The organism is Micromonospora sp. NPDC005553, assembly GCF_042871765.1.
Taxonomy (GTDB): domain Bacteria; phylum Actinomycetota; class Actinomycetes; order Mycobacteriales; family Micromonosporaceae; genus Micromonospora.
Window position 1 is genome coordinate 100843 of sequence record NZ_JBIAJD010000001.1, and the last position, 55692, is coordinate 156534.

58 protein-coding genes (1 of these 58 only partly in view) are annotated in these 55692 nt (G+C 70.9%); 25 read left to right on the forward strand and 33 right to left on the reverse strand.

What is annotated here, in order from left to right:
* Window positions 1–148: 148 nt before the first annotated feature.
* A complete protein-coding gene (locus ACFYPG_RS00570) occupies window positions 149–1417 on the reverse strand; it encodes a DNA sulfur modification protein DndB (RefSeq protein ID WP_387349276.1) in 1269 nt (422 codons plus the stop codon).
* 159 nt (window positions 1418–1576) lie between these two features.
* On the opposite strand from ACFYPG_RS00570, the gene ACFYPG_RS00575 reads away from it, so the two are divergent.
* From ACFYPG_RS00575 to ACFYPG_RS00610, 8 genes are all read left to right on the forward strand, one after another.
* Entirely contained in the window at window positions 1577–2029 is a 453-nt protein-coding gene (locus ACFYPG_RS00575; RefSeq protein WP_387349277.1) for a hypothetical protein, read from the forward strand.
* A gap of 273 nt (window positions 2030–2302) precedes the next feature.
* On the forward strand, window positions 2303–2482 hold the full coding sequence (locus tag ACFYPG_RS00580) for a hypothetical protein (protein WP_387349278.1): 180 nt from the start codon (window positions 2303–2305) through the stop codon (window positions 2480–2482).
* A 79-nt stretch (window positions 2483–2561) separates the two neighbouring features.
* Window positions 2562–3197, forward strand: coding sequence for a hypothetical protein (locus ACFYPG_RS00585; RefSeq protein ID WP_387349279.1), 636 nt, complete (start codon window positions 2562–2564; stop codon window positions 3195–3197).
* Window positions 3198–3475: 278 nt separating this feature from the next.
* A complete protein-coding gene (locus ACFYPG_RS00590) occupies window positions 3476–3796 on the forward strand; it encodes a hypothetical protein (RefSeq protein WP_387349281.1) in 321 nt (106 codons plus the stop codon).
* A 20-nt stretch (window positions 3797–3816) separates the two neighbouring features.
* Window positions 3817–4065 carry a hypothetical protein gene (locus tag ACFYPG_RS00595; RefSeq protein WP_387349282.1) on the forward strand — a complete coding sequence of 83 codons (249 nt, stop codon included), beginning with the start codon at window positions 3817–3819 and terminating at the stop codon, window positions 4063–4065.
* Between the two features lie 171 nt (window positions 4066–4236).
* Complete coding sequence (locus tag ACFYPG_RS00600; protein WP_387349283.1) at window positions 4237–4770, forward strand: hypothetical protein; 534 nt, start codon at window positions 4237–4239, stop codon at window positions 4768–4770.
* Window positions 4771–5093: 323 nt separating this feature from the next.
* Window positions 5094–5864 (forward strand): phosphotransferase, encoded by a 771-nt coding sequence (locus ACFYPG_RS00605; protein WP_387349284.1) that lies wholly within the window; start codon window positions 5094–5096, stop codon window positions 5862–5864.
* A 123-nt stretch (window positions 5865–5987) separates the two neighbouring features.
* The gene (locus ACFYPG_RS00610; protein ID WP_387350849.1) at window positions 5988–6701 is read left to right on the forward strand and encodes a VOC family protein; all 714 of its coding nucleotides are present in this window, start codon (window positions 5988–5990) and stop codon (window positions 6699–6701) included.
* Window positions 6702–6785: 84 nt separating this feature from the next.
* Here ACFYPG_RS00610 and ACFYPG_RS00615 read toward each other — a convergent pair whose 3' ends face one another.
* The gene (locus ACFYPG_RS00615; RefSeq protein WP_387349285.1) at window positions 6786–8687 is read right to left on the reverse strand and encodes a S9 family peptidase; all 1902 of its coding nucleotides are present in this window, start codon (window positions 8685–8687) and stop codon (window positions 6786–6788) included.
* A gap of 168 nt (window positions 8688–8855) precedes the next feature.
* Between ACFYPG_RS00615 and ACFYPG_RS00620 the strand changes: the two genes are divergently transcribed.
* Complete coding sequence (locus ACFYPG_RS00620; RefSeq protein ID WP_387349286.1) at window positions 8856–9653, forward strand: hypothetical protein; 798 nt, start codon at window positions 8856–8858, stop codon at window positions 9651–9653.
* Between the two features lie 12 nt (window positions 9654–9665).
* Here ACFYPG_RS00620 and ACFYPG_RS00625 read toward each other — a convergent pair whose 3' ends face one another.
* Entirely contained in the window at window positions 9666–10127 is a 462-nt protein-coding gene (locus tag ACFYPG_RS00625) for a winged helix-turn-helix transcriptional regulator (protein WP_387349287.1), read from the reverse strand.
* Between the two features lie 129 nt (window positions 10128–10256).
* Between ACFYPG_RS00625 and ACFYPG_RS00630 the strand changes: the two genes are divergently transcribed.
* Complete coding sequence (locus ACFYPG_RS00630; protein WP_387349288.1) at window positions 10257–10925, forward strand: DUF899 domain-containing protein; 669 nt, start codon at window positions 10257–10259, stop codon at window positions 10923–10925.
* 135 nt (window positions 10926–11060) lie between these two features.
* On the opposite strand, the gene ACFYPG_RS00635 is transcribed toward ACFYPG_RS00630, so the two are convergent.
* Both ACFYPG_RS00635 and ACFYPG_RS00640 read right to left on the reverse strand, forming a co-directional pair.
* A complete protein-coding gene (locus ACFYPG_RS00635) occupies window positions 11061–12443 on the reverse strand; it encodes an FAD-dependent monooxygenase (protein ID WP_387350851.1) in 1383 nt (460 codons plus the stop codon).
* 275 nt (window positions 12444–12718) lie between these two features.
* On the reverse strand, window positions 12719–13432 hold the full coding sequence (locus tag ACFYPG_RS00640) for a TetR/AcrR family transcriptional regulator (RefSeq protein ID WP_387349289.1): 714 nt from the start codon (window positions 13430–13432) through the stop codon (window positions 12719–12721).
* 86 nt (window positions 13433–13518) lie between these two features.
* Between ACFYPG_RS00640 and ACFYPG_RS00645 the strand changes: the two genes are divergently transcribed.
* Window positions 13519–14382 carry an NAD(P)H-binding protein gene (locus tag ACFYPG_RS00645; protein ID WP_387349291.1) on the forward strand — a complete coding sequence of 288 codons (864 nt, stop codon included), beginning with the start codon at window positions 13519–13521 and terminating at the stop codon, window positions 14380–14382.
* A 16-nt stretch (window positions 14383–14398) separates the two neighbouring features.
* On the opposite strand, the gene ACFYPG_RS00650 is transcribed toward ACFYPG_RS00645, so the two are convergent.
* From ACFYPG_RS00650 to ACFYPG_RS00660, 3 genes are read right to left on the reverse strand one after another with little or no spacing between them, the layout of a single operon-like run.
* On the reverse strand, window positions 14399–15181 hold the full coding sequence (locus ACFYPG_RS00650; RefSeq protein WP_387349293.1) for an ABC transporter permease: 783 nt from the start codon (window positions 15179–15181) through the stop codon (window positions 14399–14401).
* Window positions 15182–15212: 31 nt separating this feature from the next.
* Window positions 15213–15971 carry an ABC transporter permease gene (locus tag ACFYPG_RS00655; RefSeq protein ID WP_355007478.1) on the reverse strand — a complete coding sequence of 253 codons (759 nt, stop codon included), beginning with the start codon at window positions 15969–15971 and terminating at the stop codon, window positions 15213–15215.
* A 15-nt stretch (window positions 15972–15986) separates the two neighbouring features.
* On the reverse strand, window positions 15987–16961 hold the full coding sequence (locus ACFYPG_RS00660; RefSeq protein WP_387349295.1) for an ABC transporter ATP-binding protein: 975 nt from the start codon (window positions 16959–16961) through the stop codon (window positions 15987–15989).
* A gap of 115 nt (window positions 16962–17076) precedes the next feature.
* On the opposite strand from ACFYPG_RS00660, the gene ACFYPG_RS00665 reads away from it, so the two are divergent.
* Window positions 17077–17553 (forward strand): hypothetical protein, encoded by a 477-nt coding sequence (locus ACFYPG_RS00665; protein WP_355007477.1) that lies wholly within the window; start codon window positions 17077–17079, stop codon window positions 17551–17553.
* Window positions 17554–17565: 12 nt separating this feature from the next.
* Here ACFYPG_RS00665 and ACFYPG_RS00670 read toward each other — a convergent pair whose 3' ends face one another.
* Complete coding sequence (locus ACFYPG_RS00670; protein WP_387349297.1) at window positions 17566–18549, reverse strand: helix-turn-helix domain-containing protein; 984 nt, start codon at window positions 18547–18549, stop codon at window positions 17566–17568.
* A 112-nt stretch (window positions 18550–18661) separates the two neighbouring features.
* Here ACFYPG_RS00670 and ACFYPG_RS00675 point away from each other — a divergent pair, with 112 nt between their 5' ends.
* Window positions 18662–19228, forward strand: a complete 567-nt coding sequence (locus tag ACFYPG_RS00675; RefSeq protein WP_387350852.1) for a maleylpyruvate isomerase N-terminal domain-containing protein — start codon at window positions 18662–18664, stop codon at window positions 19226–19228.
* Between the two features lie 152 nt (window positions 19229–19380).
* On the opposite strand, the gene ACFYPG_RS00680 is transcribed toward ACFYPG_RS00675, so the two are convergent.
* The 3 genes from ACFYPG_RS00680 to ACFYPG_RS00690 all read right to left on the reverse strand — a co-directional run bounded on the left by ACFYPG_RS00680 (window position 19381) and on the right by ACFYPG_RS00690 (window position 21886).
* The gene (locus tag ACFYPG_RS00680) at window positions 19381–20670 is read right to left on the reverse strand and encodes an MFS transporter (protein ID WP_387349299.1); all 1290 of its coding nucleotides are present in this window, start codon (window positions 20668–20670) and stop codon (window positions 19381–19383) included.
* Window positions 20671–20822: 152 nt separating this feature from the next.
* The gene (locus ACFYPG_RS00685; protein WP_355007474.1) at window positions 20823–21365 is read right to left on the reverse strand and encodes a GNAT family N-acetyltransferase; all 543 of its coding nucleotides are present in this window, start codon (window positions 21363–21365) and stop codon (window positions 20823–20825) included.
* Window positions 21366–21397: 32 nt separating this feature from the next.
* Window positions 21398–21886: a DUF1992 domain-containing protein gene (locus tag ACFYPG_RS00690; protein WP_355007473.1), complete on the reverse strand. Its 489-nt coding sequence runs from the start codon at window positions 21884–21886 to the stop codon at window positions 21398–21400.
* Between the two features lie 229 nt (window positions 21887–22115).
* Here ACFYPG_RS00690 and ACFYPG_RS00695 point away from each other — a divergent pair, with 229 nt between their 5' ends.
* Window positions 22116–22766, forward strand: coding sequence for a LysE family translocator (locus ACFYPG_RS00695; RefSeq protein ID WP_387349302.1), 651 nt, complete (start codon window positions 22116–22118; stop codon window positions 22764–22766).
* A 9-nt stretch (window positions 22767–22775) separates the two neighbouring features.
* Here the strand turns inward: ACFYPG_RS00695 and ACFYPG_RS00700 are convergent, their stop codons facing one another.
* Genes ACFYPG_RS00700 through ACFYPG_RS00710 form a run of 3 tightly spaced genes read right to left on the reverse strand, consistent with a single transcriptional unit; the run spans window position 22776 to window position 25629 of the window.
* Window positions 22776–23597 (reverse strand): SDR family NAD(P)-dependent oxidoreductase, encoded by an 822-nt coding sequence (locus ACFYPG_RS00700; protein WP_387349304.1) that lies wholly within the window; start codon window positions 23595–23597, stop codon window positions 22776–22778.
* Entirely contained in the window at window positions 23594–24925 is a 1332-nt protein-coding gene (locus ACFYPG_RS00705; RefSeq protein WP_387349306.1) for a flavin-containing monooxygenase, read from the reverse strand. Before ACFYPG_RS00705 ends, ACFYPG_RS00700 begins: the two co-directional genes overlap by 4 nt.
* Before the next feature lie 56 nt (window positions 24926–24981).
* Window positions 24982–25629, reverse strand: coding sequence for a TetR/AcrR family transcriptional regulator (locus ACFYPG_RS00710; RefSeq protein WP_387349308.1), 648 nt, complete (start codon window positions 25627–25629; stop codon window positions 24982–24984).
* Window positions 25630–25685: 56 nt separating this feature from the next.
* Here ACFYPG_RS00710 and ACFYPG_RS00715 point away from each other — a divergent pair, with 56 nt between their 5' ends.
* From ACFYPG_RS00715 to ACFYPG_RS00725, 3 genes are all read left to right on the forward strand, one after another.
* Window positions 25686–27035, forward strand: coding sequence for an MFS transporter (locus ACFYPG_RS00715; protein ID WP_387349310.1), 1350 nt, complete (start codon window positions 25686–25688; stop codon window positions 27033–27035).
* Window positions 27036–27061: 26 nt separating this feature from the next.
* Window positions 27062–28216 carry a hypothetical protein gene (locus ACFYPG_RS00720; RefSeq protein ID WP_387349311.1) on the forward strand — a complete coding sequence of 385 codons (1155 nt, stop codon included), beginning with the start codon at window positions 27062–27064 and terminating at the stop codon, window positions 28214–28216.
* A gap of 231 nt (window positions 28217–28447) precedes the next feature.
* On the forward strand, window positions 28448–28789 hold the full coding sequence (locus ACFYPG_RS00725; RefSeq protein WP_030489777.1) for an RNA polymerase-binding protein RbpA: 342 nt from the start codon (window positions 28448–28450) through the stop codon (window positions 28787–28789).
* A 76-nt stretch (window positions 28790–28865) separates the two neighbouring features.
* On the opposite strand, the gene ACFYPG_RS00730 is transcribed toward ACFYPG_RS00725, so the two are convergent.
* The 9 genes from ACFYPG_RS00730 to ACFYPG_RS00770 all read right to left on the reverse strand — a co-directional run bounded on the left by ACFYPG_RS00730 (window position 28866) and on the right by ACFYPG_RS00770 (window position 39253).
* Window positions 28866–29384, reverse strand: coding sequence for an FxsA family protein (locus tag ACFYPG_RS00730; RefSeq protein WP_355007467.1), 519 nt, complete (start codon window positions 29382–29384; stop codon window positions 28866–28868).
* Between the two features lie 92 nt (window positions 29385–29476).
* Window positions 29477–30286 (reverse strand): polyprenol monophosphomannose synthase, encoded by an 810-nt coding sequence (locus ACFYPG_RS00735; protein ID WP_357234695.1) that lies wholly within the window; start codon window positions 30284–30286, stop codon window positions 29477–29479.
* Between the two features lie 34 nt (window positions 30287–30320).
* Window positions 30321–32018: an apolipoprotein N-acyltransferase gene (gene lnt, locus ACFYPG_RS00740; protein ID WP_387350854.1), complete on the reverse strand. Its 1698-nt coding sequence runs from the start codon at window positions 32016–32018 to the stop codon at window positions 30321–30323.
* Between the two features lie 572 nt (window positions 32019–32590).
* The gene (locus ACFYPG_RS00745; protein ID WP_355007466.1) at window positions 32591–33928 is read right to left on the reverse strand and encodes a glutamate mutase L; all 1338 of its coding nucleotides are present in this window, start codon (window positions 33926–33928) and stop codon (window positions 32591–32593) included.
* Window positions 33925–34317 carry a hotdog domain-containing protein gene (locus ACFYPG_RS00750; protein WP_357223158.1) on the reverse strand — a complete coding sequence of 131 codons (393 nt, stop codon included), beginning with the start codon at window positions 34315–34317 and terminating at the stop codon, window positions 33925–33927. Before ACFYPG_RS00750 ends, ACFYPG_RS00745 begins: the two co-directional genes overlap by 4 nt.
* A complete protein-coding gene (locus tag ACFYPG_RS00755; RefSeq protein WP_355007464.1) occupies window positions 34314–35078 on the reverse strand; it encodes an OAM dimerization domain-containing protein in 765 nt (254 codons plus the stop codon). The genes ACFYPG_RS00750 and ACFYPG_RS00755 overlap by 4 nt, the downstream gene beginning before the upstream one ends.
* Window positions 35075–36637, reverse strand: a complete 1563-nt coding sequence (locus tag ACFYPG_RS00760) for a lysine 5,6-aminomutase subunit alpha (protein WP_355007463.1) — start codon at window positions 36635–36637, stop codon at window positions 35075–35077. Before ACFYPG_RS00760 ends, ACFYPG_RS00755 begins: the two co-directional genes overlap by 4 nt.
* On the reverse strand, window positions 36634–38199 hold the full coding sequence (locus ACFYPG_RS00765; RefSeq protein ID WP_355007462.1) for an amidohydrolase: 1566 nt from the start codon (window positions 38197–38199) through the stop codon (window positions 36634–36636). Before ACFYPG_RS00765 ends, ACFYPG_RS00760 begins: the two co-directional genes overlap by 4 nt.
* A gap of 4 nt (window positions 38200–38203) precedes the next feature.
* Window positions 38204–39253 (reverse strand): zinc-binding alcohol dehydrogenase, encoded by a 1050-nt coding sequence (locus ACFYPG_RS00770; protein WP_355007580.1) that lies wholly within the window; start codon window positions 39251–39253, stop codon window positions 38204–38206.
* 153 nt (window positions 39254–39406) lie between these two features.
* Between ACFYPG_RS00770 and ACFYPG_RS00775 the strand changes: the two genes are divergently transcribed.
* On the forward strand, window positions 39407–40813 hold the full coding sequence (locus ACFYPG_RS00775; protein WP_387349314.1) for a KamA family radical SAM protein: 1407 nt from the start codon (window positions 39407–39409) through the stop codon (window positions 40811–40813).
* A 57-nt stretch (window positions 40814–40870) separates the two neighbouring features.
* Here ACFYPG_RS00775 and ACFYPG_RS00780 read toward each other — a convergent pair whose 3' ends face one another.
* Both ACFYPG_RS00780 and ACFYPG_RS00785 read right to left on the reverse strand, forming a co-directional pair.
* Window positions 40871–41932 (reverse strand): hypothetical protein, encoded by a 1062-nt coding sequence (locus ACFYPG_RS00780; RefSeq protein WP_387349316.1) that lies wholly within the window; start codon window positions 41930–41932, stop codon window positions 40871–40873.
* Entirely contained in the window at window positions 41929–42498 is a 570-nt protein-coding gene (locus ACFYPG_RS00785) for an RNA polymerase sigma factor (protein WP_387349317.1), read from the reverse strand. Before ACFYPG_RS00785 ends, ACFYPG_RS00780 begins: the two co-directional genes overlap by 4 nt.
* Window positions 42499–42667: 169 nt before the next feature.
* On the opposite strand from ACFYPG_RS00785, the gene ACFYPG_RS00790 reads away from it, so the two are divergent.
* The gene (locus ACFYPG_RS00790; protein WP_387349319.1) at window positions 42668–43843 is read left to right on the forward strand and encodes a low temperature requirement protein A; all 1176 of its coding nucleotides are present in this window, start codon (window positions 42668–42670) and stop codon (window positions 43841–43843) included.
* A gap of 104 nt (window positions 43844–43947) precedes the next feature.
* Here ACFYPG_RS00790 and ACFYPG_RS00795 read toward each other — a convergent pair whose 3' ends face one another.
* On the reverse strand, window positions 43948–44496 hold the full coding sequence (locus tag ACFYPG_RS00795; RefSeq protein WP_387349322.1) for a TetR/AcrR family transcriptional regulator: 549 nt from the start codon (window positions 44494–44496) through the stop codon (window positions 43948–43950).
* A 112-nt stretch (window positions 44497–44608) separates the two neighbouring features.
* On the opposite strand from ACFYPG_RS00795, the gene ACFYPG_RS00800 reads away from it, so the two are divergent.
* Window positions 44609–45553 (forward strand): NADP-dependent oxidoreductase, encoded by a 945-nt coding sequence (locus ACFYPG_RS00800; RefSeq protein WP_387349324.1) that lies wholly within the window; start codon window positions 44609–44611, stop codon window positions 45551–45553.
* Window positions 45554–45556: 3 nt separating this feature from the next.
* On the opposite strand, the gene ACFYPG_RS00805 is transcribed toward ACFYPG_RS00800, so the two are convergent.
* A complete protein-coding gene (locus ACFYPG_RS00805; protein WP_387349325.1) occupies window positions 45557–46447 on the reverse strand; it encodes a polysaccharide deacetylase family protein in 891 nt (296 codons plus the stop codon).
* Window positions 46448–46766: 319 nt separating this feature from the next.
* Window positions 46767–46961: a CsbD family protein gene (locus tag ACFYPG_RS00810; RefSeq protein ID WP_387349327.1), complete on the reverse strand. Its 195-nt coding sequence runs from the start codon at window positions 46959–46961 to the stop codon at window positions 46767–46769.
* Between the two features lie 156 nt (window positions 46962–47117).
* Between ACFYPG_RS00810 and ACFYPG_RS00815 the strand changes: the two genes are divergently transcribed.
* The gene (locus ACFYPG_RS00815) at window positions 47118–47729 is read left to right on the forward strand and encodes a histidine phosphatase family protein (RefSeq protein WP_355007454.1); all 612 of its coding nucleotides are present in this window, start codon (window positions 47118–47120) and stop codon (window positions 47727–47729) included.
* On the opposite strand, the gene ACFYPG_RS00820 is transcribed toward ACFYPG_RS00815, so the two are convergent.
* The 3 genes from ACFYPG_RS00820 to ACFYPG_RS00830 form a co-directional block, all read right to left on the reverse strand.
* Window positions 47659–48165 carry an Lrp/AsnC family transcriptional regulator gene (locus tag ACFYPG_RS00820; RefSeq protein WP_112732312.1) on the reverse strand — a complete coding sequence of 169 codons (507 nt, stop codon included), beginning with the start codon at window positions 48163–48165 and terminating at the stop codon, window positions 47659–47661. The two genes, ACFYPG_RS00815 and ACFYPG_RS00820, sit on opposite strands and share 71 nt — an antisense overlap.
* 107 nt (window positions 48166–48272) lie before the next feature.
* Window positions 48273–49415, reverse strand: coding sequence for an acyl-CoA dehydrogenase family protein (locus ACFYPG_RS00825; protein ID WP_387349329.1), 1143 nt, complete (start codon window positions 49413–49415; stop codon window positions 48273–48275).
* The gene (locus ACFYPG_RS00830) at window positions 49412–50521 is read right to left on the reverse strand and encodes a M24 family metallopeptidase (protein WP_387349331.1); all 1110 of its coding nucleotides are present in this window, start codon (window positions 50519–50521) and stop codon (window positions 49412–49414) included. The genes ACFYPG_RS00825 and ACFYPG_RS00830 overlap by 4 nt, the downstream gene beginning before the upstream one ends.
* 202 nt (window positions 50522–50723) lie before the next feature.
* Here ACFYPG_RS00830 and ACFYPG_RS00835 point away from each other — a divergent pair, with 202 nt between their 5' ends.
* Window positions 50724–52091 (forward strand): glycosyl hydrolase family 18 protein, encoded by a 1368-nt coding sequence (locus ACFYPG_RS00835; RefSeq protein ID WP_355007451.1) that lies wholly within the window; start codon window positions 50724–50726, stop codon window positions 52089–52091.
* 63 nt (window positions 52092–52154) lie between these two features.
* Here the strand turns inward: ACFYPG_RS00835 and ACFYPG_RS00840 are convergent, their stop codons facing one another.
* Window positions 52155–53042 carry a winged helix-turn-helix transcriptional regulator gene (locus tag ACFYPG_RS00840; RefSeq protein ID WP_387349334.1) on the reverse strand — a complete coding sequence of 296 codons (888 nt, stop codon included), beginning with the start codon at window positions 53040–53042 and terminating at the stop codon, window positions 52155–52157.
* A 305-nt stretch (window positions 53043–53347) separates the two neighbouring features.
* On the opposite strand from ACFYPG_RS00840, the gene ACFYPG_RS00845 reads away from it, so the two are divergent.
* The 3 genes from ACFYPG_RS00845 to ACFYPG_RS00855 all read left to right on the forward strand — a co-directional run.
* Complete coding sequence (locus tag ACFYPG_RS00845) at window positions 53348–53575, forward strand: hypothetical protein (RefSeq protein ID WP_355007449.1); 228 nt, start codon at window positions 53348–53350, stop codon at window positions 53573–53575.
* 61 nt (window positions 53576–53636) lie between these two features.
* Entirely contained in the window at window positions 53637–54593 is a 957-nt protein-coding gene (locus tag ACFYPG_RS00850) for a 5'-3' exonuclease (RefSeq protein WP_355007448.1), read from the forward strand.
* Window positions 54594–54771: 178 nt separating this feature from the next.
* Window positions 54772–55692 carry the 5' portion of a low temperature requirement protein A gene (locus ACFYPG_RS00855; protein WP_355007447.1) on the forward strand. It continues 237 nt past the right edge of the window, so 921 of the gene's 1158 nt are visible here — the first part of the coding sequence; its start codon is at window positions 54772–54774; the stop codon falls past the right edge of the window.

Below are 55692 nucleotides of genomic sequence, written 5' to 3' on the forward strand. Positions count from 1 at the left end.
GGGGTGGCGCCCCCGGGGGGTGGGCTCCGGGGGGGGGCCGGCCCGGGGCCCGGTTGTGGGGCCCCGCTCAAACCGGGTGCCGCCCCCCCCCCCCGGGGGGGGGGGGCCCCCCCCGGGGGGGCCCCCCCCCCGCCCCGTTTTGTCGGGCTTACAGGAAGGCTGGGCGCTTCTTGTACCAACCGGTGATCACGTTGACGAGGTGGACGATGTTCTGCTGGCGCATGATCGGGGCCATCGCCTTCAGCTCGAAGTCCTCCTTAGTCTCCGGGTTGGTGTACCAGAAGCTGTTTTCGGTGATCGGAGCGGCCATGTACGGGTCGAGCTGCTTGAAGAACGCGACGATGTCGCCGGGCTCGGCCGGGTTGTCGCCCTCGCGTAGGTTGTGGAAGACGCCGCCCAGGATCCGCAGCATCCCGGAGGAACCCAGCAGCGAGGACGCCCGCAGCTTCTGGGACTCGGTCAGTTCGCCGGCCCGCAGCTCGATGTCGGGGTCTTCCTCCGTCACGGTGGCCAGGCCCGTGAATGCAGTGGAGATGACGTCGAGGAACTCCTTGACCTCTTCGATGACCTCGCCGTCGGAGATGGTCTTCTCAGCCTTGGCGCTGATCCTGCCGCCGGGCCCGGCGATGACCGCGCGAGTGAGGTCCGCGACATGCTTGGCACCCATGAGCTTAGGGTTCTTCACGGTCATCCGGTCCTGCTCAGCGTCAATGCGACCCTTGAGCATGGGGTGCTCGGCGATGTCGCCCAGCGTGCGGTTGGCGACCCGGTAGTTGTCGAAGCGAGCGCGGACCGCGCTGCTGATCCCCTTGGCGTTGTCGGCGACGTCCACGAACATCTGCTGCGCCTTGATCGGATCCGGCTCCAGGTAGACGTCCAGGCCGACGTACTCGTCGGCGAGGCGCTGCATCTGGGCGACCAGCTTCTCCCGCTCCGCCTGAAGCTTCGCACCACGCTCGGGGCTCACCTTGCGCGCCATCGTGCGGTCGAGGTCGGCGATCGCCTCGGAGATGCGCTGCTTCTCGATGTGGACGCCGAGGACGCGGTGCTGACCGTCGATGGTGCGCATCGCCGAGATGCCGCCGATGGCCCAGGGGATGGTGAGGTAGCCGACCTGACCGGCGTCGTCGACCGGCTCGAAGCGGCAGCCGCCGCTGTCGCGGGCGAGCAGGGCGGGGGCGACCCAGTCCTGCTTCTCGTGCAGGTAGACCCCGAAGCGCTTGGCGTGGAGCGGGTCAACCTTGCGGTTGTCCTTGTCGACGTTCTCGGGATCTGGCAGCGGCAGGACCGTGGGCAGGTCCAGCAGCGGCACCCGGGTCGTGTAGACGGTGCGGCCGCCCTGGTTGGTCTTGATGGCCAGGTAGGTGCTCGAGTTGGTCGGCTTCGACAGGCGGAGGGGGTCGATCGAGATCGTCACGGGGGTTAGCTCGCTATCTGCGTTGCGCTGAATCTTGTTCTCAGCGGTAGGAAGCTAAAGCTACCGGCAAGATTCAGGCAGTGCAATATAAGAATTTAACTTTCCTGACAGGATCTAGAGATCAGTGTCTGTGAGGCCGCTGCGACCGTCCACCGCCCGGTGGGGCTCGTGGTCGCCGTCGACGCGATCCTCGATCGGTTCCGCGACGATTCCGGCACTCGCGCCACCTACACCGAGACCCTGCGCCAATTGCGCGACACCGCTGGCGACCAGCTGCCGGTCGCCGCGCTCACCCCGGAGATCTACAAGCCGACGATGACCCGCCGGGACGAGCGAGCCGCGAACACCTGGGACAAGCACCTGTCCGCGCTGGCCTCATTTACCGCCTACTGCCACCGCCAGGACTGGCTGACCACCGACCCCGGTCGGCGTCTGGGACGGCGCAAGGTCACCCGAATCCGGGACAAGGCCATCCCCTGCGCCCGGCCCTGGAGCGGCCGTCCACTGACGACCGCAACCCGCTGCGCGAGCGGGTGCTGTGGCGGATGTTCTACGAGACCTGCGCCCGCGCCGAGGAGGTCCTCGGACTCGACGTGCCCGACCTCGACATGAGTTCCGCCGCGCCCTGGTCACCGAGAAGGGCGGCGACCGCGCCTATGTGTACTGGGAGACCCCAACCGCACGCCTGCTGCCCCGACTGCTAGCCGGGCGCACCGTCGGGCCGTTGTTCCTCGCCGACCGGCGCGCACCCGCCGCCGGACGCCGCGCCCCGGCTCTCGGCGACATCTGTCCCGCCGCGGGCCGTCCTACCCACGTGCCGAGTACCTGTTCAAGCAGGTCTCCCAGCTCCACGACCCGCACGGCGCCGGGTACACCCTCCACCAGTTGCGCCACTTCGGGCTGACCCACATCGCGGCCATCGGCCGCAGCTCTGCCGAGCTCCAGGCCAAGTCCCGCCACCGGCAGCTGGCCACCCTCGGCATCTACGCCAGGCTCAGCGAGGAGACCTCCGCCCGCCTCACCGCCGAGAACGACAACGAGTACCGCCGCCGGCCCCCGCGCTGACCTCAAGCAGGGCAAGCGCCCACACCTGCTCTGGCAGGGGCCAATCGGCTGACTTGCGTGCGCGCGGAACACTCTGCGCATGGATGTTGCGCTTCCGCTCCTCGGGGTCACCAATGCCTGGATCACTCCGCCGGTGGTCATCTCCGTGGCCGCACTGATCTTCACGCTTGCATCGTTCTGGTGGATTCAGGTCCGTCGTGGTCGCCTGAGCGTGGAGACGGGGCCGGTGTTCAGCGGTGCCATCACCAGCAACAAGATCGTTCTCAACGTTCCCTTGGTCTTCCACAACCCGGCTCCCGCCTCGCTGGTGGTCACCGATATCAAGCTGCACCTGAGTGGTGGGGCCGGCGACGCGAACTCCCCGGACCGCAAGGCGCTGCCCAAGCGCATGTTCTGGATTGCCTTTCACGCGTCCGTCTATCCCGAATCGGACAAGCATCGTCAGTTCGCTATGCCGTTTGCTGTCGAGGGCCGCAAGTCTGTCGAGCGGGTAATTGAGTTCCAGTGGGACAACCCGGAGACGCAATTGGAGGATGGGCCCTACACCGCCACCGTCGAGGTGCTCGTTCTGCCGCAGCGCCGGAGGCGACGCCGGTGGCGCGCTATGTGCACTTACCAGCTGCGAACTGATCTGTGGTCCGGGCGCAGGGCCGCGCTGATACCTCGAACTAATGACCCTGAGTTCTACGACGCCATCAAGGAGATCGGCGGCTAGGTCTAGGCACACCGGCTGAGGCGCTGAACGCTGTCCAAGCCCATTGATGAGACTCCGCGGAAGTCCCCGTGACCTCGTCCGCGTTAGCGGCCGCCCCCACCACAGCGTGGTCACTGCAGGCTCACGGTGACGGTCCGTGAGCCGGGGGCAAGTCCACAGATGGTTGCCGCAGTCACTTCGTGAGTGTCGGCAACAGATACTCACGTCGGCGCGATACGGTGCGGACCGCTCAGCCACCTGCATCGCCTGTCCTTGGCTGCTGCCTGAGAGGTTCCGTCATGCCTATCGCCATCCTCTACTTTCTTGCCGCCGGTGCAGTCGGGGGCACCAGCCTCGGTGGGCTCGCGGCCGCGAGGTTCCTCTATCGGCGTGGTCAGCAGAAGGCGGCCGTCCACATTCAGGCCCGGGATACCGCTGCGATTGCCCAGCTACTGCAAGAGGAGACCGGCTTGGCCAAAGTGCGCGAGCAGGCGCTGGCTGCCGGAGTCGATGTGGACCAGGTCGAGCGGGGCTATCGCAACCTGCAAGAAGAATTCGTCACCCTTGAGCAGGTCAAGGATTACCTGCGCGCACTCAACCGCGAGCCGGACCACCACTAAGAGTAATCACTTCCAGGCAATTGTACCTGAATACGGGACGGGGGGACTTAGCCCCTCAGAACAGCTTCCCAAGCGCGGAGCCTGCACCAGCTGCGCCACTCCCCGGCCTGACGCACCTGGCCGCCGGCGGCCGCAGCGCCGCGGAGCTGCGGGCCCAGTCGCGCCGGCGGCACCTGGCCGCCCTCGGCATCTACATCCGGCTCGGCGAGGAGACCTCGGCCCGCATCACCGCCGAGAACGACGAGCACCACCAGCGGCACTTCCGCTGACTTCGCATCCCACCTGCCGGGATCACGGAAACGGCGAAATGGCGAAACGGCAACCCGGCTGTCCTGAGGCAGTCACCCAGGTAGGGGCCTAGATTAACTGCTAAGCGTTGTTCTTGGTCTGGAAACTACGGACGGGACTCATAGGAAACGGCAAAACAACATCACGTGCGGGTGGAGGCGGCGACCCCGTCAACCAACCGCCGAGACATCAAGCAGCTCCACGCGATCCTCACCCTGACCATCGGCCAGAGCATCAGCGCCGACGACCTCGCCGAAGCCCTCGGCTGGCCACTGCCACACGTTCACGACACCATCAACGCACTCACCACGGTGCTGCACCGCAGAGGCACCCCGCTACGCCTCACTCACAGCCCAACCCACGTCAGGCTGCACCTGGCACCAGGCGCACTGAACAGCACCATTGAACACCGCCTCGCCCAACTTCATCACATCCGTCAGCTCCACCCCATGGTCTTCCACTTGATCTACCGCGTCCTTCACGGTGACCACCTGCGCGCGGACGCCCTCACCCACTTAGCCCCGGGGGCCCTCAGAGAGGCTCTCCACGCGGGAACCCTCACGAGCCGTCGGCCTCCGCCGCCTACGACCAACCGCACAGACGACCATCAAGGACAGGCCTACCCATTCGCTCTCGCGCCGGACGTCGCCTTCAGCCTTGGATTGATCGATGACCTCCGCGACTGACAGTTCATGCCAGATGCCCGCTGACAACCCATGTCACTTCCGGGACGCCAGCTGTCAAGAGCGGTGACATCGCGGGGTCACTCAACACGGAGCACGTGAGCAGGCCGCCAGAGTCGCACGGAATGGTCACTACAACATCCTGACTCTTTACGCACAAGAACTGTCATTATGGTGCATGCACGTTTCGTACCTTTTGTCCCAGACAATTACCGGATTCTTATTGACGACAATCCAATAATCTCCCAATTGGACTGTGGACCCTCGCTTCGGTCCAGCTCGGGAACGCGGTGGCGTTGCGGCCCTCACGCGCTGAGGATGTCGGCATGGATAACCACAGCCCGAACGCGGCCGACGAGCAGGAGGAAGCGCTGCCCGGCGGCAACATGGGGGGTGCGACACGGGTCGGTGCCACCGTCCGGCGCGGTCATGGGGCATGGAGCCCGACAATTCAGCGCCTACTACGACACCTACGGAAGCGCGGGGTCACCTGGGTTCCGCAACCGCTCGGGACCGATGAGCACGGACGCGACAGCGTCTCCTACCTGCCGGGCATCGTGCCGCAGTACCCGTTGCCGCACTGGATCTGGAGCGACGGCATCCTCGCCGATGCAGGTCTGCACCTCGCACAACTTCACGAGGCCAGTGCCAGCTTCGACACCGTCGGCGGAGTGTGGCAGCTTCCGGTGCGACAGCCAGCTGAGGTCATCTGTCACAACGACTTCGCGCCCTACAACATGGTCTTCACCGACCGGCGGCTCACCGGAATCATCGACTGGGACACGGCCTCGCCCGGTCCCCGGTCGTGGGATCTGGCCTACCTCGCCTATCGGCTGGTGCCGCTGGCCCACCCCGACAACGGCGACGCGATCGACAGCGACCTGGCCGAGCGGGCACGTCGGCTGCGGATGCTCTGCGACGCCTACGGCTCGGGGCAAGACCCCGCCCACATCCTCCAGGCCGCGGTCCACCGACTACACGACCTCGCCGCCTTCACCGAGGCGCGGGCTGATCAGGGCCAGGAGAACATTCGCGGTCACGTCGGGCTCTACCAACGCGACGCGATGTGGATCACCGCGCACATCCTTCGGAGGTGAGTGCGGACAGAGGGCGCTGGCGGACCAGCCCAGCTTGCGCTGTATCGGCCGTTCAGTCGTTCGCGGCCGATGATCGGCTATTTCCATGTGCGTGTGCCTCCTCCCGACGGCTACGAAGTACGGGTGACCAACGAGGTAACCGTCCCCCTGCTGCCCTGCGCGTCCATCGACGACATCGTCGCCTTCTACGAGGTGCTTGGTTTCCACACCACCTATCAGCAGCGCAAACCCAACCCGTGCGTGGGGTTGCAACGCGAAGATCTACAGTTGCAGTTCTTCGAGATCGCGGGGTTCGATCCGGCGCAGTCCTACGGTTCGTGTCTCGTGCTGACCTCGGACACGGGGCAGCTGTACCGGGCTTTCGCGGCGGGAATGCGCGCCGCGTACGGCAAGGTGTTGGTCTCCGGGACGCCCCGGATGACCCGGCCCCGCGCGCGGAAGAACGCCGACGGGCTGAGCGGCTTCAGCGTCATCGATCCAGGCGGCAACTGGATCCGCGTCTTCCAGAACGCCCCGGTCTCCCCCGCGTCGACGCCGACTGGGCGGCTGGGCAAAGCGTTGGCGAACGCCGTCGTACAGGCCGACTCCCGAGGGGACGCCCGGCAGGCGGCTCGGATTCTTGACAGTGCGCTCGGCCATCCCGATACAGATGACGACCCGGTCGCGTTGGTGGAGGTGCTCGTGTACCGCGCCGAGGTCGCGATGGTCCTGAACGATCCGGCCACGGCGATCGAGATGCTCACCCGTGTTGACAGTGTCGCGTTGAGCGCGGACCAGGCCACACGGGCTGCGGCTGCGTATGAGGCCGCTACCGATCTTGCGGCAGCGCTGTCCTAGGTGTCGCATCCAACCGACACGCGCCGCGTCGGTGATTGCCCCCAGGCCGGTCAGAAGAACAGGATCTCGTCCACGTGCCTTCGATCAGGGTCGGAGCCAGCGATCGAACCAGGAGCGGGTCCGGCGCAGAACGTCGAGTTGGTGGTGGCGTTCCCGGATCGAGTGGCCCTCTCTCGGGTAGATCACGAACTCGTGCTCGACGTCGAAGTGGCGTAGCGCCCGGTGCAGGTACACGGCCTGTCCGAGGGGGACGTTGGTGTCCTCGGCACCGTGCAGGATGAGCACCGGCGTGCGGATGTTGCTGGCGAAGGAGATCGGGCTGACCGCGTCGTGTGGGTGGGGGCCGATGCCGGACCAGCCGGTGCTGCCGCCGAGCGCGGCTTCGAACTGGCCGTTCTCCCCGGTCGCGGCGAGCATGCCCCAGTCGATGATGCCGGTGCCGACCAGCGCGGCGCGGAAGCGGTCGGTCTGGCCGACGGCCCAGGCGGACATGAAGCCGCCGTGGCTCCAGCCGGCGATGCCCAGCCGGGCAGGGTCAGCGATGCCCTCGGCGATGAGCAGGTCGATACCGGTCAGGATGTCTGTCCACTCCTGCTGGCCGACCCGGCCGGCGACGCTGGCGGCGAACTGATGACCATGGCCCTGGCCGCCGCGCGGGTTGGGCAGCAACACCGCGTAGCCGGCGGCGGCCAGCCATTGCGCGCTGGGGAACCAGAACAACTGGCAACGATCGGCGTAGCGGTCGTACGGGCCTCCGTGCACGATCGTGACCAGCGGGAACGGACCTTCCGACACGGTTTTACCGACCGGCAGTACGAGCAGGCCGTCCAGGTCGAGGCCGTCGGCGGCGCGGTAGGCCAGCGGTCGTTGCGTGCCGAGTGCGACGGCATCCAGTTCCGGTCGGGTGTTGGTGATTCTGCGCAGCGGCCCGGTGGGCGCTCCGATGTGAACATTCGCGGGCTGATAGCGGGTGCCGGTGAGCACAGCGATCTCGTCGCCGGCAGGGGTGGCGGTGAGATTGTCGAGACGTCCGGGGTGATGCGACAGGGTCGTGAGGTCGGTGAGGTCGAGCCTGGCCAGTGTCGTGTTCAGGCCGTCGGCGAACACCACCAGCGGGGCGGCGTCGGTCTGGCACAGTTCGGTGGGGCACATCGTGAGGCCAGCGGTGCGGTTGCGCAGGACACGGGTCTCCATGGCCAGGTCGAACACGGCGGTGCCGGCCTGCAGAAGCGGTGGGGTGAGCGCGAGGTAACCGAGGTGCCAACTGTCCTGGCCCGGCCACCAGGCCAGAGACCGTGCGTCGACCTCGACCGGTCCGAGGTTCTCCGCGGTCCCGGTCGTGGGGTCGAACAGGTGCAGTTGGCCTGTTCGCGGGCCGTGGTCGCTGTCGGCGCTGGCCCACGTCAACACCGCAATTGGGCCGCCGTCGGGACGTTGGCGCAGTTCCACGACGTGTCGGTCACCGAACACCTTCGGCGTGGTGACCTGGCCGGTGCGCAGGTCGAGCAGGCGCAACCGGGCGCGTGGTTCGCGCTCGCCGACGACGATGGCGTCGTCGCGGTCGCGGGTACGGCGAGTGTCCTGCTCGGTGGGTTCGTCCTCGGTGAGCAGAGCGACCAGGTTGGGGTCGGCGAGCGGCAGGTGGTCGATGACGCCGCCGCGCCAGCTGGTCAACGTGGTCACCATGCCGTCGGCGAGGGTGAGCCTGTGTAGTTGCGACATGCCGCGTTCGGCGCGGTCGGAGAGGAAGAACAGCGTCTCTGAGTCGGCCGACCAGCGCGGCTGGGACTCGGTTGCCGTGTCGTCGGTCGCCCGGCGCGGCGCGACACCGGAATCGGTGTGTACGAGCCAGAGTTCGGTGTCGAGGTGGTCACCGGTGCGACTGCTGGGAGCGAGGACGTAGCAGAGCAGGCGCCCGTTCGGGGCGAGTGCCGGGGTCTGCGGGGCACGACCATCGACCACGAGTTCGGCGGTGAGACCCGTCATGCGACGAGTCTGCCAGCATCCACGAAACACCATGCGACCGATCCGGTGCTGGATCGACGCACTGGCGAGGCATGATGTCGCCATGGACGCTCGCGGCTTGCTAGCCATGGCGCGAGCGGGAAAGGCTCGCCGCCGTCCTGGCCCGGCGTCCGCCGCCGGGGCGAGTAGGTGTCGGAGCAGCGTGACCTGATGTTCTCAGTAGAGGAACGCGACCGGATCCAGCGGCGGCTGCTGCATCTTGCGGAACAAGACCCCGGTGTGGTCGCCGCCGCGATCACCGGCTCCCACGCCACGAACGATGAGGATCGCTGGTCGGACATCGATCTGGCCTTCGGGGTCAGTGACCCGCTCGACGCCGTCATGCGTCGATGGACGCGACAGATGTATCAGGACTTCGCGGCGGTCCACCACTGGGACCTGGCGGCCGGGTCCGCGATCTACCGGGTGTTCCTGCTGCCTCACTGCCTGGAAGTCGACCTCTCCTTCACCCTCGAAGGCGAGTTCGGGCCGCGAGGCCCGAGTTGGCGACTCATGTTCGGGCGTTGCACACCATCCCGGGCCCCCGCGTCGAGCGGCCACGACGGCACGGCCGGCCTGGCATGGCACCACGCGCTGCACGCACGGATCAGCATCGAACGAGGCAGATTCTGGCAGGCGGAGCACTGGGTCAGCGCCATGCGGACCCAGACAATCGCACTCGCCTGCCAGCGTCTGGGCCACCCCACCAGCTACGCCAAAGGCGCTCACCTACTGCCCTCCGACATCACCGGCCTGCTCGAAACGACATTGGTCCGTTCCACTGACGAGGCCGAGTTACGCCGTGCGCTCTCGGCGGCCGTGACGGCCCTGACCGCGGAACTCACCCGTGCGGACCCGACGCTGGCCGATCGGTTACGCCCGGTTCTCACCGAACTCGCCGCGATCGATCGCCCGCCGTCGACGGGACCGGATGACTGCGGGTGTTGACCGAGCCGATGGTCACGATGGTGGGTGTGCCCCAGGCCCGGGCAGCAGATCGATGTCCGTAGCCCGCATGGGCTGTTCGCACTCCGAGCACCGTAGTTCGACGTGACTGATCTCGCCGCAGGCGTGGTGACGGTAGAGCACCGGCGGGCCGGCGTCGCCCGCCGTCCACCGGTCACCCCAGCGCACCATGACGAGCAGCAGATCGCACAGCTCCCGGCCCTTGTCGGTGAGCAGGTATTCGTGTCGGACCGGCCGGGTCGAGTATTCACGCTGGGTCAGGACGCCCTGTCCGACCAACCAGTTCAGCCGCTCGGCGAGCACCTTGCGGGAGATGCCGAGCCTCCGCTGGAGTTGCTCGAAGCGGTGTGTGCCGGCGTAGACGTCCCGCAGGATCAGCGGAGACCACGGCTCACCGATGACGTCGAGGGTGCGGGCGATCGAGCACGCCATGGCGCCGAACTGCGTTCGCTGCATGACGCCACGATACGCAAGGTGGTTCCTTCAGGGAACTGACTCTGTTAGCGTCACATCAGTCCATCTCTTTAAGGAACGGACTGGTCTGTGCCCCCTCCACACGTGCATGGAAGCCGAAAAGAGGCCCGCATGAACCATCCGCCGGTCGTGCCGACCAGGGACTGGCAAGACGCAGTGAACGCCTTGCGCGTCCGCGAAAAGGCACTCACCCGTCAGCTCGACGCAGTGGCCGCGGCGCGCCGCCGGCTGCCGATGACGCCGGTCGAGCAGGACTACGTGTTCGAGGGCCCGTCCGGGCCTGCCAGTTTGACCGATTTGTTCGAAGGCCGCCGTCAGCTCATCGTCTACACCTTCATGTGGCACGGCGTCGACGCTGTCTGCTCCGGCTGCTCGCTGTTCACCGACAACATCGGACACCCGGCCCACCTCAACGCCCGCGACGTCACCCTGGCGTTGACGTCCCATGGCCCGCTGGACGACCTGCTGGCGTTGCGGCGGCGGATGGGTTGGGCCCTGCCCTGGTACTCGTCGCTGAACAACAGCTTCAACGCCGACATGGGAACCGGTGACGGGTTCGCGCTGAACGTCTTCCTCCGCGCCGACGACCGGATCTTCCGCACCTACACCACCACCTCCCGCGGCGTGGAACGGCTCGGGAGTAACTGGTCCTTTCTCGACCTGACACCGTACGGCCGACAGGAGACCTGGGAGGACTCGCCAGAAGGCTGGCCGCAGACCCAGCCGTACCAGTGGTGGCGGCTGCACGACGAGTACGACACGACAGAGAATCCGTCATGACAGTCGACACTCGTTGGCGGTTCAACCGCACCTGAGTGACCGGGCGCGGGGCGATCCAGCAGAAAGTCGCCCCGCGCCCGGTCGCCGCTGGTTGGTCCGGCCCGCAGCCTCGACGACGAGGCCGCCGGCCTGAGATCAGCGGGCGGGCTCGCCGAACCAGCGGGAGAGGTGCTCGTCCAGATCCTGCTGGTCGTCACCGACCCAGGCGACGTGCCCGTCGGGGCGAAGCAGGACACCGGGGACGTCCAGTGCCGCGGTCGGATCGGCCAGGTGATCGACCCGGTCTGACCAGCTGCCGACGGTCAGGCGTTCGGTCCGGTCCAGCAGCAGGCCCCGGCCGTGGTGCAGCAGACCGTAGAGGTTGCCCCGCTTCACGGCGATGTCGGGCAGGCGGCGACCGAGCAGGTCGGGGCCCGCGCCGAAGTCGTAACGGATGCCGATGGCGGTGATCTTCCCCAGCAGATGGAGGTTCACCTCGTCGAAGTCCATCAACTCGATGAGCAGCCTCCGCACCGCCTGTGCGCCCGGTTCGGTGGACAGCAACTCCGTCTGGGCTCGGGTGTTGTCCAACACCGCTTCGGCGACGGAGCGACGTTCGGCCTGGTAGGTGTCCAGCAGTGCCTCCGGCGCCCAGCCGCGGATCCGCGCGGCCAGTTTCCAGCCGAGGTTGACTGCGTCCTGAACGCCCAGGTTGAGGCCCTGTCCGCCGATGGGCGGATGGATGTGCGCCGCGTCGCCGGCCAGCAGCACCCGTCCGACCCGATACCTGTCGGCCAGCCGGGTGGCGTCGCCGAAGCGGGACAACCAGCGCGGGGAGTGCACGCCGAAGTCCGATCCGGCGACGGCGCGCAACTGGCGCTTGAAGTCGTCGAGGGTGGGCGGTTCGCCGCGGTCGCTGACCCCGGCGGCGGGCACCAGGACGCTGTAGACCCCGACGCCGGCCGGCCGGAGCCAGAATCGCTGATGGGTCTCGCGGACCTTGGCCACCGTGACGGCGAGCTCCTCCTGCGGGACGCCCACTTCCATCTCGCCCATCAGGCTCTCGGTCCGGGCGGGCTCGCCGGGAAAGCCGACGCCGAGCAGTTTGCGCACCGTGCTGCGCCCGCCGTCACAACCGACGAGATAGCGAGACCGCAGCTGTTTCCCGTCGGCCAGTTCGACGGTCACACCCTCGTCGTCCTGCGTGAGGCCGGCGACCGCGCAACCGCGTCGGACCTGCGCGCCCAGTGCGATGGCGTGTTCTTCGAGCAGACGTTCGATGACCGGCTGCGGGATACCCAGGAGGTAGGCGTACCGGGGATCCAGGCCCTCGGGTGCGGGCTTGGGGATGGCGGCGAAGAAGGCGCTGGCCGGCCGCCGCCGCCCGTGCGGGAGGATGCGGTCCAGCAGCCCGCGCATCGCCATCAGCTCCAGACTGCGGATGTGCAGGCTGACGATCCGGACGGCCGACGTCGGCTCGGTCTCCTTCTCCAGAACGAGGACCCGCACGTCGTGCAGTCGTAGTTCGGCGGCGAGCATGGCACCGGTCGGCCCGCAGCCGGCGATGATCACGTCGTACGTGCGATCGGTCGTCGGTGACGTGGTGGAGAGTTGCACAGGTATTGCCTTTCGGGAGTGCCGTGTTGGCAAGGCGCTCCCGGCGAAACCTACGTCAATCGCCCGACCGTGACGGCAAGGGGGAGCACCCACATCGCTGCAACGTTCATGGGTCTCACCTCCTCAGGCGGTGTCGCGGTCACCTGCAAGCTATCTCCCCCAGCGCGATCCCGTCGAGCTCTTTCCCCGCCACGTGATCACGGGGTCGGGTGGGTCAGCGATCGGTGGAGCCACTCGGCCATCAGCGCGCGTTCGGCGTCGGTGAGCCCCGGGAGGTCGGGCAGCACCGTCGCGAAGGTCACCGCGACGGCCTTCGCGGTGGTGTCGGATGTCGCTGGAGTTGTCGCCAGGATGCCGGAGAGCACGGTCTCGAGCATGGCCTCCCCCAGACCGAGGTCTCGCTGGTCCGGGGGCATTCCCAGCAGCGTGAGGATGGTTCCGTTGCCCGCAGAGTGGATCATCAGCAGTGCGCGTTCCTCGTCGACCCGGAGCAGGCCGGCTGCGGCGAGTCGCCGGACGCGGCGACGTAGCACGTCGAGGCCGGCGACTGTTGCCGGCGAGGGTGCGCCGCTCCCCCGGGTGGCGATCAGCGCGTACAGCTCGGGGTTTGTCAGGCCGAACTCCACGTGCAGGCGCCATCCGGCGCGTAGATCTGTTGCGGGGTCGCCCGTCGCGGCGTCGGCGGCGACCGATTTGCCGCTGACGTAGGCCGCCATGACGTGCTCGGCGACGGCGTCGATGAGGCCGTCCTTGTCGCCGAACAGGCGATAGATGGTCGGCGCCTGGACGCCAGCGGCCTGGGCGACGGCGCGCGTCGTCACCGCGTTCGCGCCCTTCTCCCGCAGCAGTTGGGTCGCTGCCGCGACGATGCCCGCACGGACGTCGTCGCGGGTGTCCTGCGTCGTCACCATGAACCGATGCTAACAGCGTCTTGTTATCCGCGAATTATCGGTGCTAACGTCAGCACCGTAACGCCGATAACAAGGGAGTGCTCATCATGATCGTCGTCACCGGTGCCACTGGAAACCTCGGGTCCCAGATCGTCGACCGGCTGCTCGACCGGCTGCCGGCCGACGCCGTGGGTGTGAGCGTGCGCGACGTCGACAGGGCCGCCGGCCTCGCCGAGCGGGGCGTACGGGTGCGCGCCGCGGATTTCACCGACCCGGCCACGCTGAAGCACGCCTTCGAGGGTGCCGACAAGGTCCTCATCGTGTCCGCCGCGATCCGCGGCGCCGACGCGTTCGTCGCGAACCGCGCCGCCATCGACGCCGCCCGCGCCGCGGGAGCCAACCGGATCCTCTACACCAGCCACCAGGCCGCCTCCCGGGACTCGCTCTTCGCCGCCCAGCCGATCCACGCCGCCGCCGAGGAGCACCTGGCCGAACTGGGGGTTGCCTTCACCGCCCTGCGCAACGGGTTCTACGCGAGCACGCTCAGCCTCTCCATCGGCGCCGCGCTTGAGACCGGGCAACTCGTGGCGCCGGCGGACGGCCCGGTGTCCTGGACCGCGCACGCCGACCTGGCCGAGGCCGCCGCCGTCGCTCTCACCGAGGACGGCGTACTCGACGGGGTCACGGCACCGTTGACCGCCGCGGAGATGCTCGACCTCGAAGCGGTGGCCGCCATCCTCAGCGACATCACGGGCCGCACCGTCGAACGTGTCGTCGCCGATGACGACGAGTGGCGGGAGGCCGCCATCGCGCGAGGCATGCCCGCGGCTGCGGCCGACTTCACCCTCGGCATGTACCGCGCGGCGCGAGCGAAGGAGTTCGCCGTGACCGATCCGACGCTGGAGACGGTCATCGGCCACCGCCCGACACCCGTCCGCTCGGTGCTCGATGCCATCGTCGCCCGGCGATGACGATCCCTCGAGCCGGTCAGCGCAGCATCGCCCGGGTCATGCGACGGGTGGCGACGTACATCGCGATCGAGCCGAACCCGACGAGGTACGCCACCGGGATCAGCAGCTCCCAGCCGACGTGACCCAACGCGGGTTCTCGGACCAGCTCGATGCTGTGGTAGAGCGGTAGCGCCTGGATCACCGGCCGCACCGCCTCCGGGTAGACCGACAGGGGATAGAACGTCGTGGCGAACAGGTACATCGGCAGCATGAACAGCTGGATGTACTGGAAGTCGGGGAAATCGCGCAGGTACGTGGTGACGGCCAGTCCGCCGGCCGCGAACGCGTACGAGATCAGCAGCGACGCCGGCAGGGCCAGCAGCACCCAGGTCGACGTGACCAGCCCACCGACGGCCATGAGGGCGAGGAATCCGATCGACGTCAGCAGCCCGTTGATCATCGCGCTGGTCACCTCGCCGACGGCGATGTCGGTGACGGATAGCGGTGTCGGCAGGATCGCCTCGTAGGTCTTCTCCACCCTCATCCGGATGAACACACCGAAGCTCGTCTGGTTGAACGCCGTGTTCATCGCCGTGGTCGCCAGGATCGCCGGGGCCACGTAGGCGGCGTACGGGACATCGACGCCGGGGACCGTGCCGACGAGCACCCCGACGCCGACGCCGATCGACAGCAAATACAGGATCGGTTCGACGAGGGCGTTGAGCAGCGGCGTGACCGACCGGCGGTAGATCATGAAGTTGCGTTCGATGAGCGCCAGGGCCCGGCGTCTCGTCCAGGTGGGTACGGCGACGGTGGTCATGGTGCCTCCAGGAGGCTTCGGGCGTGGGCCGTCACGGATGCAACCGCCGGCGGTAGGTGACCCGGGCGACCAGGTAGCCGCCGATGGCGAGTGCCAGTAGGTAGCCGATGTGCACGGAGCTGCCGGCGACCGTCGCCGTACCGAGGCTGAGGGTGCGGCACAGCTCCACCCCGTGCCACAGCGGCAGCAGATAGGACACCGGTCGGATCCACTCGGGTAGCTGCGAGACCGCGAAGAACGTGCCGGAGAACATGTAGAGCGGCATGATGACGAAGCGGAACACCGTGTCGATGTGGCGCAGCTTGCGTACGCCGACCGCCCACGCGGCGGCTGGTGCCGCGAACGCGACCCCGGTCAGCGTCGCGCCGAGCAGGGCGCCGAGGGCCCACCATCCTCCGATCAACCCGAACGCGGCCATCACCACGATGAAGGCGCCGCTGGCGATGAGCACCCGGAAGGTGATGAAGAGCAGGTGCCCGGCGGCGAGTTGCTCGGGCCTCAGCGGCGTCGGTGTGGCGCTGCGGTAGGCCCCGAAGCCGGCAGCCCGGGCGACACCCGGGGCCCCTTCCAGGAACGCGTTCTGCATCGCGGCGGCGGCCAGCATGCCCGGGGCGAAGAACGCCGCGTACGAGACGCCGGCGATCTGGGCGGGCGCGTTGTCATCGACCAGGGCGCCCAGCCCGGCGCCGATGCCGATGAGGAACAGCAAAGGGTTCAACACGTTGATCACGATCGAGCCCCGCCAGGTACGCCGGTAGCGGGTCAACCAGTACCCGAACACACGAAACACCAGTGGTTTCTCCTGCTACTCGATGAGCGATCGGCCGGTGAGCTTGAGGAACACGTCCTCCAACGTCGCGCGGCGGACCAGTGCGGTGAGCGGCGTGAGCGACATGGCGTGCACCGTGGCGAGGGCCGCCTCGCCGTCGGCGGTGTAGACGAGCACCCGGTCGGGGAGCAGTTCGACGCGGCCGTCGGTCTCGTTGCCGCCGGTGGCCAGCGCCGACATCCGCAGTTTCTCCGCCGCGGTGTCGCGTTCGTCGAGGCGGAAGCGGAGTTCGAGAACCTCGCGGGTGGCGTACCTGGTGATCAGTTCCCGGGGTGAGCCCTGCGCGACGAACCGGCCGTGGTCGACCACGATGATCCGGTCGCAGAGCTGCTCGGCCTCGTCCATGTAGTGCGTCGTGAGGATGAGCGTGACGCCCTGCTGTTTGAGCTGGAAAAGCCGGTCCCACAGAACGTGTCGGGCCTGCGGGTCGAGGCCGGTGGTCGGCTCGTCGAGCAGCAGGATGTCCGGTTCGTTGATCAGGGAGCGGGCGATGGTGAGCCGCCGCCGCATGCCGCCGGAGAGCGTCTCGACCTGGTCGCCGGCTTTCTCCTGCAGCTGGGCGAAGTCGAGCAGTCGGGTCGCGCGGTCGCGGATGACGGCCCGCGACAGGCCGAAGTATCGCCCGTAGATGTGCAGGTTCTCCCGCACGGTGAGTTCGTTGTCCAGGTAGTCGTCCTGCGTGACGACACCCAGCCTGGCCCGGATCTCCGGTCCCTGTCTCATCGGGTCCATGCCCAGCACGCGCAGGCTGCCCCCGCTGATCGGCGACGTGGCGGCGATCATCCGCATGGTGGTGGACTTGCCGGCGCCGTTGGGGCCGAGCAGCCCGAACGACTCACCCCGTTCAAGCGCGAAGTCGATGCCGTCGACAGCGCGGAACTCCGCAGTGGACCCGCGTGCTGGATAGACCTTCGTCAGATCTCTCGCTTCGACCAGCGCATGTTCGCTCACCCCGGCAGCCTAGGGAGAGTCGACAGTAGAGTGCAAGATCTGAGCAGTTCTTTGTAATTTCTAGACGTGGTCTGGATTTGACCCTCGACCGGGTCGAGGCTCGACCATCGGCGACATGACCGACCAGACGACCGCCGACCCGACCATGACCCGCATCGTCGAGGCCGTGCAGCTCGGCCAGAGCGGCGCACCTGCCCGAGCACGTGAGCTGCTCACCGCGCTGTGGGACGAGCTCGGCCCCACCGGTGACGCCCTGCACCGCTGCACCCTGGCGCACTACCTCGCCGATCTGCAGGACACCACCGAGGCGGAGCTTGCCTGGGACGAACGCGCCCTGGCCGCCGTTTCCGACCTGACCGACGAACGCGCCCAGCGGTATCTGTCCTCGCTCCAGGTCCAGGCGTTCCTGCCGTCGCTGTACCTCAACCTGGCCGACTGCCACCGACGCCTGGGCAACGTCGGCCCGGCCCGGGAGCACCTCGCCCGAGCCCGCGAACACCTGGTGCGGCTGCCGGACGACCCGTACGGCGAGAGCATCCGCGCCGCGGTCCGGGACTTCGTCGCTGACGATCCGACCGACCGCCGCCGGTAACGGTCGGTCGGGTCACCGGTCCTGGCGAGCGACGCCGGTGCGGTATTCCTGCGGCGAACGGCCGTAGTGGGCACGGAAGAGGCGGCTGAAGTGAGCCTTGTCCGGGAAACCCCAACGGGCGGCGATGGCCTGAATCGACTGCCGCAGCAGCGGGTTGCCGAGATCACGCCGGCACTGCTCCAGGCGCTTGGCGCGGATGAGTTCGGCAACGGTTGTCGTCTCCGTCTCGAACAGCCGGTGCAGCGACCGCACCGAGATGTGGTGGGCGGCGGCGACGCTGTGGGGGCTGAGCTCGTCACTGTCGAGGTGGCGGTCGATGAAGTCGACGACCCGGGCTCGTAGTGCGGTCTGCCGCGCTTCCGGCGACAGGGTGTCCTCGATGTCGAGGTACTGGGCGAGCGCGGCGGTGAGCAGGTCCACCGCCACCCCGCCCAGGATCTCGGCCTCGGTCGGCTCGAACTGCTCCGGGTGTGCCGCGATGTTGCGCAGGTGGTGGGACAACAGCCCGCCGACGCCGAGGTGCGACGGCATCGGCGTGGCCAGCAGACGGCGGAGCCGGTCCGGTGCCAGGGGCAGCGCCGCGTACGGTATCTGCACGGTGATCGTGGTGGCGGGACCGGAGCCCTCGACGCGGTGTCGGGCGACGTGCGGTCGTCCGGTGTCCAGGAGCGTGAAATGGTTCCTGGCTTCCAGCGTGGACTCGGTGCGGTCCTGAATCAACGTGCTGTGACCCGTCAGTGGTATCGCGAGTTGATAGAAATCCCCCTCGATTCTGCGGACCAGTTTCGTGGGCCGGATCGCGTCCAGCGACGGGTAGCGCAAAGAGGTCATCCGAATGCGGCCGAGATCGATGGCCTGGGCGTAGGCCACGAAGTTGTCCAGGTGACCGCTGCTGATGTGCACCGGTGCCGTCTCCTGAGCCACCAGGGCATACCAGAACGCGAACCGGTCCGCCGGAGGCAACACCGTCGTGTCCAAAACCAGGTTGGGCAGCACTCCGTTCGCCTCCCCGCATATGCGAAGATGGATTCTTGCATGCCTCGACTCCCCTTACCCACGACGGGTTTTCCACGCCCGGTGCCGCTCGGCGGGTTGGCGGGTGTCGACGGTGACCGGCGCCGACATTCGGGAGGCAGCCGACGAGATGACCGGGGTGCTGCTGCCCCACCGGGACCGCGACTGGTCGGTGCCGGCCGGCTCGCTGAGCTGGAGCTGCTGGACGACAGCGGCGCACGTTGCGCACGATCTCCTCGCGTACGCGGGCCAGGTCACCGGCCGCCCGGATGACGGCTATCTGCCGTACGACCTGCGGGTCTCCCCCGACGCGAGCCCGACGCAGGTGCTCACAGTGGTGCGGGCCTGCGCCGGTCTGCTCGCCGCCGCCGTCGACGCCGCCTCGCCGGACGTGCGGGCCTGGCACTGGGGTCCGTGCGATCCGGCCGGTTTCGCCGCCATGGGCGTGGCCGAGACTCTGCTGCACACCTACGACATCACCCTCGGTCTCGGTGTGCCGTGGCAGCCGTCGCAGCGGCTGAGCGCGCTGGTGCTGCGCCGACTCTTCCCGGACGCCCCGCCCGGGGCGGCGCCCGAGGTGCTGCTCTGGATGACCGGCCGCGGCGAGCTGCCCGGCCGGGCCCGGCGCACCTCCTGGAGCTGGCGGGCCGCTGTCGACTGACTCGCACCGACGTTGCGGGGTGGGTGGTCGCCCGGAAGGCGACCACCCGGTTGAAGCGTCAGGGTCAGGTCCAGCTGATGCCACGGTTACGAACGCTGCGCATGCCCTTCTCCTCTCCCCTCGGTGACGGCCCCCGTGCCCGCCAGGTGACCTCAGGGTCGGCCACTGCCTGCTTCGGCGGTAGGGATGTCGGCGTTCGGAGTCGTTCGGGCTTGTTCGACCGGGCACTCGGACGTCACAGCTCTGGAGTCGCGTCGCCGTGACCACAGCGGCACGACAGCGAGAACCACCACCAGACCCGACAATCCGCTGAACCCGATCACCGTGGTGGCCGGCCACCGGTCGGCGCCCAGACCCGCGAGGACCATCGCCGTCCCCTGCAACCCACTGAGGCCGGTGATGGCCACCCCGAACGCGCGTCCCCGGTACTGCGTCGGCACCGCCCGGCCGAACAACGCGTTCAAGGGGATGGCGAAGGCGCTCGCGGCTCCGGCCAACACCAACAGCAGGAGCATCAACCACAGCGGAGGGACCAACCAGGCCACCGTCAGCACGCCGGCCGACATCGCGGCCAGCGGCAGGATGAGCCGTGGCCGGGCCGCCGGTGGACAGAACCGGGTGAGCGCGACCCCACCGAGGGACATCCCCAACGGCGCCGCCGCCAGCAACAGCCCGACGGTGCCGGCGCCGCCGCCGTACTGTCGGGCCAGCGGCGCCATCAACCCCTCGGCAGCGTAGGTGAAGGCGCTGGCCGTCCACAGGACCAGAACGTAGGACCGCAGCCGCGAATCCGCGAAGATCACCCGCAGACCGACCGCCCGGCCCTGCCCGGGTGGGCCCGACCGCGTTCGAGGTGCCGGGCGGGAACGCACGCCGATCCCGATCAGCAGAGCCGAAACCAGGAACGTGCCGGCGTCGACCAGCAGGGCACCGCGCAGCGACAGCAACGCCACCAGACTCCCGCCGACGGCGAAACCGACCACCTGCACCACCTGGGCGCAGATGTTGTCCACGCCGTTGGCCACCGCGTAGCGGTCGTCGTCGAGCACTTCCGGCATCAATGCCGCCCGCGCCGCCACGAACGGTGGCCGCATCAGGTTGACCACGAACAGGAGCACCACCAGGGCCGGCGCGGGGAGGGCCGGCAGCGCCGCCAGCGGGATGAGCGCCGCGCGGGCGAGGTCGCAGGCGATCATCACGCTTCGCCGGGGGAACCGGTCGGCGAGACCGGACAGCAGCGGTCCGCCGGTGAGCCAGGCCAGGTAGGAGCTGGCGTAGGCGGCCGCCGCCAGTGCGGCCGAGCCGGTCTCGCTGAACACGAGATAGGCCACGGTCACGGCCGTGAGCTGGTCACCGGCCAGGGACAGCAGGTACGCACCGAACAGGTGGCGGTACTCGCGCACCGCGAAAACCTCGGCGTACGTCGCGGCGCGCTCGGTCACGTCGCCCCGTCCCTCCCGCGCCGGCGGTCGTCTGGGCGCTCGGCGCAGACCGTATCCGCGTTCGCGCAGTCGCGGCCGGGAACGAGTGTTCGGACCTGTTCGGGTCCGTTCGCGACAGGGGCGGACGGTCGACGCGGGAGGTGTCGACAGTGCTAGCCGGCGTGCAGCGAGTGCCGGTGGCCGTCGAGCGGGAAGGGCGGCCGGGCCGGCAACACCTCCTGGAACACGAAGCCGCACTTCTGCGCCACCCGGCAGGACGCCACGTTGTCCACCTGGTGCAGCAGGTCGAGACGCGCCACGTCGGGGAACCGGTCGAACGCCCAGCGGCTCAGCGCGGTGACCGCACGCGGGGCGACGCCACGGCCGCGTGCCCACGACGCCGTCCAGTAGCCGACCTCCGGGGCCGGGCGCTCCGCCGTGACCCCCTTGAGCACCACGTTGCCCACCAGCCGGGCGCCGTCGGCCTGCTCTTCGAGGACGGCGAAGGTGTATCGCCGCCCGTCGGCCCAGTCGCGCAGCGCGCCTTCCAGCCACCGTCGGGCCTCGGCGGCGTTGGTCACCGGAGCTCTGGTCCAGCGACGCAGCACCGGATCCCGGTACGCCCGCACCAGCTCATCCAGGTCGTCGGCGCACCACTGACGCAGGGCGACACCCGGCGTCGAGGGCGTGTCGGGTGACCGCGATCCGATCAGCATCGGCACAGTCTGCCGTGGCGGTGGCCCGGCGGTCAGCCCCGACGGCGCCACCGCCGCCACCAGCTACGGCGGGGTCGGCGCGCGGGCGCCAGCACGTCCGCCGCTTCGGTGACGGTTGTGGTGACCTTGGGGCGGGCCCGTTCGGCGCGCCAGCGGCGGATCACGTCCTCGGTGTTCACCGGGCGCACCGCGACCCGGGGGCCGTCGTCGGGGAAGCGCAGCCACGCCACGATCTGCGCGTTCAGCTGTCCCACGAAGTCGCGGACGGACTGTTCGGTGGGCAGGTCACGGACTTCGTCGGGGACCTGCTCGATGCGTCGGCGCAGTTGCAGCGACGTGGGCAGGAGCAGGTCACTGGGGAGCGCCTCGCGCTCCAGGAAGCTTTTGATCCACCACGCCTCGTCATACGGCGCCCCCCGACCGGGGATCGGCTTGCCCATGCCGGGCAGGCGGTCGAACTCACCGCGCTGAACGGCATCCTGGATCTTCGCCTCCACTGACGCTTTCCACGCCTCGGTCACCGTGCGGCACCTCCCTGGCCACCGTAACGCGCCGCCTGCGGCCGGCGACACGCCCTTGCCAGGGGTCAGCACGCCCGCGACGGTGAGCATTCCCGCCGATGGTGCTGCCGTCGCGCCGAACGCGAGTGGATCACCGCGGATCGCAGGCCACGGCCTGCCAGGTGGCCCTGGGTGGGGACGTTCGTCCCGATTACGGTCGGGGAGGGATCCATCGGACGGGGGAAGCGTCATGGTGAGTACGGGTGCACTGCTGGGCATCGCGCTGGTGGCGTTGGGGCTGGTGCTCACGCCCGGCCCGAACATGGTCTATCTGGTCTCCCGCTCCGTGGCGCAGGGCCGCCGTGCCGGGCTCATCTCGCTGCTCGGGGTCGCCGCCGGCTTCGGCGTCTACCTGGCGGCGGCGGTCGCCGGCCTGGCCACCGTCTTCGTCCTGGTGCCGTCGCTGTACGCGGTGGTGAAGCTGGCCGGCGCCGGCTACCTGCTCTGGCTGGCCTGGCGGACGTTGCGCCCGGGTGGGCAGTCACCGTTCCGGCCCGCGCCGCTGCCACCGGACCCGCCCCGGCGGCTGTTCACCATGGGCCTGGTCACCAACCTGCTGAACCCGAAGATCGCGATCCTCTATGTGTCGCTGCTACCGCAGTTCATCGACCCGACGCGGGGGCACGTGGCCACACAGAGCCTGCTGCTCGGTCTGACCCAGATCATCGTGGCGCTGAGCGTGAACGCGCTGATCGTGCTCAGCGCCGGTGCCCTCGCGGGGTTCTTCGCCCGCCGGCCGGTGTGGTTGCGGGTGCAGCGGTGGGTCACCGGCACCGCGCTTGCGGCGCTGGCCGTGCGCATCGCCGCCGACCGCTCGCGCGCTGCCGTCGCCACGCCCTGACCTAGGCGGTCAGCGCCCCTGGTGGCGGCCGAGCATCCCCGCGGCAAGCGGCGCCGCGTCCAGGTCACCGGCGGCGAGCCGGGCGGCGAGGGTGCGGCGTACCAGCCGGTCGGCCAGCGCGGGCGCGTGCCGGCCGACGGCCATCTCCAGCCGACCGCGTGCGGTGGTCGCCACGTCACGGGGCGCCCGCCGGGCGGTGGCGGTCCGCAGGATCGCCGCGACCACTCCTTCGACGGGCTCGGGGCGCGACACCCCTCGCAGGGACAGCCCGGCCTCGGCGGTGCTGTCGTGGATCGGTGAGGCGACCATGCTCGGGTAGACGACGCTGACCCCGACGTGGGTGCCCACCTCGTGGCGCAGCGCGTCGGCGTAGGCGACCAGGGCCCGTTTGCTCACCCCGTACGCGGCGGCGAGCGGCAGCGGCAGCACCGCCATCCGGCTGGCCACGAAGATCACCCGTCCGCGTGCGGTGAGCAGTGGGGGCAGCGCGGCGGCGGTGGTACGCCAGGCGGCGAGCAGGTTGACCTCCAACTGCTGGCGGACCACCTCGTCGGGCGGCAACTCGGCCGGCGCGGGACCACCGACACCGGCGTTGTTGATCAGCAGGTCGAGCCCGCCGAGCCGGTCGGCGGCGGCCCGCACCCCAGCCGGTACGGCGTCCGGGTCGGTCAGGTCGCAGGCCAGCACCGGCACGTCCCCGTCGGAACGGGCGTGCAGGTCGAGCCCGACCACCCGGGAGCCGGCAGCGCTCAGCGCGGCGCCGAGGTGTCGGCCGAAGGTCCCGCTCGCCCCGGTGACCAGCACCCGCCGACCGGTCAACGATCTCGTCACCGCCCGGCTCCGCTCGAGGTGGGGCGGGCGCGACGGGTCCCGACAGCCAACTCCCGGGCCAGCTCGGCCAGGTAGACGTCGAAGTCCACCCGCATCGCCGGGCGGCGCTGACCCCAGCGGGCGGTCGCGGCCCGCAGTTCGGCCCGGCACGCGGCGCGCTGTCGGGCCGGGTCCGGCAGCGCGTACCGGCCGGCGAGGTGCGCCGCGATCAGCCTGGCCTGCGCTTCTACCAGGGGGAACGCGGAGCCGGTGGACTGCATCAACCCGACGAAGCTCAGCCCGGGGGCGTCGGGGTGGAACACGTGCCGGTACAGCGGCAGGGTGTCGGCGCCTCCGGCGAGCAACGGCGGGTCGAGGAACGGGACGTCCACCCGGTAGCCGGTGCACCAGATGATCAGGTCGACGCTGTCGCTGCGACCGTCGGTGAACTCCACCCGGTCGCCGTCGAGGGCGGCGACGCCGGGTCGGGCCTCGACGTCACCGTGGGTCAGCCGCGACAGCAACCCGTCGGAGAGCGTCGGGTGGTCCTGCAGGAAGCCGTGCGTCGGCGCGGGCAGCCCGTAGCGGCTGGGGTTGCCGACGGTGGCGCTCAGCATCGTCTGGGTGATGCGTTGGCGCAGACGCCACGGCAGTCGGCGGGCCAACGCCCCGTTGAGGGTGTCCGAGGGTCGTCCCAGCAGGTACTTCGGTACCACCCAGACGCCCCGGCGCAACGACAGCAGGGTGCGGGTGGCGGCGTACGACGCGTCGACGGCGATGTCCATAGCGGAGTTGCCGCCGCCGACGACCAGGACCCGCCGGCCGGCCAACTGCTCCGGACCCCGGTAGTCGTGGCTGTGGATCTGCTCGGCGGTGCAGGTGCCGGGGTAGCCGGGGTCGGGGAGGCGGGGCACCCGGTTGTGCCCGTTGGCGACGACCACGGCGTCGACGGTGACCTCGACCGGGCCGGTCGGGCCGCTGGCGGCCACCGTCCAGGTGCCGTCGGGGTGCTGGGTGACCCGCTGCACTGTGTGCCCCAGCCGGATGCTGTCGGCGAGGCCGAAGCGCGCGGCGTAGTCGGCGAGGTAACCGGCGACACGACTGTGGTCGGGGTAGTCGGGCCAGTCGGCCGGCATCGGGTGGTCGGCGAACTGGGTTCGACCACGGCTGGTGTTGAGGTGCAGCGTGCGGTACGCGGGCGAGTCAGGCGCCCCGTACACCCAGAGGCCACCGACCTGCTCGGCGGCCTCGAAGCCCACCGTCGCCACGTCGACGTCGCGCAGTGCCTTGACCGCGGCGAGCCCGGCGGCGCCGGCCCCGATCACCGCCACCCGAGGTGGTACGCCCATTGCCGCCCCCATTTAATCCAACGTCCGATGGATAATCGTCGTACGGCGGCGGCCCGTCAAGGGGTCGGTGATCCGTAGAGCCCGTCGAGCAGGCGGTGCACGAACGCCCGGAACTCGCGCCGTTCCCGAGCGCCGGGCGCGCCCGCGGCCAGCGCCACCACGTGCCCGTGCGTCGCCCACACCAGACTGCGCACGGTGATGTGCGGGGTCGGCTCGGCGAGGGCGCCGGTCGCCGCGGCGGCGGTGAGCAGCTCCGCGACCAGCCGGTACAACGGGTCGGCGTAGCGCTGGTCGAGCTCGGCGTGCCGCTGCGGTTCCAACCAGCGGCGCAGCCACAGCGCGGTGGTTTCGGGGCGGTCCTCCAGGAAGTCGACGAAGACGTCGACCAGCTCGTGCAGGGCTCTTCGCGCCGCGTCCGGACCGGCGTCGAGAGCGGCGCGGGCCTGCTCGGCGGCCTCGTTGAGGACGTCCCGCTCGGCGGCGAACACCCGGGCGAAGCACGCGTCGTAGAGCGCTGCCTTCGTACCCGTGTGGTGCGCGACAGTGGCGACGTCGACGCCGGCGGCGGCGGCGACCTCCCGCAGCCCGACGGCGTCGAAGCCCCGCTCGGCGAAGAGCGCGGTCGCCGCGGTGAGCACCACCTCGCGGGTCGGCCGGGTCTCGTCGCGGCGGGGCCGACCCGGGCGGCGGCGGGGCATGGTCATGGCGCCATTCTGCCCCTAGAATCCAGCAACCGTTGGATTGCGGAGAGGATGCGGCGATGACCGGGCTGGACCGGCGGCCTGTGGCCGCCACCGAAACGACACTGCCACGCGGCCCGCTGGCGGGCTTCGCGGCCGGCTCGCTCGGCATGGGCGTCTGGGTGACAGTGCCCGGCCTGCTGCTGCTCTACTTCCTCACCGACGTGCTGGCCGTCGCGCCGTGGCTGGCCGGCCTGGCGCTGCTGCTGCCGAAGGTCGCCGACGTGCTGCTGCACCCGTGGGTGGGGCACCGCGCCGACATCGAGCAGACCCGACGCGGCGACCGTCGTCGCCTGCTGCTGATCGGCTGCGCCCTGCCGGTCGCGTTCGCCGCGCTCTTCGCGGTGCCCGGCGGCCTGACCGGCACGCCGGCCGCCGCGTGGGTGGCGGTGTTCTTCATCGCCGGCAACCTGCTCTTCGCCGCCTACCAGGTCCCCTACCTGGCCACCCCGGCCGACCTGCGCATCGGTTATGACGAACGCACCCGGCTGATGGCGTTCCGGATGGTGGTGCTGACCCTGGGCATCCTGGTCTCCGGGCTGCTTGCCCCGCTGCTCACCGGCGGCGACGCCGCGACGCGGGGCGGCTACCAGCGGATGGGCGTGGTCCTGGCCGTGGGGATGCTGGTGGCCATGCTGGTCGGTGTCGCCGGCATCGCCCGGCTGCGCGGGTCCGCGCCGGCCAGCACCGCGCCCGGGCACGGCGGGTGGCGGGCGTTGCGCACGGCCCTGCGCGACAGGCAGTTCCGGTGGCTGGTCGCCGCGTACCTGGCGATGTCCACCACCACCCACCTGGTGCTCGCCGGGGTGCCCTACTACGCCGAGTACGAGCTGCGCGCGCCCGGCCTGACCACGGTGCTGGTGGCCGCGTTCGTGGCGCCGGCGCTGCTGGTCACTCCGGCCTGGCTGGTGGTGGCCCGACGCGTCGGCAAGCAGCGGGCGCTGCTCGGCGCACAGGGCGCGTTCGCGATCGGCTCCCTGGTGCTGGCGGTGGGCCGACCGGCCGGCCTGCCGGTGCTCATCGGCGCGGTGGCGGTGCTCGGGGTGGCGTTCGCCGGCATGCAACTGCTGCCGTTCTCGATGCTGCCCGACGTGATCCGCAACGCCGGCGGCATCGGGGCCGGCACCTACACCGGGGTGTGGACGGCCACCGAGGCCACCGGCGCGGCCCTGGGCCCGTACGCGTACGCGCTGTGCCTGACCGTGGGTGGTTTCGTGGCCTCGACGGCCGGTGAGTCGCCGGTGCAGCCGGACGCCGCGCTCGCGGCGGTCCGCTACGGCTTCGGGTTGCTGCCGGCGGTGGCGATGCTGGCGGCGGTGCTGCTGCAACGCCGCTACACCCTGGACGCGACGGCCCGGGCGGCGAGCTGATCGGCCGGCACTAGACTTCGCCCTCGATGGACGCCCAGCCCAGCACCACCGAGACCCGCCCGTGCGCCCACTGTGGAGCACCGGTGCCGCAGCGTGTCGGCGCGGGTCGACCGTTTCGCTACTGCCGCGACAACGACGGCGCCTGCCAGCGCGCCTCGCGCAACAGCCGGATGCGCCACCGCAACGCCCCCGGTCTGCCCGGGCAGGTGGCCCGCACCTGGGAGGCGGTGGACCGGCTCGACCAGATCGTCGAGACGTTGACCGAGTCGCTGCACGCCGAGTTGTCCCCGGTGGGTGTGCAGCGACAGCTCGCGCAGGTCCGCGCGGAAGCCGCCAGCGAGATCACGGCGGCGCAGACCGAACGCGACGAGGCCCGCGACGACGCCGAGAACGCGGCGGCCGACGCGGCGCGCGCCCGCGAGCAGGCCCGCGAGGCCCGCGCCGAGGCCGACGACGCCCGCCAGCGCGCCGAGCTGGCCCAGCGGCAGGGCACGGCCGCCGACGAGCGGGCGCGGCACGCCGAGGCCGCCCGCGACCAGGCGCGCCACGACGCCAGCGCCGCCGAGGCGCTGCGCGCCCAGGCCGAACGCGACCGCGACCAGGCCCGCGCCGAGGCGCGGGACCTGCGCACGGAGCGCGACGCCGAACGGCAGCGGGTGGTCGACCTGAGCGTGGAACGCGACGCGCTGCGCGCCGAGGCCGAACGGGCCAGCCGGGCCGCCGCCGAGGCGACCGAGCGGGCCGGGCGGTGGCAGGCCGAGGTGCAGGACGTCCGGCGCCAGATCGAGCAGTCGCGCGCCGACGCAGCGCGGACCCGCGCCGAGGCTGCCGACGCCGCCCGGGCGCGTGAGCAGGCCGACCGGGCCCGCGACCGCGCCGAGGTCGCCGCCCGGCAGGCCGACGACGCCCGGCAGGAGGCCGCCGAGGTCGCGGCCCGCCTGCGCGCGGAGGTGGCGGCCCTGGCCGCCCAGCGCGACACGCTCACCGCCGAGCTGACCGTGGCCCGGCAGGCCGCGGCGACCGCCGAGGGTCACCGCACCGCCCTGACGGTACGACTCGACGCCGCCGAGACCGACCGGGATCTCGCGCAGCGGCGGGTGGCGCAGCTCGGTGACCAGGTCAGCGACCTGGCGTTGGCGCTGGCCCGCCTCGGCGCCACCACTACCAAGGACGCCACCTGACGATCGTGGCGCAACCTTCGGTAGGCTCAAGCGGTTAACCACCCCGGTGGCAGCGGACACGCACCGTCGTCCCGACCCGCCTGGGGATCACCTCACCGGGTGAGCGTCCCGGCCGGCTACCCTTGGTCCCGGCCCACCCGTGGACGCCTCACGCCCTCGGGCGGGAATGGCTCGACGGGGACGCACCGTTACACCCAGAAGACCAGCACCACGAACGAGGGGAAGTCGATCATGGGCGAGCGTATGCTGCGCGGAAGCCGCCTTGGCGCGGTGAGCTATGAATCCGACCGCAACACGGAGCTCGCGCCGCGTCAGACCCGCGAGTACCTCTGCGCCAAGGGCCACCAGTTCGAGGTGCCGTTCGCCGTCGACGCCGAGGTCCCGATGACCTGGGAATGCAAGTTCGACGGCAGCGTCGCCCGACTCGTCGACGGCAACGAGCCGGAGCAGAAGAAGGCCAAGCCGCCGCGTACCCACTGGGACATGCTTCTGGAGCGGCGTTCCATCGCCGAGCTGGAGGACATCCTGGAGGAACGCCTGCAGGAGGTTCGGACCCGCCGCGGCCGCGCCTGAGCCGCACGACGTACGCGACGACGGCGCCCCCGGGATTCTCCCCGGGGGCGCCGTCGTGTCTGTGTGTGGCGTGGTGTCAGTGCCGGCCGGGTTCGACGATCTCGCCCTCGATGGCGCGACCGCCGTCGACCACCACGGGCTGTTCCGGCTGCGGCGTCGGTTGCGGCGCACCCTGGCGCACCCGCACCGTGCGGGGCCCGAACAGGTCACCGGCGACCATCGACGACACCCGCCGCTCGGTGGCGCGGCGCACCCCGACGCGGGCCAGTCGACGCACCGGCGGCACCAGCAGCAGCAACCCGACCAGCCCACTGACCAGGCCGGGCACCGCCAGCAACAGTGCCCCGGCCAGCCCGACAAGCCCGTCGGTCACCTGCCCACCCGGAGGTTGCCCGGCCGACGCCGCGGCCCGGAACCCACGCCAGGCGCGCATCCCCTCGCGGCGCAGCAGGACCAACCCCAGCAGGGACGCGGCGAACACCAGCAACACCGCCGCGCCGAACCCCAGCGCCCGTCCCACGCCGACGAACACCGCCAGCTCCAGCACCACCGCCAGCAACAGGGCCAACGGCACGAACCTCAGTCCTCGGCGCATCTCACCTCATCGCCATTCCTGCGGACACCACGGACAGGTTCCGCTCATCCAGCATGACACGGCCGCGCCCACGGCCACCGTGCCCGACCCGCTCACGGCCACCGTGCCTGGCCGGTGGCGGTACCGTGCAGGCCCCGGCGTACCGCCTGGCGCCGGTCGCGCACCCCCCAGGCGGTGATCCGCCACAGCGCCTCGGCCACGATCTTCGGGCTCATCTTGCTGTCGCCGCGCTCCCGCTCGGCGAAGGTGATCGGCACCTCGACGATCCGTACCCCGGCCCGGTGCGCCAGCCGCGACAGCTCCACCTGGAACGAGTAGCCCTGCGAGGTCACCGACTCCAGGTCGATGGCGTCCAACGCGCTGATCCGGTACACCCGGTAACCGCCGGTGGCGTCCGAGACGGGCATGCCCAGCGCCAGGCGCGCGTACAGGTTGCCGCCGCGTGACAGCAGCAGCCGTCGCAGCGGCCAGTTGAGCACCCGCGCGCCACTGGTCCACCGGGAGCCGATCACCACGTCGGCGTCGCGGGCGGCGTCCAGCAGCGCCGGCAGGTCCTCCGGGGCGTGCGAGCCGTCGGCGTCCATCTCCACGACCGCCTGGTAGCCACGCTCACGCGCCCACCCGAACCCGGCCAGGTACGCCGCGCCGAGGCCCTCCTTGCCCTGGCGGTGCAGCACCTGCACGTGCGCGTCGCCGTCAGCGAGGGCGTCGGCGATCGCGCCGGTGCCGTCGGGGCTGTTGTCGTCGGCGATGAGGATCCGCACCGCCGGGGCGGCCCGCCGGACCCGGCCCACGATCACGGCGATGTTGTCGGCCTCGTTGTAGGTGGGGATCACCACCAGTACCCGGCCCACCCCGGGCACCTCGTCCGCGCGTCGGATCGTATCGGTCGCCTGGATCACGGTTCCTCCGCTCCCGCCGGCGTACCGGCTGTTGCTATCCGGGCCTGACCCGCTGCCGCCGGCGCAGCACCGCCGCGCCGACCAGGGCCGCCGCGGCCAGCGCGGCGAGCGCCACCTCGGGCCACCAGCCGAGGCGGGTGGCGAGGGTGCGTCCGTCGTCGAGCCGCAACTGCCGCACCACGACCTCCCGGGTGTTGAACCCGGTGGCATCGCTTACCCGCCCGTCGGGTGCGACGAACCCGGACACCCCGACCGTTGAGGCCATCAACGCCGGCCGTCCGTGCTCCACCGCCCGCAGCCGCACCATGGCCATCTGCTGGCGGGCCTCCGCCACGTCGAAGGTGGCGTTGTTGGTCTGCACCACCAGCAGTTGCGCGCCGCCGGTGACGGTGTCGCGGACCACCTCGTCGTAGGCGACCTCGAAGCAGATCACGTCACCGAGCACGGTGGGGCCGGCGCGTACCACGCCCGGGGTGCTTCCGGGCACGAAGTCGTTGCGGATCAGGTCGACCTTCTTGCTGACCATCCGGGCCACGTCGCGCAGCGGCACGTACTCGGCGAACGGCACCGGGTGGCGTTTCGTGTACAGCTGCTCGAGGTCCGCGCCGGTGCCGGGGTGCCACAGGATGCCCGCGTTGCGGACCTGCCCGGCGTCGGGGCCCAGCAGCACCGCGCCGACCAGGATCGGCGCGCCGATGGTGTCGGCGGCCTGGGAGATGCGCGCCCCGGCGGTGGGGTTGCGCAGCGGGTCGATGTCGCTGGAGTTCTCCGGCCACACCACCAGGTCGGGTCGCCGCTGTTGCCCGGAGGCGACCCGCTCGGCCAGTTCGATGGTGGCGTCGACGTGGTTGTTGAGCACCGCCTGCCGTTGGGCGTTGAAGTCCAGGCCCAGCCGGGGCACGTTGCCCTGCACGATCGCCACTGTCACGTCCGCGCCGGATCCGGCGGAGGCGACCGGCACCAGCAGCGCCCCGGCGGTCAGCGCGACGGCCACGACGGCCGGTACGGCCACCGGCGCCCAGCGACGCCCTGCGGCACCCCCGGCGCGTGCGGGGCCGTCCAGCGGGCTGTCAGCGCCCGGCACGGCGTCGCTCGCCGTGGTGGTGGGCTCGGGTGCGTGGTGCTGGGCGGTGACCCAGCCCCGCCAGACGGCGGTGACCAGCAACCCGCCGACGAGCGCCACCGCGAAGGTCACCAGCGGGGCGCCGCCCAACGCGGCCAGCCGCAGCAGCGGCGAGTCGTCCTGGCTGAACGCCAACCGCCCCCATGGGAACCCGCCGAACGGGGTGCGGTCGCGCAGCGCCTCCTGCCCGACCCAGAGCAGCCCGGTCAGCGCCGGCCACGCCCAGCGGACGCGGTCGACCAGCGGCGACACCCAGGCGGTGGCGGTGCCCAGCAACGCCAGGTAGCCGGCCTGCAGCAGCGTCAGCAGCACCCACGGCAGGTAGCCGGTGTGCAGGTTCGTCCAGGCCAGCAGCGGGGCGAAGAACGCCAACCCGGTCAGGAAGCCCAGACCGGTGCCGGCGCGCAACCGCCGCCGATGCGTGGCGGCGGCCAGCAACGCCACCCCGACCGGCGCGAGCGGCCACACCCCGTACGGGGGGAACGCCACCAGCAGGGCCAGCCCGGCGGCCACGGCCAGGGGCACGGCGACCCGCAGCGGCAGGGGGCGGCCCACGACGGCAGGCGCGCTGATCACCGTGGGGGCGGGTGTCTCATCCCGGTCCAGCATCGTCACCGCAGCTTCACCTCGATCACCCGGCGAAGGCTACCCGGCTGACGGCCCCGCTGGCCGGGCCCCCTGTTCGCCGATCTTGCACTTTCGGTGCCGACACACGGGCCATTCCCGCTCACATCAACGACAGAAACCGCAAGATCGCCGGGAGCGTGGGCGGGAGCGCGGGGGCGGGGACATGAAATCGGGGCGCGGCTTTCGCCGCGCCCCGATGCTCCCAGGCCCTTCCCGGCCGGTGTGGCGAGGATGGGGCACGACGACCTTCGGACCGACCGGACGTGGACTGGCTGCCCCCGCCGGGCCGTTGTCTACTGGCCGTGCACCTCACCCTGCCCGTACACCGGTAACCGCGGCCGGTTCGCGCCGCCCCGCCGACCCCCGCCCGCTGGACCTGGCCGCCGCGACGATGACGCTCGAACATGTCGCTCGGCCAGCGGACGAAGGGACGAAGCGAACAACAGCCGCTTCCCGTGGTAGGACTCAAAGACGGTACGTGCCGACCCCCGTCGGTTGTCAACCCGCAGACGGCCTGTCGTGTGTTGCGACACGGCGTGTCGGGTCGGCGAGTCTCAATGCGTACGCAGGTGTTCACGCAGCAGCGCCTGCGCGGCCGCCCGGTGCTCCTCGGCGAGCAGCCCTCCGGCGGCCAGCACGTAGTCGGCGTCGACCACCGCCGCGGCGGCGCGCGGCAGCGCCCACCCGCCGGCGTGGTCGGCCAGGACCGCCGTCAGCACCTGCCCGGACACGTCCGCCGGCGAGTGCCGCAGCACTCCACCGGAGCCCACCAGCATCCGCACGTCGCGCAGGTCCCGCCCGGCGCGCTCACCGGTGGCGGCGCCTCGGGCGTGCCGGCGCAGCGCCACCGTCGCGGCGAGGGTGGCGATGCGTCGGTCCACGGCCCGCTCGACGTCGTCGACGGCCAGGAACGCCGGGTCGGCCGCCCGGCGCGCCGCGGCGGCACCCAGGTCGTCGGCTTCGGCGTCGGTGAGCAGCCGTTCCTCGGCGGCGGCCCGCACCACCCCGGGGGCGCTCCATCGCATTCCCAGATCGCCCTCCACGGTGCGGGCCCGCCACAGACTGCCGGCGACCTCCCGGCCCGGCCCGGTGGCCCGCTCGTCGGGCGTGAGCACCGAGTACACGTCGGTGGTGGCGCCACCCACGTCGACCACCGCCAGATCACCGCCGAGGGTGTCGGCGAGCACCTCCACACCGGTGAGCACCGCGTCGGGGGTGGCCGCCCGCACCAACCGCGCGAACCGGGCACCCCGCGACAGTCGTTTACCACCGATGACGTGGCGCAGGAACACCGCGCGGATCGCCGCCCGCGCCGACGCCGGGGCGAGCACCCCGATGCGCGGCAGGACGTTGTCGGCGTCGGTGACCGGCACCCCGGCGTCGCGCAGTAGCCCGGTCAGCTGCTCGCGCACGTCGGCGTTGCCCGCGTACACCACGGGCCGCCGCCACCGGGCCCGGGCCAGGCGGGTGGCGTTGTGGGTGATCGTGTCGGCGTCGCCGCCGTCGGTGCCGCCCACGAGCAGCACCACGTCCGGGCGGGCCGCCCGCAACGCCGTCAGATCGGCGGCGCCGAGCCGCCCGGCCGCGACGTGCACCACGTGCGCGCCGGCGGACAACCCGACCCGCCGGCCGGCCTGCGCGGTGACCAGCGGCTCGTAGCCGATCACGGCCAGCCGCAACCCGCCACCGGCCGACGAGCACACGTACCAGGGAACGTCGCGCACGCCGAGCCCGGCGGTGGCCGCCGCGACCGCGGCGTCCAGGCCGTGCAGCACGTCGGTGCCCACCGTGGTGGGCGCCGACGCCGCGCCGGCCAGGACACCGCCGGCCAGGTCCACCACCGCCACCTTCGTGTACGTGGACCCCACGTCGGCGCAGACCGCCAGGGTCACGACGCGGCGGGAACGACCACGGTGCCGGTCGCGGTGACCGCCACGATCGGCGGATCGAGGACCTCCGCGGCGGACGCGGAACGGTCCGGGCGACCCCGGCACACCACCGCGCAGCTCAGCTCCAGGGTGCGGCTGCGGCTGCCTACCCGCGACACCCGCGCGGTGACCTCGACCACGTCCCCGGCGTGCACCGGCGCGTGGAAACGCACATCGGCGTACCCGGCGAACAGGCCCTCGTCGCCGTCGGTGCGGATGCACACCTCCGTGGCGACGTCGCCGAACAACCCGAGGGCGTACGCCCCGTCGACGAGGTTGCCGGCGTAGTGGGCGTGCGAGTACGGCACATACCGCCGGTGCGTCACCGTCAACCCGAGCCGTGCGTCGGTCATGCCATCGCCTTCCGTTGCGTGATCAGGGCGTGCACGAGGTAGCTGGCCACCTCGCCGGGCGTGGTGCCCCGACCGAAGATCCGGTCCACGCCCAACTCGTCGGTCATCGTCTCGTCGAAGCGGGGACCACCGACGATCAGCAGCGGACGCCGCCCCGCCGGCATCGCCTCCCGGAACGCCGCCGACATCTCCCGGGTGTTGTGCAGGTGCGCGTCGCGTTGGGTGACCACCTGCGACACGAGCACCGCGTCGGCCTTCTCCGCCCGGGCGGTCTCCACCAGCTCCGGCACGCTGACCTGCGCGCCCATGTTGGTGACCTTCAACTCCCGGTAGTACTCCAGGCCCTTCTCGCCCGCGATGCCCTTGACGTTGAGGATCGCGTCGATGCCCACCGTGTGCGCGTCGGTGCCGATGCACGCCCCGACCACCGACAGCTTGCGCCGCAACCGCTGCTTGATCACCGTGTTGACGTCCTTCGCCGACAGCAGGGCGAAGTCCCGTTCCACCACCTGCACGGCGTTGAGGTCGACCAGGTGGTTCACCCGCCCGTACACGACGAAGAACGTGAACCCGTCACCCATCGGCTTGGCGTGCACCACCATCGCCGGGTCCATGCCCATCTTGTTGGCCAACTGCACCGCCGCGCCTTCGGCGCGCTTGTCGTGGGTCACCGGCAGGGTGAACGACACCTGCACCATGCCGTCACCGGTGGTGTCCCCGTACGGCCGCACGATCTTCTTCGCGGCGTCGGCGGCGCTCATGCCGCGTCCCCTTCCAGGATGTCGGTGGCCGGGTTGCAGTAGTCGGCCTCGTGCGCGGCGACCCCGTCGAGGCCCTTGCCGCGGTCCGCGGGCCGCTTCATGATCCCGAAGGTGCCCTCGGCGATCGCCGTGAGCAGCGTCTGCTCTCCGATGCGATCCAGCAGGTCCAGTGCCTCACCGAGGACCTGGTTGGCGCGGCGGCGGATGAACCCGCCCGGCGCCGGCACGAAGTCCTCGTGCAACCCACCGGCCGCGCCGAGGACGTACCGCACGTTCTGCAGGGCGATGTCGCGGTCGGACAACCACGGCGTCACCACCGCCTCGGTCATCATCCCCACCAGCAGGATGCCCTGACCGGTCAGCGCACCGGCCAGGTTGAAGAACCCGTCGAGCAGGTTGCCCCGGAACACGTCACCGGTCATGTGCTTGGTTGGCGGCATCCACTTCAGCGGCGCGTCGGGGAACAACTCCCGGGCCAGCAACGCGTGCGCCAACTCCAACCGGAACGACTCCGGCACCTCCGGGTTGATCTCGAACGCGTGCCCCAACCCCAACTGCCAGTCCGCCAACCCCGCCTCGTGCGCGAAGAACTCGTTGAGCAGCTGCGACACCGTCACCGTGTGCGCCTCGTCGACCGCGTCGGCGGTGGTCAGGTAGTTGTCCTCACCGGTGTTGATGATGATCCCGGCGCGGGCGTGCACCTGCCGGGAGAACCGCTGGTCGACGAACGTCCGCACCGGGTTGATGTCGCGGAACAGGATCCCGTACATCGAGTCGTTCAACATCATGTCGAGGCGTTCCAACCCGGCCAGGGCCGCCATCTCCGGCATGCACAGCCCGGACGCGTAGTTGGTCAACCGCACGTAGCGGCCCACCTCCTTCGACGACTCGTCCAACGCCGCACGCATCAGCCGGAAGTTCTCCTGCGTGGCGTACGTGCCGGCGAAGCCCTCCCGGGTCGCGCCCTCGGGCACGTAGTCCAGCAGCGACTGCCCGGTGGAACGGATCACCGCGATCACGTCCGCGCCGGCGCGCGCCGCCGCCTGTGCCTGCGGAATGTCCTCGTAGATGTCGCCGGTGGCGACGATCAGGTAGATCCACGGCCGCTGCGCCGGGTCGCCGTGGCGCTTCACGAGGCGGTCCCGCTCGGCGCGCCGCCGGTCGATGCGCCGGATGCCCGCGCCGACGGCCTTACGCGCCGCCGACCGGGCCGACGTGGCCGCCCGCCCGGTCGGCTGGGTGAACCGCACCGACCCGGCGGCGGCCTTCTGCGCCAGCAACGTCACGTCGGTGCTGCCCTCCCGCACCAGGGCGTCGAACACCGGCACCGCCACCCCGTGGCCCAACCCCACATCCGCGGCGACCGCCTCGACGAGCCGGTTCACCCACGGAATGCCGTCCGGGTCGGCGCCGGTCACCCCGGCCAACCGCAGGACCGCCCGCTCCACCGACACTGTGGTGTGGCTGCGGGCCAGGTCCACCACCGGCTGCCCGGCCCGACGCGCCAACTCCCGCGCCCGCGCCACCAGCACCGGATCAAGATCAAGCTTCCCGGTCATGATGACCCTTCCTCGTAGATGACCTCACCGCGCAGCACCAGACGCCGACACACCGGCAACGGCGTCGGGTCGTGCGGACCCCGCGCCTCCGGGTCCTCGGCCTGCAACACCGGCAGACCCCGCTCCACCCCCGCCGGCGTCGACCACACCGCGAACGTCGCCGGCGCACCCAACGCCAGGACCCCCTCGACGTCCAGGTGCACCGCCCGCCACCCGCCCCGGGTGTGCGCCGCGAACGCCGAGCGCACACCCATGCGCTGCGCCGGGTTGTGGTGCGCGACCGCCGCCCGCACCGACCCCCACGGGTCCAGCGGCGTCACCGGCGAATCCGACCCGAACGCCAACGCCACCCCCACCGAGTGCATCGCACCCATCGGGTTCGACTCCAACGACCGGTCCAACCCCAACCGCGTCTCGTACATCCGGCCCGCGCCACCCCACAACCGGTCGAACGCCGGCTGCATGCTCGCCACCACCCCGTACTCCACGAACCGCGCGATCAACGCCTTGCTCATGATCTCCGCGTGTTCGATGCGGTGCCGGGCCGCGCGCAACCGCTCCACCCCCACCGTCCGCGCCGCCGCCGCGAACCCGTCCAGGACGGTGCCGATCGCCGCGTCACCGATGGCGTGGAAACCGCCCTGCATGCCGTGCGCCGCGCAGTCCAGCAGGTGATCACGCACCTGCTCGACCGACAGGTACCCGTGCCCGCAACCCTCACCGTCGCCGTACGGCTGCGACACGTGCGCCGTACGCGACCCCAACGCCCCGTCGGCGAACAAATCGCCACCGGCGCCGACAGCGCCCAACTCCCGGGCCCGCGCCGCACCACCCAACTCGCCCCAGTACCCGTACACCTCCGGCAGGCCCGCGCCGGAGATGCCCAGCAGACCGGTGAAGTCCTCCTCGTCGGAGATCTCCGGGCCACCACACTCGTGCACCGCCGCGATCCCCAACGACGCCGCATGAGCCAGGGCCACCCGCTGCGCCCCGACCCGCTGCGCCCGACTCACCGACGCCTGCGCGGCCGCCCGCACCACGTGGTGCGCGTCGCGCCGCAACCAGCCCGACGCGTCGTACCCGGGCGCCTGCGCCGCCTGCGGGCACGCCGCCAGCAACGCCGACGACACCAACGCCGAGTGGATCGACGCCTGCGACAGGTACACCCGCCGACCACCGGCGGCCCGGTCCAGCGCCGCAGCGTCCGGCAACGTCGGATCCGACCAACCCGACTCGTCCCAGCCGTGCCCGAGCACCACCGCGTCCGCCGGCAGACCCGCCGCGAACCCCGCCACCGCGTCGAGCAACTGCCCCGCCGAGCGCACCCCGGACAATGCCAACCCGGACAACGCCAACCCGGTGTCGGTGGCGTGCACGTGCGCGTCGACGAACGCCGGCGTCACCAACGCCCCGCCCAGGTCCACCACCCGGTCGGCCGGCGGCGCGTCACCGTCGGTCCCCAACCAGGCAATCCGCCCACCGGACACCAGCAGCGCGGTGGCGCTCGGGTCGGCGGGGCAGTGCAGCACGCCGCCGCGGTACAACGTCGAGGGGTTCGTCATGACCTCAGTCTGCCGCGATCCGCGCCGCGAACAGCTGACGCACCCCAGGCTCGGCCCGCAACAGCCCCAACGCCAACTCCGCGTGCCCCGGCACGTACCCGTTGCCCACCAGCATCGTCACGTCCGCCGCCAACCCCTCCGCGCCCAACGCGGCCGCGGAGAAGCTCGTCGCCATGGAGAAGAAAATCACCGTGCCGCCGTCAGCGGTGGCCAGCACCGCCCCGTGCTCACACCCCGGCACGTCCACGCAGACCACCGTCACGTCCGCCGGCACCCCCAACGCGGTGGTCACCGCCGTGGACAGCCCCACCGGGTCGCGCGCGTCGGCCAACGCCACCACCGACGCCAGGCCGGAGGCCGTCAGCGCGTCGCGCTCCGCCGCCACCGGCACCACCCCGACGGTACGCGCGGCGCCCGCCCGTCGCGCCGCAGCGAGCGACAACGACCCGCTCTTACCCGCCCCACCGATCACCGCGACCCGCACCGGTGTCGGATCACCGCCACGCCGACGCTCCTCGACGTAGCGCGACACCACCCGGGCGGTCAGCGCGGGCGCACCGCACACATCCAGCACGGCGAGGGACAACTGGGGGTCCTCGTCGTCGGGCAGCACCGCGGCGATGGAGCGCGCGAACAGGATCGCCCACCCGTCACAGGGCACCTGCTCGCTGCGCCCGTCCCAACGGGCCAACCCATCGGTGATCACCAGGGGCGTCAACGTCAACGACACCAGGGTCGCGACCCGCTCCCCCGCCCTGAGGCCCAGTGGGGACCGGCGACCGGCCTCCTCGACGGTGCCGATCAGCATCCCGCCCGACCCGGTCACCGGGTTCTGCATCTTCCCCCGGGTAGCGATGATCTCCAGCACCTCGGCGCGGACCGCGTCACCGTCGCCGCCGTGCTTCTCCGACAACTGCCGGAAGCTCGCCGCGTCCAGGTTGAGCCGCTGCACCCGGATCCGCACCTCGTTCGGCGCGATCGCCGCCGACGTGTCCAGGCGCCAGGCCGCCTGCGGCAGCACCCCCGCCGGTTGCACGACGCGGTGCAGTCCCACCGGTGACGTCACGCCGACCTCCCCTGTCCAGCCGCCCGAAGCCCCGGTCAAGGCTCGCGTAACGGGAAAACTTACGGCAGACTAGTTTCTGTACCGAATATTTTCCAGTAGCCTTCGGGCTTCGATGATCAGCCGCAACACCGAGGAGGGGCCGTGACCCAGACCCAACCGGTTGAGACCGTCCCTCAACCCCGTCACGCCCCGGTCGCCGTACCGACCGCCGGGCAGCCCTACGAATACCACCGCCGCCCCCTGGTCGAACCCGACTGGACCCGGTTCCCCGGCTGGCGCCACGTCACCCGCGACCAGTGGGAATCCGCCCAGTGGCAACGCGTCAACTGCGTCAAGAACATCAAGCAGCTCCGCGCCGTCTTCGGCGACCTGATCGACGAGACCTTCTACGCCGACCTCGAAGCCGACCAGTCGGCAATGGCCACCATGTCCATGCTGGTGCCACCACAAATGATCAACACGATGGTGCCGTTCGCGACCCTCACCACCGAGGCCCTGCTCGCCGACCCCATCCGCCGCTACATGATCCCGGTCGCCTCCGACCGGCGCACCGACTGGCCCTCACACCCCTACGCCAGCCGCGACAGCCTCCACGAGCACGACATGTGGGTCGCCGAAGGACTCACCCACCGCTACCCCACCAAGGTCCTCGCCGAGCTGCTCTCCACCTGCCCCCAGTACTGCGGGCACTGCACCCGCATGGACCTCGTCGGCAACTCAACCCCCGCCGTCGACAAACTCAAACTCACCCTCAAGCCCGTCGACCGCTACGACGCCCACATCGCCTACCTCAAGGCCCACCCCGGCGTCCGCGACGTCGTCGTCTCCGGCGGCGACGTGGCCAACGTCCCCTGGCGCAACCTCGAGTCGTACCTCATGCGCCTGCTGGAACTGGAGACGGTCCGCGACATCCGGCTCGCCACCAAGGCCCTCATGGGCCTACCCCAACACTGGCTCCAGCCCGACGTCGTCCAGGGCCTCGAACGCGTCGCCCGCACCGCCGCCCGCCGCGGCGTCAACCTCGCCATCCACACCCACGTCAACCACGCCCAGTCGCTCACCCCGCTGGTCGCCAAGGCCGCCCAGACCGCCCTCGACGTCGGCGTCCGCGACGTCCGCAACCAGGGCGTGCTCATGCGCGGCGTCAACGCCACCACCCCGGAACTGCTCGACCTCTGCTTCGCGCTCCAGGGCGAAGCCGGGATCCTGCCGTACTACTTCTACATGTGCGACATGATCCCCAACGCCGAACACTGGCGGGTCCCGGTCTGGCACGCCCAGCAACTCCAACACGACATCATGGGCTACCTCCCCGGCTACGCCACCCCCCGCATCGTCTGCGACGTCCCCTTCGTCGGTAAGCGCTGGGTGCACATGCTCACCGACTACGACCGTGAGCGCGGCATCTCCTACTGGACGAAGAACTACCGCACCTCCATCGAGTCCGCCGACCTGGAGGCGCTCAACAAGCGCTACGCCTACTACGACCCGATCGACACCCTGCCCGCCGACGGCCAGCAGTGGTGGAACGACCACCGCGACGACTGACCCACCGACGGCGGCGCCCCCAGGGTGGTCTTCCCCGGGAGGCGCCGCCGTCCTCCGTCACCGGCAGTCCAGGCCCTGGACATAGGAGGGCCGTAACGTCCCGGCCGCGATCTCGTCGGCGTACTCCCAGAACACCTCCGGCCAGTCGCCGGCCTTGTCCATGTCCCGCAGCACCCGCCACCCGTGGCTGCTCCGCAGCGCGTCGGCGGCCCGCCGCACCCCAGCCTCGTCCCCGCTCGACCTCGCCCGCCGCCACTCGGCGATCCACCCGCAACCCACCCGCGACGTCACAGCGGCACCGAAGTGGTAGGGATCGTAGATGCCGACATCAACCAGGGCCGCGACGTCGAAGCCCGGCGGGAGCGGCACGTCCGCGAGCACCTCGCCCGCCCGCGCCAACGCCCGCTCCGGAATGACGATCTCCGGCGGAAGCGCACCCAACCACGTACGCGCATCCGCCCGGACCACATTCGCGAGGACCCGGGCGAACTCCTTCCGGGACCAGTCACCCCCGGTCTGCAACTCGACGAAGACCCCGTCACGGGGGCGGAGCAACACCTCGAAGTCGCTGGCGGAATACTCGAACTGGTCACCCGGCCAGCCATCGACCTGCACAGCCTTCGGACGATTGACGTGGAGCCGGTCGGCGTAACGGTCGGCGTAACCGTCAGCCGGATACCAGTCGAACTCCAACTCGCGTCCACCGTTGCGAAACGTGATGGTGCCCGTCTCCTGGGTGAACCCGTACACGGTGGTCGCCTTCCAGCCGGGCCGGTTGATCAGCAGCCGCGGATTCTTCTCCGCGGCCCGCATCGCCACCGGCGAGTAGACGACCGGAGCACCGGTGCTCGGAGCGGAAGCCACCTGCCCGACCTCCCCGGGCTCGCCCGGCAGAACAGAGACGGCCAGGACACCGGCAAGGACCACGACGACCGCCGCCACACCAGCGAAGCGACGCACACTCGGTCGCCCTCGCGGAGGTACCACGAACCGATCGAGCGTCGACTCGGACATGATCTCCCCCAGGAGGGTCTGCTTCACCCCGTCGAGCTGTCCGACGAGGTCCAGCCGAGCGGGGTCAGCTTCCCGAACCAGCCGGTCAAAATGTTCCTCGGTCACTTCTGCTCCTTCCGGGTCGCTGCGGTCAGCACGTCGAGTACATGTCCAGGCGGCCCCAGGTCGTCACCGACCAGCTCGCGCAACCTGGCTCGCGCACGCGACAGCCGTGTCCGCACCACGGCGGGACCCACCCCCAGGACCGCCGCCACCTCGCGCGGCTGCAAGCCCTCCCACACGGTGAGCATCAACACCTCCCGGTCCAGCTCACCCAGACCCGCCAACGCCGCCCGGACAGCGAGCCGCTCAGGCACCTCACTGCCCGGATCGGCGGCCACCACGACGGCGATCTGCTCACGTAGCCGTTCACCCAGCCGCTGCCGGCGAACGCCGCCCCGGTGATGATTGGCCAACACCCGCCGGGCCACGCCGTACAGCCACAGCCGAGCTTCACCGTCGGCCGGAATGTCATGCCTGCGCCGCCAGGCGACCAGGAAGGTCTCCGCGACGACGTCGGCCCCGTCCTCGGGATGCGCCACGCGCCGCAGCGCGTACGCCAACAACGGCTCGAAGTGCTCAAGGTAGACGCGCCGGAAGCGGTCCTCGTAGTACTCAATGCCGGAGCTCACACCCACTCCATGTCCGGTGCGGCCCCAACCGTGACAGCCCCTCGAAACCCACCTCGCAACGCTCGGCCCCAGCAGCGGCCGGCACAGCCGACAACCACCCACGGCGCTCCCTCAGCGGAATCCTCAACCCGGGAACACCACACACCGCCGACGACTAGCGTCCACCACCATGAGACACCCGCGGCCCGCTCCCAACACGGGCCCCGGCGACCGGGTCACACTCGACGAGGTCTTCTTCGACGTCGTCTTCGTCCTCACCGTCACCCAACTGGCCCACGCCCTCGAAACCCACCTCAACTGGGCCGGTTTCGGCAGCAGCGCCCTGATCCTCGGCCTGCTCTGGTACCTCTACACCGGCTACGCCTGGCTCAACAACCGCCTACCACCGCGACAGAACACCACCAGGCTGCTGCTCTTCGCCGGCATGGCAGGCTTCCTCATCAGCGCCGTCGCCCTACCCGACGCCCTCACCGGCGGCGGCGCGCTCTTCGCCATCGGCTACCTCATCGTCGTCGCCGTCCACCTCAGCCTCTTTCTGCACACCAACGCCCGCAGCGGCGCACTGCGACTCGCCCCCTACAACATCGGCGCCGCGCTCCTCGTCCTCGCTGCCGCCGCGTTCACCGGCCCCGCCGTACCCGCACTCTGGGCCGCCGCCGTCGTCACCCAGTCCGTCCTGCCCTACCTGCTCCCCCGCCGCCTGTCCTGGACCGGCGTACCCGAGGCCTTCCACCTGCGCCCCGGGCACTTCGTCGAACGACACGGACTGCTCGTCATCATCGCCCTCGGCGAATCCGTCGTCACCATCGGCATGGGCGTACCCGCCGACCAGCTCACCGCCGCAACGGCCACCGCGATCGTGCTCGCCCTCGCCGTACCCGTCGCTCTGTGGTGGACCTACGTCGCCGACACCCGACCCGCCACCGCGGCCCTGGCCGCCGCCAGCCCCGCCGCCCGCAGCCAGATGGCCGCCCGCACCTACGTGTTCCTGCACTTCCTGCTGCTGCTCGGCGTCATCGCGACAGTCGCCGGTCTCCACTCTGCCGTCGCCCGACCCGACGAACCGGGCACGGTCGGCGCCGCTCTCGCCCTCGGCGGTGGCGTCGCGCTCTACCTCGTCGGCATCGCCGCCGTACGCCGCGCCCTACGCCTGCCCATCCCCCCGGCCCGACTCGCCGCCGCGGCGGCGGCACTGGCCACCGTCGCCATCGGCGTCACCCTGCCAGCGACCGTCCAGCTCGTCACCACCATCGCCATCCTGGTGCTGATGCTGGTGACAAACGCCCGGCGGGCCACCCACCGCGCTGACGACGAGAGGGCATCCCTCGAAGCGGAACGAGCGTAAGGCCCCGGTTGCCCGGGCCGGCTCAACCCTCGACCGGCACCTCGGACACCGGCGCCGACACCAGCCCTCGCTGTCGCAAATCGGCCAGGATGTGCGGCAGCCAGTCAGGCGCTGATACCCGCTAGCACCAGATCGGCGACCCGACCGATCACCCGGGCACTCGTCGCCGCCGGCAACCGCCGTAGCGACGCGATGGCCAGCAGGCCGGCGCGGACGTCGTCCACGTCGACGCCGCCGCGCAGCACACCCGCCGCCCGGGCCCGCACCACCAGCACGTTCAACGCCTGCGCGTGCTCCCGCCGCTCCCGCTGAAACGCCGCACCCACCTCACCCGGCCCCAACAACGCCTCGTTGAGCGCCCGATCATGGATCTGCCGCTCAGCGAACTCGCGCACCACCCCCGACAGCGCCCGCCACGGGTCCGGATCGTCGAGCGCGCGGCGCATCTGCACACCGCAGTCGTCCACCCGCTCGGCCAGGACCGTCGCCACCAACTCCGTACGCGTCGGAAAATGCCGGTACAGGGTCGCCACACCCACCCCCGCCCGTCGCGCCACCTCCCGCATGGGCACCTCGAGCCCCGCCGACGCGAACGCCTCCCGTGCCGCCGCCACCACCCGATCACGGTTGAACCGGGCATCGGCACGCTGCATCTGAGACATCCCCGACCAACCACCCTCTCACTTGACCCCGCAGCGGAACGCCTGCTCCGTTTCCCGCCTACGGTACGACTACCACCCCGTCAACCAGGCAGAGGAGCCCCTGATGTTCGCCGTGCAGTACGACCGGTTCGGCGGTCCCGAGGTACTCCACCTCGGCAGCACCGACGCGCCACAGCCCCGGGCCGGCCAGATCCGCATCCGCGTCCAAGCCGCCGGTGTCTCCCCCGTCGACATCGGCCTGCGCTCCGGCCGCACCCCGATGAGCGCCCAACTGCCGTTGCCGCACATCCCCGGCGTCGACGCGGCCGGCATCGTCGACGAGATCGGCGACGACGTCGACGGGGTCACCCTCGGCGAGCATGTCTTCGGCATCGTCGAGCTGGCCAGACTCGGCGGCGCGAGCGCACAGTCCGCGGTACTACAGCTCTGGGCGCACAAACCCAGCGCCATGCCGTGGGCCCAGGCGGGCGCGGCGGGCACCAGCATCGAGACCGCCACCCGGGCCCTCGACCTGCTGCACCTACGGCCCGGGATGACGCTCCTCGTCGACGGCGCCGCCGGTGGCGTCGGCAGCACCGCCGTCCAACTCGCCGCCGCCCGCGGAGTCCATGTCATCGGCACCGCCCGCGCCGACAACCACGACTTCCTCCGCCAGCTCGGGACGACACCGGTCACCTACGGCCCCGACCTCACCAACCGCCTCGACGCCCTGGGTGTGACCCGGATCGACCGCGCCCTCGACGTAGCCGGCGCCGGGTCCCTGACCGAACTGCTCCACCTCACCGGCGACCCGACAGCGGTGCTCACCCTGGCGGACTTCACCGCGCCCACCCACGGCGTCCGCCTGTCCATGGGGCAACTAGCCGGCGAACCCGACGGCCGCCACGGCCTGCCCGCCGCAGCCGAACTGTTCACCGAGGGCCGCTTCAGGGTGCCAATCCAAGCGACCTTCCCGCTTGAGAAGGCGGCCGACGCGCACCACACGGCCGAGCACGGATCCCGCCGCGGAAAAATCGTCATGACCGTCGACGACGTGCAGGAGAGCTGAGCCTCAGCCCCCGGCAAGCACCTCGGACAACGGTGCCGGAACCAGCCCTCGCTCCCGCAACCCCGCCAGAATGTGCGGCAGCGCCTCATCGGTCATCGCCGCGTTCGCCTCGGTCACATGCATGATCACCACCGAGCCGGGGCGAACGTGGTCCAACACCGCCCGTACCAACGGCTTCCACGCCGTCGCGAACGGATCGCCACTGACCACGTCCCCGTCGACAACAGTCACGCCCAGCGGCGCCAAGGCGTCCAACGCCGCCGCGTCGTGGCACAACCCGGGAAACCGGAAGTACCGGGTCTGCCGACCGCCGTACGGCGCGATCACCTCGAACGTCTTCGCCACATCGCCGGCCAGCTCGTCGACCGGCAACCGGGGCAGGTCATAACAGTCCGCCGTGAACGCCGCGTGCCCGTAGGTGTGGTTGGCCAACTCGAAGCGCGGGTTGCCGGCGATCCGCCGGGTCACGTCCGGATATCGCTGCACCCACTTGCCGGTCAGGAAGAACGTCGCCGGCACCTGCTCCCGCTCCAGCAGGTCGAGGATGCGCAGGTTCGCGTACGACTTCACCCGGCCGGCCCGCAGGCTGGCCAACATCCCGTCGGTCATGTCCGCGTCGAAGGTCAGCGCGACCTTGGCGCCGCTGCGCGGCCCGTGATCCACCACCCGCGCCCTGGTCCCGATGGGCGTCGCGCCCGGCACCGTGGCAACCACCACCGGCGGCGACGAGACGCTGGCCGACGGCGCACCGGCCGGGGTGGACGAGGCCGACGACCCGACGAAGACGGGCCGGTCCGGCGGCGGCACCCGGGACGCCGTACACGCGGCACCACCGACAACGGCCACCGCCGCGAGTACGCCACACCACAACGGACGAAGCCGACCCCGAATCACGCCGCCGATCATCCCAAACGCGAGCCACCCTCACTGCCCCGCCCGCGCCCGATGCTTCGCCGATCTTGCACTTACGGTCGTCGGATTGAGCGGGATGCCCCAAATGCCGCAACAGAAAGTGCAAGATCGGCGAGGCGTGAGGGCTGGGAAGGCCCTGGGAGCGTCGATCATGGGGTTGTGGTGCCGGGTTTGGGTAGTCAAGGGTGCTTGGTCCCCCACCACAACTCCATGATCGACGGAGCAGGGGAGCCAAGACAGGAACCGCAGCGCGACGGGTCCCCGGGCGACGGTGCGCCCGGGGACCCGTGGACCGCTCAGGTCACTTCGTGAAGGAGTCCTTCACGTTGCGGCCAGCGTCCTTAACGTTCTGACCGGCCTGCTTGGCGCGCGCGTCGCTCTGCTGGCTGGCGCCCTCGCCACGCATCTGCTCGTTGTCGGTCATGTCGCCGACGCGCTCCCTCGCGGCGCCGGCCATCTGCTCAACCTTGTTCTTCGCCTTCTCGGTGAAGCTCATCGCGCCTCCTCGGTCTGGCGGTTGTCCTGGCTCGCTTGCCCGGTCTCCGGGTGCCGAAACCGGCAGTGCCGGTCGGCACACCCGCTAAAGCATCCTAGGAAGATAGGTAGTGGGAGGTCGGCTGTCGGCACCGACCCACGATGGTTAACTGACCGCATGGGAGAGCTCCTGCTGATCCGGCACGGCGAGACCACCTGGAGCGCCAGCCTGCGGCACACCTCGTACACCGACCTGGAGCTGACCCCCGACGGCGAGCGACAGGCCCGCACCCTGGCGGCCTTCCTCGCCGGCCGGCGCTTCGTCACAGTGCTGACCAGCCCCCGCTCCCGGGCGCTGCGCACCGCGCAGCTGGCCGGGCTCACCGTCGACGCCGTCGACGAGAACCTCAGCGAGTGGAACTACGGCGAGTACGAAGGTCGCACCACAGTCGACATCCACGACGACGATCCGCACTGGAACATCTGGACCGACGGCTGCCCCGGCGGGGAGTCCCCCGCAGAGGTGGGCGAACGGCTCGACCGGGTGCTGGCCCGCGTCACCCCGCTGCTCGACCGGGGCACCGTGGCGCTGGTCGGGCACGCGCACAGCCTGCGGGTGCTCGGTGCCCGCTGGATCGGCCTGCCCCCGTCCGCCGGTGGGCGGCTACGCCTGGACACCGCCACTGTCAGCGCGCTCGGTCACGAACACGGCCGGCAGGTCATCCTGCGGTGGAACCAGCCGGCTCCTCCGGCACCCGGGACCGCGACCGACTCGGTGCCGCAGAGCTGATCTTCGGCGGCCGGTTCTCGTACGGCGTGGACAACACCACTGTCGTCCGGGTCGTGACGTTCGCCGAGGTGCGGATCTCCTGCAGCACCCGCTCCAGGTCTGTGGGGCTGGCCACCCGCACCAGCAGCAGGTAGAAGTCCTCCCCCGCCACCGAGTAGCAGGAGTCGATCTCCGGCAGGTGGGCCAGCCTCTCCGGGGCGTCGTCCGGCTGCGACGGATCGAACGGCCGGATCGCCACGAACGCGGTGAGCGGCAGGTCCAGCGCCTCGAACGACACCCGGGCGGCGTACCCCTTGATCACCCCGCGCTGCTCCAGCCGACGGACCCGCTGGTGCACGGCGGACACCGACAGCCCCACCCGCTCGGCCAGGTCGGTGTACGACAGACGGCCGTCGGCGGTCAGCGCGGCGACGATAGCGCGGTCGATCTCCTCCACGGCGTGCAACCTACCGGGAAAACCGTCGCACGGCGACGAGGTACCCGAGTGGCGGACCGCGGTGGGCCGTGACGCACCCACCGCAGCCCCACCACCACGTACCGTTGTCAGCTCTTGGCGAGTGCCCGGGAGATCACCATCCGCTGGATCTGGTTGGTGCCCTCGACGATCTGCAGCACCTTCGCCTCACGCATGTACCGCTCCACCGGGTGGTCGGCCACGTAACCCGCACCGCCGAGCACCTGCACCGCGTCGGTGGTCACCCGCATCGCCATATCGGTGGCGAACAGCTTCGCCTTGGCCGCCTCGATGGCGTACGGCCGGCCGGCGTCACGCAGCCGGGCCGCCGCCAGGGTCAGCGCGCGGGCAGCGGAGATCTGGGTGGCCGCGTCGGCGAGGAGGAACCCCAGCCCCTGGAAGTCGATGATGGAACGCCCGAACTGCTGCCGCTCCCGGGCGTAGGAGACCGCGTAGTCCAGGGCGGCCTGGGCCAGCCCGACCGCGCACGCCGCGATGCCCAGCCGGCCGGAGTCCAGCGCGGACATCGCGATGGTGAAGCCCATCCCCTCGCCGCCGATCAACCGGTCGGCCGGCACCCGGGCCTCGTCAAAGGCGATCTGCGCGACCGGGGAGGCGCGCAGCCCCATCGTCCGCTCGGCCGCCTGCGGGGTGATGCCGGCCGTGCCCGCGTCGGCGAGCAGACAGGAGATCCCCTTCGGACCGGGCCCGCCGGTGCGGCAGAAGACGTTGTAGAAGTCGGCGGTGCGTGCGTGGGTGATCCACGCCTTGGTGCCGGAGACCAGGTACGCGTCACCGTCGCGATCCGCCCGGGTGGTCAGCGCCGCCGCGTCCGAGCCACCTTGCGGCTCGGAGAGGCAGTACGCGCCCAGCAACTCGCCGCCGAGCATGTCCGGCAGCAGCTTGCGCTGCTCGTCGCTGCCGAACGCCGCCACCGGGTAGCAGGACAGGGTGTGCACGCTGACCGCCTCGGCGACAGCGAGCCAGCGGCTGGCCAGGATCTCCAGGACCTGCAGGTACACCTCGTACGGCTGGGCCGCGCCGCCGTACTCCTCGGGGTAGGGCAGGCCGAGCAGGCCGGCGCGGCCCAGCGTGCGCAGCACCTCGCGGGGGAACTCGGCGCGTTCCTCGAAGGCCGCGGCCTTCGGCGCGAGCTCCCCGTCGGCGAGCTCGGTGGCGAGACCCAGCAGGTCGTGGGCCTCGTCGGTGGGGAGGATCCGGTCGACAGTCATAGCGCGATGAGCTCCGTGGGGGTGGTGTTGAGCCGTTGCACGCCGTCCGTTGTGCAGACGACGATGTCCTCGATGCGGGCGCCGTGCCGGCCCGCCAGGTAGATGCCCGGTTCGATGGAGAACGCCATGCCGGCGTCGAGGGGTCGGTCGTTGCCGGCCACCAGGTACGGCTCCTCGTGCCCGTCCAGACCGATGCCGTGACCGGTGCGGTGCAGGAACGCGGGACCGTAGCCGGCGGCGGCGATCGGCGCGCGGGCCTCGGCGTCGGCCGCCGCGGCGGTGATCCCGGGCCGCACCGCCTCGACCGCGGCGCGTTGGGCGTCGCGCAGCACGGCGTAGTAGTCCAGGAAGTCGGCCGGTGCCGACCCGCCCGCCAGGTAGGTGCGGGTGCAGTCCGAGCGGTAGCCCGACGCCATCGTGCCGCCGATGTCGACCACCACCGGCTCGCCGACGCCGATCGGCCGGTCGGAGGTGCCGTGGTGCGGGCTGGCCCCGTTGGGTCCGGCCGCCACGATGACGAAGTCGACAGTGACGTGTCCGGCGGCGCGGATCGCCGCGGCGATGTCGGTGGCGACCTCGACCTCGGTGCGACCGGGGCGCAGCCACTCGCCCATCCGCAGGTGCACCTCGTCGATCGCCGCGCCGGCCTCGGCGAGCGCCGCGATCTCCGCCGGGGACTTGCGGATCCGCAGCTCGCGCAGGACCTCCCCGGCGAGCCGTTGCGCGGCGTCGGGCAGCGCCGCGCGCAGGCCGAGGACCTGCTCGGCCCACATCCGGTCGGCGAGCCCGACCGACGCGACCGGGCCGTCGAGGGCGGCGACGACCAGGGGGTACGGGTCGGTGCCGTCGACGTGGTCGACGATGCGTACGCCGGTGTTCGGGGCGGCCTCCGCCGCGGGACGTTCCAATCTCGGCACGATCAGCGTCGGCTCACCTTCGGCGGGCAGCACCAGGCAGGTCAGCCGCTCCCCCGCGTGGGCGTCGTACCCGGTCAGATACCGCAGGTCGGAGCCGGGTGTGAGCAGCAGTGCGTCCAGGCCGGCGGCGGCCGTCGCTCGCTGCGCGGCGGTCAACCGATCCGGCGGATACAGCTCGTCGATTCCCACCCCGCCAGCTTAACGGTCGTTTGGGCAAACCCCCTATCGGCACCGGGTGACCGGAAATCCATAGGTGTTGATTGACTCAGACAGTTAACACTCTTTAAGATTTGGCTGCCTCGAGGCCCACCCGTCCCTGCGTCCCCGCACCGCCCGCCCGCGACAACCCTGCGCGGGCGGGTGTCGTCCCCCGCCCACGGGAAGGCCCCCGATGTCCTCACCACTGCGCCGCGTCCTCGCCGCCGGCCTGCTCGCGCTGGCTACCGCCGGCGCCACCCTCACCGTCATTCCCACCGCCGCGCAGGCAGTGGTGCTGCCGAACAACTTCAAGAGCGTCGGCTACATGCCCTCCTGGGCCGGCAACATCAACACGATCCAGTACAACAAGCTCACCCACATCAACTACGCCTTCGTCCTGCCCAACAGCAACGGCACCCTGCAAGGGGTGGACGGGGCCCGGCTCTCCTCGCTGGTCTCGCAGGGGCACGCCAACAACGTCAAGGTCTCCATCGCCGTCGGCGGCTGGAACGACGGCAACGACTCCGCCTTCGAGGCGCTCGCCGCCAACACCACCAGCCGCACGAACTTCGTCAACAACCTGATCAACTTCGTCAACCAGTACAACCTCGACGGCGTCGACATGGACTGGGAGTACCCCGACCCGGGCGCCTCGGCCAACAACTACACGGCGCTCATGACGCAACTCGGCAGCGCCCTGCACAGCCGCGGCAAGCTGCTCACCGCCGCCGTGGTCAGCGAGGGCGGCAGCGTCCAGGGCGTCCAGACGGCCGTGTTCAACCAGGTCGACTGGCTCAACATCATGGCGTACGACGGCGGCAGCCCGCACGCCAACTACGACTGGTCGATCAACGCCATCAACGGATGGAAGGCCCGCGGCCTGCCGGCCAGCAAGGCCGTCCTCGGCATCCCGTTCTACAGCCGCCCCGTCTACTACAACTACTCGTACCTGGTCGGGCTCGACCCGGCGAACGCCAACCGGGACTGCGCCACCATCAACGGGTCCCAGCAGTGCTGGAACGGCATTCCGACAGTGAAGCGCAAGACGCAGTGGGCCCTCGCGAACGCCGGCGGCGTGATGAACTGGGAGCTGTCGCAGGACACCAGCGGCTCGACCTCACTGCTCAGCGCCATGTACGACACCATCATGGGCGGCACCACCCCGCCGCCGACCGGACGCACCGGCCGGATCACCGGCATCGGTGGCAAGTGCGTCGACGTGGCCTCGGCCAGCACCGCCAACGGCGCCGCCATCCAGATCTGGACCTGCAACGGCACCAACGCGCAGACCTGGACGGTCGCCAGCGACAGCACGCTGCGCGCCCTCGGCAAGTGCGCCGACATCACCAGCGGGTCCACCGCCAACGGCGCGAAGGTCCAGCTCTGGGACTGCAACGGCAGCGGCGCCCAGGTCTGGCAGGCGCAGTCCAACGGGACGCTGCGCAACCCGCAGTCGAACAAGTGCCTCGACGTCACCGACAACACCTCCGCCGACGGCGCCCGGCTGCAGATCTGGGACTGCTTCGCCGGCGCCAACCAGCGCTGGACGCTCCCGGCCTGACGCCGCGCGCGCAGGGTCCCCGGACCAGCCCGGCTCGCAGGGCCCCCGGTCGGCGCGTAGGCGTCAGCCGGGGGCCCCGGCGTGCTCAGCGACCAGGTCGAGCATCTCCTGCACCGACCCGGCCGGGTCGGTTACCGGGAACTGCACGGCCCGCACCACCGCCGTCGGGTCGACCAACAGGGTCAGCCGCTTGAACCGGGTCACCCCGCCCGCGCGGAACACCGGCAGCAGCAGCCCCGCTCCGAGCCGCCCGTCCTGGTCGGACAGCAACGGGAAGGGCAGTTCGGCGTACGCGGCGAAGTCGGCGAGCTGGTCGGGCCGCTGGGTACTGATCCCGTAAACCCGGACACCAGCGGTCACGAAGTCCGGATGACGCTTGGCGTAGGTGGCCGACTCCAGTGTGCAACCCCGGGCGCCGGGAATCTCCGCCCAGCCGGGCGGATGGCCCTGCATCCCCGGCGCGTAGGCCCCGGGGAACAGGTAGAGGACCGTCCACCCGTCCGTCGCGGTCACCGCCACCGGATGCCCGTCAGCGGCGGGCAGGACGACGTCGGGCAACCGCCGACCCACCAGGTCGCGCACCCGGCGCGCCTCGGCTGAGTCGGCGTCGGCCGTGGCGGTCACGTCACCGTCACCCATCAGATGCCTCGTTCCCCAGTCCTGCAACGCGATCAGCACCGGCAACAGCCCCTCGCCCTTCCGGGTGAGCAGGTAGTCGTACCGCGGTGGGTGTCGCGAGTACGGCCGGCGCTCCAACACGCCGTGCTCGACCAGCGCGCCGAGGCGTTCGGTCAGCGCGCGTCGGCTGACGCCCAGCTCCCGTTGCAGCGCGTCGAAACGGGTCGTCCCGCCAGCGACGTCACGCACGATGAGGAACGTCCACCAGTCCCCCAGTACGCCGAGCGCCTGCGCGATGCCGCAGTCCGCATCGGCAAGATCTTCTCGCCGCACCCGCTACCTCCGTTACCCCGTTCCGACTATAGTCCGTCTCAGATCGGAACGGACTGGTTCGGCGAACGGGGGACGGCGACGCGCACGTCGACGAACGGGCCGGGTGTTCTGGCGCTGGCGGGCCGCCGGCACGACCAGCACGGTCGGGTCGGCGGTGCGCGCGGTCGCACTGCCCCTGACCGCGCGCACCGTCCTGGGCGCGTCCGCGTACCAGCCCGCACTGTCGTTTCCCGGGCCGGGGCCTCCCCTGCGGCCCTAGCCTGGGACCGGGCGCCCGTGCGGGCGACCTGACCGGGAGGACCGACGTGGCAGGGAACCAGACGAACCGGGCGGCGACCCGCCGTCGCCGCCAACTGTGGGCCGGAGTCCTCGCGCTCGTCGGCCTGGTCCTGCTCGTCATCGGCGTCACCGTCGCCGACGGCATCGCGGCCTGGGTCGAGGTGGTGGTCGCGATCCTGCTGCTGGTGACCAGCTACGTCGTGCAGCACCTGGCCCGCCGGGACACCGTCTACCAGCCCGACGAGCGACGCTGACACCACCACCAGCGGCCGGGCGTACCCCAGATCGTCGGACGGTTGTGCCAGGCTGTCCGGCGTGGCACACCGACCCCCGATCCTGCTGATCGACTCAGCCAGCCTCTACTTCCGGGCCTACTTCGGCATCCCGGAGTCCGCCGCCAGGGCCGAGGACGGCACCCCGGTCAACGCGGTGCGCGGCTTCCTCGACATGCTCGCCACCCTGATCCGGGTGCGGGGCGCCGATCGGATGATCTGCGCACTGGACTACGACTGGCGCCCGGCCTGGCGGGTCGACCTGCTGCCGTCGTACAAGGCGCACCGGGTCGCCCCGCAGGGCGGCGAGATCGTTCCGGACACCCTCTCCCCGCAGGTGCCGATGATCCTGGAGGTGCTGACCGCGGTGGGCATCACCGCTGTCGGCGCGACCGGCTACGAGGCGGACGACGTGCTCGGCACCCTCTCGGTGACCCAGCCCGGCCCGATCGAGGTGGTCTCCGGCGACCGCGACCTGTTCCAACTCGTCGACGACGCCCGACCGGTCCGACTGCTCTACGTCGGGCGCGGCGTCGCCAAGCTCGACGACTGCGACGACGCCGCCGTGCGGGCCCGCTACGGCGTGCCCGCCGACCGGTACGCCGACTTCGCCGCGCTGCGCGGCGACCCGAGTGACGGGTTGCCCGGGGTGGCCGGCGTCGGCGACAAGACCGCCGCCCGGCTGATCGAGCGGTACGGCAGCATCGCCGGCATCCTGGCCGCGCTCGACGACTCCGACTCGTCCTTCGCACCGGGCCTGCGCGCCAAGCTGGTCGCGGCCCGCGACTACCTGGGCGTCGCGCCGACGGTGGTCCGGGTCGCCCTGGACGTGCCCCTGCCGGAGCTGCCCACCGCGCTGCCGAGCGCGCCGGCCGACCCGGACCGGCTGCTCGAGCTCGCCCAACGATGGAACCTGGCCGGCTCGGCCCGCCGCCTGGTCGACGCCCTCGCCGCCCCGCGCGGCGGCGAAAAGCCGTCGACATCCCCGCAGGCGGGGTGACCGCCCGGCACGACCCGGTTGGGGGACGAGCGGGTGAACGCGGGTTCCCGCGCTCCCCCGCTCGTTACCGTCCGTGAAGGTGGGCCGGACAGGTCCATCGAGTCGAGCGGTTCCGCAGGAGTAACCCGTGCACCTCCCCGCGCCGGAGCCCGGATCGCCACGGGCCATCGGTCCGCCGGTGCGCGATCCAGAGGGCCCGCGCCGGGTCACCCTCCTCGAACTCTTCTTCGACCTGGTGTACGTGGTCGCCCTGGCGCTCATCTCGCGGGGACTGGCCGAACGACTCGACTGGCACCGGGCCGCCGAGGCACTGATCATGCTGGCCGCCGTCTGGTGGACCTGGGCGATCACCACGCTGGTCACCGACCTGTACGACCCGGAACGCACCGAGATCAAGCTGCTGATCAGCGCCGTCATGTTCGGCGCGCTGCTGATGACCACGGCGATCCCGGAGGCGTTCAACAACCGAGGGCTCGTCTTCGGCGGCACCTACGTGGCGATCCACCTGGGGCGTGGGCTGTTCCTGATGCCGGCGGTACGCCGCGAACCACAGACCCAGCGTCGGGCCGCCCGCATCTTCGTCTGGTTCGTGGTGTCGGCGATCCCGTGGCTCATCGGCGCATTCGTCAGCGGAGACGCCCGGATCGTGTGCTGGGCCATCGCGCTCGCCATCGACTACCTCGGCTTCCGACTCGCGTACCCGGTGCCGGGTCTCGGGGTGGTGCCCGAGAAGCAGCGCAACGTCACCGCGGAGCATCTCTCCGAGCGCTACCAGCAGTTCTTCATCATCGCGCTCGGCGACGCCATCCTGACTATCGGCACCATGTTCAGCATGGAGCACACCGAGGCCGAGAACATCGGGGCCTTCGCTGTGGCGTTCCTGACCACGCTGCTGCTCTGGCGGATCTACGTGCACAAGTCCGGCGAGCTGCTGCCGACCGCCATCAAGGCGGCGGAGTCGCCCAGCAAGTTCCTGTTCAGCGCGCCGTACACCCATCTGTTGATGATTTCCGGCGTGGTCACCACGGCGGCCGGCTTCCACCTGGTGCTGCACGAGCCGACCGGACGGACACCGCCGGCCTGGCTGGCGGTGATCCTC

Excerpts from the sequence above, each read along its gene's own strand:
- ACFYPG_RS00585 (WP_387349279.1), top strand. The coding sequence starts at position 2,562 with ATGGATGTTGCGCTTCCGCTCCTCGGGGTCACCAATGCCTGGATCACT.
- ACFYPG_RS00715 (WP_387349310.1), top strand. The coding sequence starts at position 25,686 with ATGACCGGGCTGGACCGGCGGCCTGTGGCCGCCACCGAAACGACACTG.
- ACFYPG_RS00825 (WP_387349329.1), bottom strand. The coding sequence starts at position 49,415 with ATGACTGTCGACCGGATCCTCCCCACCGACGAGGCCCACGACCTGCTG.
- ACFYPG_RS00645 (WP_387349291.1), top strand. The coding sequence starts at position 13,519 with ATGATCGTCGTCACCGGTGCCACTGGAAACCTCGGGTCCCAGATCGTC.
- ACFYPG_RS00790 (WP_387349319.1), top strand. The coding sequence starts at position 42,668 with ATGAGACACCCGCGGCCCGCTCCCAACACGGGCCCCGGCGACCGGGTC.
- ACFYPG_RS00815 (WP_355007454.1), top strand. The coding sequence starts at position 47,118 with ATGGGAGAGCTCCTGCTGATCCGGCACGGCGAGACCACCTGGAGCGCC.
- lnt (WP_387350854.1), bottom strand. The coding sequence starts at position 32,018 with ATGCTGGACCGGGATGAGACACCCGCCCCCACGGTGATCAGCGCGCCT.
- ACFYPG_RS00665 (WP_355007477.1), top strand. The coding sequence starts at position 17,077 with ATGACCGACCAGACGACCGCCGACCCGACCATGACCCGCATCGTCGAG.
- ACFYPG_RS00730 (WP_355007467.1), bottom strand. The coding sequence starts at position 29,384 with ATGCGCCGAGGACTGAGGTTCGTGCCGTTGGCCCTGTTGCTGGCGGTG.
- ACFYPG_RS00590 (WP_387349281.1), top strand. The coding sequence starts at position 3,476 with ATGCCTATCGCCATCCTCTACTTTCTTGCCGCCGGTGCAGTCGGGGGC.
- ACFYPG_RS00795 (WP_387349322.1), bottom strand. The coding sequence starts at position 44,496 with ATGCAGCGTGCCGATGCCCGGTTCAACCGTGATCGGGTGGTGGCGGCG.
- ACFYPG_RS00615 (WP_387349285.1), bottom strand. The coding sequence starts at position 8,687 with ATGACGGGTCTCACCGCCGAACTCGTGGTCGATGGTCGTGCCCCGCAG.
- ACFYPG_RS00755 (WP_355007464.1), bottom strand. The coding sequence starts at position 35,078 with ATGAGCGCCGCCGACGCCGCGAAGAAGATCGTGCGGCCGTACGGGGAC.
- ACFYPG_RS00705 (WP_387349306.1), bottom strand. The coding sequence starts at position 24,925 with ATGGGCGTACCACCTCGGGTGGCGGTGATCGGGGCCGGCGCCGCCGGG.
- ACFYPG_RS00750 (WP_357223158.1), bottom strand. The coding sequence starts at position 34,317 with ATGACCGACGCACGGCTCGGGTTGACGGTGACGCACCGGCGGTATGTG.
- ACFYPG_RS00630 (WP_387349288.1), top strand. The coding sequence starts at position 10,257 with ATGAACCATCCGCCGGTCGTGCCGACCAGGGACTGGCAAGACGCAGTG.
- ACFYPG_RS00650 (WP_387349293.1), bottom strand. The coding sequence starts at position 15,181 with ATGACCACCGTCGCCGTACCCACCTGGACGAGACGCCGGGCCCTGGCG.
- ACFYPG_RS00625 (WP_387349287.1), bottom strand. The coding sequence starts at position 10,127 with ATGCAGCGAACGCAGTTCGGCGCCATGGCGTGCTCGATCGCCCGCACC.
- ACFYPG_RS00640 (WP_387349289.1), bottom strand. The coding sequence starts at position 13,432 with ATGGTGACGACGCAGGACACCCGCGACGACGTCCGTGCGGGCATCGTC.
- ACFYPG_RS00765 (WP_355007462.1), bottom strand. The coding sequence starts at position 38,199 with ATGACGAACCCCTCGACGTTGTACCGCGGCGGCGTGCTGCACTGCCCC.
- ACFYPG_RS00760 (WP_355007463.1), bottom strand. The coding sequence starts at position 36,637 with ATGACCGGGAAGCTTGATCTTGATCCGGTGCTGGTGGCGCGGGCGCGG.
- ACFYPG_RS00725 (WP_030489777.1), top strand. The coding sequence starts at position 28,448 with ATGGGCGAGCGTATGCTGCGCGGAAGCCGCCTTGGCGCGGTGAGCTAT.
- ACFYPG_RS00605 (WP_387349284.1), top strand. The coding sequence starts at position 5,094 with ATGGATAACCACAGCCCGAACGCGGCCGACGAGCAGGAGGAAGCGCTG.
- ACFYPG_RS00710 (WP_387349308.1), bottom strand. The coding sequence starts at position 25,629 with ATGACCATGCCCCGCCGCCGCCCGGGTCGGCCCCGCCGCGACGAGACC.
- ACFYPG_RS00695 (WP_387349302.1), top strand. The coding sequence starts at position 22,116 with ATGGTGAGTACGGGTGCACTGCTGGGCATCGCGCTGGTGGCGTTGGGG.
- ACFYPG_RS00720 (WP_387349311.1), top strand. The coding sequence starts at position 27,062 with ATGGACGCCCAGCCCAGCACCACCGAGACCCGCCCGTGCGCCCACTGT.
- ACFYPG_RS00635 (WP_387350851.1), bottom strand. The coding sequence starts at position 12,443 with ATGCTCGCCGCCGAACTACGACTGCACGACGTGCGGGTCCTCGTTCTG.
- ACFYPG_RS00810 (WP_387349327.1), bottom strand. The coding sequence starts at position 46,961 with ATGAGCTTCACCGAGAAGGCGAAGAACAAGGTTGAGCAGATGGCCGGC.
- ACFYPG_RS00685 (WP_355007474.1), bottom strand. The coding sequence starts at position 21,365 with ATGCTGATCGGATCGCGGTCACCCGACACGCCCTCGACGCCGGGTGTC.
- ACFYPG_RS00835 (WP_355007451.1), top strand. The coding sequence starts at position 50,724 with ATGTCCTCACCACTGCGCCGCGTCCTCGCCGCCGGCCTGCTCGCGCTG.
- ACFYPG_RS00800 (WP_387349324.1), top strand. The coding sequence starts at position 44,609 with ATGTTCGCCGTGCAGTACGACCGGTTCGGCGGTCCCGAGGTACTCCAC.